At 54.6% G+C, this 56350-nt stretch carries 56 protein-coding genes and 1 tRNA gene; 43 read left to right on the forward strand and 14 right to left on the reverse strand.

Translation table 11 applies throughout. The annotated features are described in order from the left end of the window. The first annotated feature begins 1 nt into the window (after position 1). Positions 2-77: transfer RNA gene (locus AC1MDE_RS19155), tRNA-Gly, on the forward strand. 435 nt (positions 78-512) lie between these two features. On the opposite strand, the gene queG is transcribed toward AC1MDE_RS19155, so the two are convergent. Next, positions 513-1652 carry a tRNA epoxyqueuosine(34) reductase QueG gene (queG, locus tag AC1MDE_RS19160; RefSeq protein ID WP_097119483.1) on the reverse strand — a complete coding sequence of 380 codons (1140 nt, stop codon included), beginning with the start codon at positions 1650-1652 and terminating at the stop codon, positions 513-515. On the opposite strand from queG, the gene nnr reads away from it, so the two are divergent. The 15 genes from nnr (at position 1651) to AC1MDE_RS19235 (ending at position 19844) form a co-directional block, all read left to right on the forward strand. After that, the gene (gene nnr, locus AC1MDE_RS19165) at positions 1651-3168 is read left to right on the forward strand and encodes a bifunctional ADP-dependent NAD(P)H-hydrate dehydratase/NAD(P)H-hydrate epimerase (protein ID WP_479414299.1); all 1518 of its coding nucleotides are present in this window, start codon (positions 1651-1653) and stop codon (positions 3166-3168) included. The two genes, queG and nnr, sit on opposite strands and share 2 nt — an antisense overlap. Before the next feature lie 3 nt (positions 3169-3171). Next, positions 3172-3648 carry a tRNA (adenosine(37)-N6)-threonylcarbamoyltransferase complex ATPase subunit type 1 TsaE gene (gene tsaE, locus AC1MDE_RS19170; protein ID WP_034829377.1) on the forward strand — a complete coding sequence of 159 codons (477 nt, stop codon included), beginning with the start codon at positions 3172-3174 and terminating at the stop codon, positions 3646-3648. Then, complete coding sequence (amiB, locus tag AC1MDE_RS19175) at positions 3645-5294, forward strand: N-acetylmuramoyl-L-alanine amidase AmiB (RefSeq protein WP_058959554.1); 1650 nt, start codon at positions 3645-3647, stop codon at positions 5292-5294. The genes tsaE and amiB overlap by 4 nt, the downstream gene beginning before the upstream one ends. Before the next feature lie 42 nt (positions 5295-5336). Next, positions 5337-7205, forward strand: coding sequence for a DNA mismatch repair endonuclease MutL (gene mutL, locus AC1MDE_RS19180; RefSeq protein ID WP_480344986.1), 1869 nt, complete (start codon positions 5337-5339; stop codon positions 7203-7205). Then, positions 7198-8139, forward strand: coding sequence for a tRNA (adenosine(37)-N6)-dimethylallyltransferase MiaA (gene miaA, locus AC1MDE_RS19185; RefSeq protein WP_034829369.1), 942 nt, complete (start codon positions 7198-7200; stop codon positions 8137-8139). Before mutL ends, miaA begins: the two co-directional genes overlap by 8 nt. Positions 8140-8249: 110 nt before the next feature. Then, the gene (gene hfq, locus AC1MDE_RS19190) at positions 8250-8567 is read left to right on the forward strand and encodes an RNA chaperone Hfq (protein WP_034829366.1); all 318 of its coding nucleotides are present in this window, start codon (positions 8250-8252) and stop codon (positions 8565-8567) included. Between the two features lie 80 nt (positions 8568-8647). Then, positions 8648-9928, forward strand: a complete 1281-nt coding sequence (hflX, locus tag AC1MDE_RS19195) for a ribosome rescue GTPase HflX (protein ID WP_034829356.1) — start codon at positions 8648-8650, stop codon at positions 9926-9928. A 113-nt stretch (positions 9929-10041) separates the two neighbouring features. Continuing rightward, positions 10042-11280, forward strand: a complete 1239-nt coding sequence (gene hflK, locus AC1MDE_RS19200) for an FtsH protease activity modulator HflK (protein ID WP_034829354.1) — start codon at positions 10042-10044, stop codon at positions 11278-11280. Between the two features lie 3 nt (positions 11281-11283). After that, a complete protein-coding gene (gene hflC, locus AC1MDE_RS19205; protein WP_034829352.1) occupies positions 11284-12288 on the forward strand; it encodes a protease modulator HflC in 1005 nt (334 codons plus the stop codon). 58 nt (positions 12289-12346) lie between these two features. Then, on the forward strand, positions 12347-12547 hold the full coding sequence (locus tag AC1MDE_RS19210; protein WP_034829350.1) for a DUF2065 domain-containing protein: 201 nt from the start codon (positions 12347-12349) through the stop codon (positions 12545-12547). A 176-nt stretch (positions 12548-12723) separates the two neighbouring features. Further along, positions 12724-14022 carry an adenylosuccinate synthase gene (locus AC1MDE_RS19215; RefSeq protein ID WP_034829348.1) on the forward strand — a complete coding sequence of 433 codons (1299 nt, stop codon included), beginning with the start codon at positions 12724-12726 and terminating at the stop codon, positions 14020-14022. A 192-nt stretch (positions 14023-14214) separates the two neighbouring features. After that, positions 14215-14658: a nitric oxide-sensing transcriptional repressor NsrR gene (nsrR, locus tag AC1MDE_RS19220; RefSeq protein ID WP_034829346.1), complete on the forward strand. Its 444-nt coding sequence runs from the start codon at positions 14215-14217 to the stop codon at positions 14656-14658. Positions 14659-14674: 16 nt separating this feature from the next. Further along, positions 14675-17125, forward strand: coding sequence for a ribonuclease R (gene rnr / locus AC1MDE_RS19225; RefSeq protein ID WP_479402283.1), 2451 nt, complete (start codon positions 14675-14677; stop codon positions 17123-17125). A gap of 266 nt (positions 17126-17391) precedes the next feature. Next, the gene (gene rlmB / locus AC1MDE_RS19230; RefSeq protein ID WP_034829342.1) at positions 17392-18126 is read left to right on the forward strand and encodes a 23S rRNA (guanosine(2251)-2'-O)-methyltransferase RlmB; all 735 of its coding nucleotides are present in this window, start codon (positions 17392-17394) and stop codon (positions 18124-18126) included. Between the two features lie 89 nt (positions 18127-18215). Next, the gene (locus tag AC1MDE_RS19235; RefSeq protein ID WP_480344987.1) at positions 18216-19844 is read left to right on the forward strand and encodes an isovaleryl-CoA dehydrogenase; all 1629 of its coding nucleotides are present in this window, start codon (positions 18216-18218) and stop codon (positions 19842-19844) included. Here the strand turns inward: AC1MDE_RS19235 and bsmA are convergent. Further along, positions 19818-20144, reverse strand: a complete 327-nt coding sequence (gene bsmA / locus AC1MDE_RS19240; protein ID WP_480344988.1) for a biofilm peroxide resistance protein BsmA — start codon at positions 20142-20144, stop codon at positions 19818-19820. The genes AC1MDE_RS19235 and bsmA overlap by 27 nt on opposite strands. Positions 20145-20199: 55 nt before the next feature. Then, on the reverse strand, positions 20200-22131 hold the full coding sequence (locus tag AC1MDE_RS19245) for a methyl-accepting chemotaxis protein (protein ID WP_479414302.1): 1932 nt from the start codon (positions 22129-22131) through the stop codon (positions 20200-20202). Between the two features lie 160 nt (positions 22132-22291). Between AC1MDE_RS19245 and yjfP the strand changes: the two genes are divergently transcribed. Next, positions 22292-23041 carry an esterase gene (yjfP, locus tag AC1MDE_RS19250; RefSeq protein ID WP_479399717.1) on the forward strand — a complete coding sequence of 250 codons (750 nt, stop codon included), beginning with the start codon at positions 22292-22294 and terminating at the stop codon, positions 23039-23041. Between the two features lie 47 nt (positions 23042-23088). Here yjfP and AC1MDE_RS19255 read toward each other — a convergent pair whose 3' ends face one another. Then, a complete protein-coding gene (locus AC1MDE_RS19255; RefSeq protein ID WP_480344989.1) occupies positions 23089-23301 on the reverse strand; it encodes a hypothetical protein in 213 nt (70 codons plus the stop codon). Between the two features lie 383 nt (positions 23302-23684). Here AC1MDE_RS19255 and rpsF point away from each other — a divergent pair, with 383 nt between their 5' ends. The 4 genes from rpsF to rplI are packed head-to-tail and all read left to right on the forward strand — an operon-like array spanning position 23685 to position 25125. Continuing rightward, positions 23685-24080, forward strand: coding sequence for a 30S ribosomal protein S6 (gene rpsF, locus AC1MDE_RS19260; RefSeq protein WP_034829324.1), 396 nt, complete (start codon positions 23685-23687; stop codon positions 24078-24080). A 6-nt stretch (positions 24081-24086) separates the two neighbouring features. Then, positions 24087-24404 carry a primosomal replication protein N gene (gene priB / locus AC1MDE_RS19265; protein ID WP_034829319.1) on the forward strand — a complete coding sequence of 106 codons (318 nt, stop codon included), beginning with the start codon at positions 24087-24089 and terminating at the stop codon, positions 24402-24404. A 4-nt stretch (positions 24405-24408) separates the two neighbouring features. Further along, positions 24409-24636, forward strand: a complete 228-nt coding sequence (gene rpsR, locus AC1MDE_RS19270; RefSeq protein WP_002210155.1) for a 30S ribosomal protein S18 — start codon at positions 24409-24411, stop codon at positions 24634-24636. Positions 24637-24675: 39 nt separating this feature from the next. Continuing rightward, on the forward strand, positions 24676-25125 hold the full coding sequence (gene rplI, locus AC1MDE_RS19275; RefSeq protein WP_034829315.1) for a 50S ribosomal protein L9: 450 nt from the start codon (positions 24676-24678) through the stop codon (positions 25123-25125). Positions 25126-25183: 58 nt separating this feature from the next. Here rplI and AC1MDE_RS19280 read toward each other — a convergent pair whose 3' ends face one another. Further along, positions 25184-25840, reverse strand: a complete 657-nt coding sequence (locus AC1MDE_RS19280) for an OapA family protein (RefSeq protein WP_153012265.1) — start codon at positions 25838-25840, stop codon at positions 25184-25186. A gap of 214 nt (positions 25841-26054) precedes the next feature. Here AC1MDE_RS19280 and bamJ point away from each other — a divergent pair, with 214 nt between their 5' ends. The 3 genes from bamJ to AC1MDE_RS19295 all read left to right on the forward strand — a co-directional run bounded on the left by bamJ (position 26055) and on the right by AC1MDE_RS19295 (position 27351). Then, positions 26055-26675, forward strand: a complete 621-nt coding sequence (gene bamJ / locus AC1MDE_RS19285; protein WP_034829310.1) for a BamJ family beta-barrel-assembly machinery protein — start codon at positions 26055-26057, stop codon at positions 26673-26675. Positions 26676-26796: 121 nt separating this feature from the next. Next, positions 26797-27045 (forward strand): type II toxin-antitoxin system Phd/YefM family antitoxin, encoded by a 249-nt coding sequence (locus AC1MDE_RS19290; RefSeq protein ID WP_038644444.1) that lies wholly within the window; start codon positions 26797-26799, stop codon positions 27043-27045. Then, entirely contained in the window at positions 27046-27351 is a 306-nt protein-coding gene (locus AC1MDE_RS19295; protein ID WP_034829305.1) for a type II toxin-antitoxin system RelE/ParE family toxin, read from the forward strand. A 4-nt stretch (positions 27352-27355) separates the two neighbouring features. Here the strand turns inward: AC1MDE_RS19295 and AC1MDE_RS19300 are convergent, their stop codons facing one another. Continuing rightward, on the reverse strand, positions 27356-29302 hold the full coding sequence (locus tag AC1MDE_RS19300) for a bifunctional 2',3'-cyclic-nucleotide 2'-phosphodiesterase/3'-nucleotidase (protein WP_480344990.1): 1947 nt from the start codon (positions 29300-29302) through the stop codon (positions 27356-27358). Positions 29303-29595: 293 nt separating this feature from the next. On the opposite strand from AC1MDE_RS19300, the gene cysQ reads away from it, so the two are divergent. Then, complete coding sequence (cysQ, locus tag AC1MDE_RS19305; protein ID WP_034829301.1) at positions 29596-30342, forward strand: 3'(2'),5'-bisphosphate nucleotidase CysQ; 747 nt, start codon at positions 29596-29598, stop codon at positions 30340-30342. A gap of 111 nt (positions 30343-30453) precedes the next feature. Here cysQ and AC1MDE_RS19310 read toward each other — a convergent pair whose 3' ends face one another. Beyond that, positions 30454-31008, reverse strand: a complete 555-nt coding sequence (locus tag AC1MDE_RS19310; RefSeq protein WP_479414304.1) for a YtfJ family protein — start codon at positions 31006-31008, stop codon at positions 30454-30456. A 313-nt stretch (positions 31009-31321) separates the two neighbouring features. Between AC1MDE_RS19310 and AC1MDE_RS19315 the strand changes: the two genes are divergently transcribed. Next, positions 31322-31528, forward strand: coding sequence for a DUF1107 domain-containing protein (locus tag AC1MDE_RS19315; RefSeq protein ID WP_031280153.1), 207 nt, complete (start codon positions 31322-31324; stop codon positions 31526-31528). A gap of 86 nt (positions 31529-31614) precedes the next feature. Here AC1MDE_RS19315 and paeA read toward each other — a convergent pair whose 3' ends face one another. Beyond that, complete coding sequence (gene paeA, locus AC1MDE_RS19320; protein WP_034829259.1) at positions 31615-32952, reverse strand: polyamine export protein PaeA; 1338 nt, start codon at positions 32950-32952, stop codon at positions 31615-31617. 449 nt (positions 32953-33401) lie between these two features. Between paeA and tamA the strand changes: the two genes are divergently transcribed. The 3 genes from tamA to AC1MDE_RS19335 are packed head-to-tail and all read left to right on the forward strand — an operon-like array spanning position 33402 to position 39264. Further along, the gene (tamA, locus tag AC1MDE_RS19325; protein WP_480344991.1) at positions 33402-35141 is read left to right on the forward strand and encodes an autotransporter assembly complex protein TamA; all 1740 of its coding nucleotides are present in this window, start codon (positions 33402-33404) and stop codon (positions 35139-35141) included. Further along, positions 35138-38908, forward strand: a complete 3771-nt coding sequence (gene tamB / locus AC1MDE_RS19330; protein WP_480344992.1) for an autotransporter assembly complex protein TamB — start codon at positions 35138-35140, stop codon at positions 38906-38908. Before tamA ends, tamB begins: the two co-directional genes overlap by 4 nt. A gap of 2 nt (positions 38909-38910) precedes the next feature. Further along, entirely contained in the window at positions 38911-39264 is a 354-nt protein-coding gene (locus AC1MDE_RS19335; RefSeq protein WP_034829253.1) for a gamma-glutamylcyclotransferase family protein, read from the forward strand. A 54-nt stretch (positions 39265-39318) separates the two neighbouring features. On the opposite strand, the gene ppa is transcribed toward AC1MDE_RS19335, so the two are convergent. From ppa to AC1MDE_RS19350, 3 genes are all read right to left on the reverse strand, one after another. Next, positions 39319-39849 (reverse strand): inorganic diphosphatase, encoded by a 531-nt coding sequence (gene ppa / locus AC1MDE_RS19340; protein ID WP_480344993.1) that lies wholly within the window; start codon positions 39847-39849, stop codon positions 39319-39321. 100 nt (positions 39850-39949) lie between these two features. Further along, positions 39950-40399, reverse strand: a complete 450-nt coding sequence (locus tag AC1MDE_RS19345; protein WP_038644476.1) for a DUF441 domain-containing protein — start codon at positions 40397-40399, stop codon at positions 39950-39952. Positions 40400-40469: 70 nt separating this feature from the next. Further along, positions 40470-40883 (reverse strand): lysozyme inhibitor LprI family protein, encoded by a 414-nt coding sequence (locus tag AC1MDE_RS19350; RefSeq protein WP_058959544.1) that lies wholly within the window; start codon positions 40881-40883, stop codon positions 40470-40472. 171 nt (positions 40884-41054) lie between these two features. Here AC1MDE_RS19350 and AC1MDE_RS19355 point away from each other — a divergent pair, with 171 nt between their 5' ends. After that, positions 41055-42614: a methyl-accepting chemotaxis protein gene (locus AC1MDE_RS19355; RefSeq protein WP_058959570.1), complete on the forward strand. Its 1560-nt coding sequence runs from the start codon at positions 41055-41057 to the stop codon at positions 42612-42614. A gap of 17 nt (positions 42615-42631) precedes the next feature. Here the strand turns inward: AC1MDE_RS19355 and AC1MDE_RS19360 are convergent, their stop codons facing one another. Beyond that, positions 42632-42922 carry a helix-turn-helix domain-containing protein gene (locus AC1MDE_RS19360; RefSeq protein WP_058959543.1) on the reverse strand — a complete coding sequence of 97 codons (291 nt, stop codon included), beginning with the start codon at positions 42920-42922 and terminating at the stop codon, positions 42632-42634. 92 nt (positions 42923-43014) lie between these two features. On the opposite strand from AC1MDE_RS19360, the gene AC1MDE_RS19365 reads away from it, so the two are divergent. Then, positions 43015-43272 carry a helix-turn-helix domain-containing protein gene (locus AC1MDE_RS19365; RefSeq protein ID WP_058959542.1) on the forward strand — a complete coding sequence of 86 codons (258 nt, stop codon included), beginning with the start codon at positions 43015-43017 and terminating at the stop codon, positions 43270-43272. A 51-nt stretch (positions 43273-43323) separates the two neighbouring features. On the opposite strand, the gene fbp is transcribed toward AC1MDE_RS19365, so the two are convergent. After that, positions 43324-44328 carry a class 1 fructose-bisphosphatase gene (gene fbp, locus AC1MDE_RS19370; RefSeq protein WP_058959541.1) on the reverse strand — a complete coding sequence of 335 codons (1005 nt, stop codon included), beginning with the start codon at positions 44326-44328 and terminating at the stop codon, positions 43324-43326. A 166-nt stretch (positions 44329-44494) separates the two neighbouring features. Here fbp and mpl point away from each other — a divergent pair, with 166 nt between their 5' ends. Beyond that, on the forward strand, positions 44495-45850 hold the full coding sequence (mpl, locus tag AC1MDE_RS19375) for a UDP-N-acetylmuramate:L-alanyl-gamma-D-glutamyl-meso-diaminopimelate ligase (protein ID WP_480344994.1): 1356 nt from the start codon (positions 44495-44497) through the stop codon (positions 45848-45850). A gap of 111 nt (positions 45851-45961) precedes the next feature. On the opposite strand, the gene yjgA is transcribed toward mpl, so the two are convergent. Continuing rightward, positions 45962-46510: a ribosome biogenesis factor YjgA gene (gene yjgA, locus AC1MDE_RS19380; protein WP_034829237.1), complete on the reverse strand. Its 549-nt coding sequence runs from the start codon at positions 46508-46510 to the stop codon at positions 45962-45964. A 116-nt stretch (positions 46511-46626) separates the two neighbouring features. On the opposite strand from yjgA, the gene pmbA reads away from it, so the two are divergent. The 11 genes from pmbA to AC1MDE_RS19435 all read left to right on the forward strand — a co-directional run bounded on the left by pmbA (position 46627) and on the right by AC1MDE_RS19435 (position 56342). Next, entirely contained in the window at positions 46627-47967 is a 1341-nt protein-coding gene (gene pmbA / locus AC1MDE_RS19385) for a metalloprotease PmbA (protein WP_045816560.1), read from the forward strand. A 189-nt stretch (positions 47968-48156) separates the two neighbouring features. After that, the gene (cybC, locus tag AC1MDE_RS19390; RefSeq protein WP_058959540.1) at positions 48157-48543 is read left to right on the forward strand and encodes a cytochrome b562; all 387 of its coding nucleotides are present in this window, start codon (positions 48157-48159) and stop codon (positions 48541-48543) included. 254 nt (positions 48544-48797) lie between these two features. Then, entirely contained in the window at positions 48798-49136 is a 339-nt protein-coding gene (locus tag AC1MDE_RS19395) for a glycine dehydrogenase (protein WP_480344995.1), read from the forward strand. Positions 49137-49153: 17 nt separating this feature from the next. Then, positions 49154-49510, forward strand: a complete 357-nt coding sequence (locus AC1MDE_RS19400; RefSeq protein ID WP_010256477.1) for an SFCGS family glycine-rich protein — start codon at positions 49154-49156, stop codon at positions 49508-49510. Between the two features lie 2 nt (positions 49511-49512). Continuing rightward, positions 49513-49812: a DUF4312 family protein gene (locus AC1MDE_RS19405; RefSeq protein ID WP_479402285.1), complete on the forward strand. Its 300-nt coding sequence runs from the start codon at positions 49513-49515 to the stop codon at positions 49810-49812. Between the two features lie 25 nt (positions 49813-49837). After that, on the forward strand, positions 49838-50614 hold the full coding sequence (locus AC1MDE_RS19410) for a DUF4311 domain-containing protein (RefSeq protein ID WP_034829226.1): 777 nt from the start codon (positions 49838-49840) through the stop codon (positions 50612-50614). Positions 50615-50626: 12 nt separating this feature from the next. Then, positions 50627-51274, forward strand: a complete 648-nt coding sequence (locus AC1MDE_RS19415; protein ID WP_034829224.1) for a DUF4310 family protein — start codon at positions 50627-50629, stop codon at positions 51272-51274. Positions 51275-51434: 160 nt separating this feature from the next. Continuing rightward, a complete protein-coding gene (locus AC1MDE_RS19420; RefSeq protein WP_058959538.1) occupies positions 51435-52568 on the forward strand; it encodes an amidohydrolase/deacetylase family metallohydrolase in 1134 nt (377 codons plus the stop codon). Beyond that, positions 52552-53673 (forward strand): DgaE family pyridoxal phosphate-dependent ammonia lyase, encoded by a 1122-nt coding sequence (locus AC1MDE_RS19425; protein WP_058959537.1) that lies wholly within the window; start codon positions 52552-52554, stop codon positions 53671-53673. Before AC1MDE_RS19420 ends, AC1MDE_RS19425 begins: the two co-directional genes overlap by 17 nt. After that, positions 53670-54407, forward strand: coding sequence for a 2-dehydro-3-deoxy-phosphogluconate aldolase (dagF, locus tag AC1MDE_RS19430; RefSeq protein ID WP_034829218.1), 738 nt, complete (start codon positions 53670-53672; stop codon positions 54405-54407). Before AC1MDE_RS19425 ends, dagF begins: the two co-directional genes overlap by 4 nt. 24 nt (positions 54408-54431) lie before the next feature. Beyond that, positions 54432-56342 (forward strand): BglG family transcription antiterminator, encoded by a 1911-nt coding sequence (locus tag AC1MDE_RS19435; RefSeq protein ID WP_058959536.1) that lies wholly within the window; start codon positions 54432-54434, stop codon positions 56340-56342. Positions 56343-56350 lie beyond the last annotated feature (8 nt).

Genomic DNA, 56350 nt, shown 5'->3' on the forward strand with positions numbered 1-56350 from the left:
TGCGGGAATAGCTCAGTTGGTAGAGCACGACCTTGCCAAGGTCGGGGTCGCGAGTTCGAGTCTCGTTTCCCGCTCCAGATTTTCATATTCACTAATGTTATTTGCTCTCGGGCGTAATCAGACTTAAAACTGCTGCAGTCTTTATCGATCTTATGCGGCCTGGTTTTCTTTCTGGAAATTTTACGTACCGCCTTAGCACCAACGATGCCTGTAGTCTGTTGCAGTTATCTTACAGGTTATCCACAATGCGCCTGCAACGTACTGACGGCGTTTTACCCTATCTGCAAAACTGTTTTGAACAGAGTTATCCACAAGCTCTGGACAAGCCCCTGCGCGCAATATTCTACTTAAATGTTTACAGTAATCATTTAAATAATTGATTATTAATGAATTAAAGGTATTTCAGTCTGTGAATAGTCTTGGTAGACGATATAATGATCCTCGTCACTATTCGGCTTTATAATTTTATTCACAGCATGTGGAAAAGGATTTTATCCTGCGCGATTGGTTAATCACGCATCACGGACCAGGCCTTTCTCGACGGCGCGCACTAAGCGCTGTTTCTTCGCGGGCTGAACATCCACGCTCTGTGCCGCACGCCTCTGTAATTGCTGCGTGATGGCCCAGTCAATATGCTCATCCAGCATGGCGTTTTCACCGCTACGCATTTGCAACGCCGCCAGATTTTCTTCTGCCCAGGGCGCATTGCCCAATGCCACTGCGATGTTCCTCAGCCAGCGTAAGTGGCCGATGCGGCGAATCGCAGAGCCTTCAGTGACTCGCAAGAATTTCGCTTCATCCCACTTGAAGAGATCCACCAACGGCGGCGCGTGCAGCACCGCGCGCGGCGAGAAATCATCTTCATCGGTCAACTGACCATAACGATTCCACGGACAAATAAGCTGGCAATCGTCACATCCATAGATGCGATTACCAATCAGCGGGCGGAACTCTTCCGGTATCGCGCCTTCGAGTTCGATGGTGAGATAGGAAATACAGCGCCGCGCATCAACCACATAAGGTTCAACGATAGCGGAAGTCGGGCAAATAGTGATGCAGGCGACGCAGCGACCGCACTGTTCTTCCTGTGGCTGATCGACGGGCAGCGGCAAATCAATCAGCAACTCGCCGAGAAAGAACCAGGAACCGGCTTCGCGATTGAGAATGAGCGAGTGTTTGCCGGTCCAGCCCAGGCCTGCTTTGGCGGCAATCGGGCGTTCAAGGATGGGGGCGGAATCAACAAACGGGCGGAAATTGAGTTCGCCACAATGCGCCTGAATCATTTCTCCAAGCTTTTTCAGGCGATTGCGCAATACTTTGTGATAATCGCGGCCCAGCGCATAACGGCTGACATAGCCCAGCTGAGGATTTTTTAAGGTGCTGGCAAACGCCGCTTTGGCCGGAAGGTAGTTCATGCGCACGCTGATCACGCGCAGTGTGCCGGGCAGGAGTTCATGGGGACGCGCACGCATCATGCCGTGTCGCGCCATCCAGTCCATCTCTCCGTGATACTGCTTCTCCAGCCAATCCTGTAATTTGGGCTCTTCAGCGCTAAGATCGGTATCGCAAATACCAACCTGCTGAAAGCCGAGTTCGCGCCCCCACTGTTTAATTTGGTGGGCAAGCTGTTGAAGATCGAGAGGGTATGACATGAGAAACCAGGCAATTGAAGCAAACCCGCGCAGTTTACCACACTCTGTCTGGCCTGCGCAGGCGATAGGGCAACTGGAGCGCGATGCGGCGGATAGCCTGGGTTTAACCTTGTACGAATTAATGCTGCGCGCCGGGCAGGCGAGCTATGAGCGAGTGCGGGCACAGTGGCCGCAGGCGCAGCACTGGCTGATTCTGTGCGGACAGGGTAATAACGGGGGCGATGGCTATGTGGTGGCGCGGCTGGCACAGGCGGCAGGATTGCGCGTCACATTGCTGGCGTGCAGCGGTAATCAACCCTTGCCGGAAGAAGCGCAGCAGGCGCAAGAAGCCTGGCTGGCGGCGGGCGGGGTGATACATGCCCCGGATGCGTCATGGCCGCAAAACATTGATGTGATCATCGATGCATTGCTCGGCACCGGCATCAATCGTGCGCCAGCCGCGCCTTACGCTGAATTGATTGATCTGGCCAATGCACATGCCGCGCCCATCTTCGCAGTCGATATTCCATCGGGATTGGATGCTGCCACCGGCACCACGCCTGGCAATGCCATCAACGCGGATGACACCCTAAGCATGATTGTGCTCAAACCGGGGCTGTTGACCGGCAAAGCTCGCGATCATGTGGGTCGCTTACATTGTGATGCGCTTGGCCTTAACACATTCCTCGCGGGCGAGACGGCCCCCATTCAACGCTACGATGCGGCTGATCTGGTGCACTGGCTGAAACCAAGAAAAGCCACTTCGCACAAAGGTGACCATGGACGTTTAGTGGTAGTGGGAGGGGATACTGGCACCGCCGGGGCGATTCGAATGACGGCGGAAGCGGCGCTGCGCAGTGGTGCTGGGCTTGTGCGCGTGCTCACGCATGAAGATAATATCGGCCCGATTCTGACCGCTCGGCCGGAGCTCATGGTCGATGCGCTACGTGAAGAAACGCTGGAACAGGCCCTGCAATGGGCTGACGTGATCGCTATCGGGCCCGGACTGGGACAACGTGAGTGGGCTCAGAAGGCACTGAAAAAAGTCGCGGCCAGTGAAAAGCCGATGCTTTGGGATGCTGATGCGCTTAACCTGCTGGCAATCAAGCCGGATTACCGTCAGAATCGCATCATTACTCCGCATCCTGGCGAGGCCGCACGGCTGTTAGGCGTGAAGACCAGTGAGGTCGAACGCGACCGCTTACAGGCGGCGCAAACGCTCGCTAAACGTTACGGCGGTGTGGTGGTGCTGAAAGGCGCAGGCACGATCGTGACCAGCGCGGCAGGTGACATCGCGATTGCGGATGTAGGCAATGCGGGGATGGCATCCGGCGGCATGGGCGATGTCCTGAGCGGTATCATTGCGGCCATGCTAGGCCAGAAACTGACTTTACTTGAGGCAGCCTGCGCGGGCTGTGTCGCACACGGTGCAGCAGCTGATGCAGTTGCCCGGCAGCGCGGTACGCGCGGCATGTTAGCCACTGATTTGTTCGAACTGCTGTGGCAGTTTGTTAATCCAGAGATGATCCAACAATAAAGCATGAAAACCTGTGTTATCCCTTTGCCCGATGAGGCGGCAACCCTAAATCTGGGTGCGCAACTTGCCCGCGTTTGCAGCAGCGCGTTGGTGATCTATCTTTATGGCGATCTCGGCGCCGGTAAAACCACGTTTAGCCGCGGCTTTTTGCAGGCGCTTGGCCATCAGGGTAACGTCAAAAGCCCAACCTATACGCTGGTGGAGCCGTACGAACTCGGCTCACGCACGCTGTATCACTTCGATCTTTATCGCCTGGCCGATCCTGAAGAGCTGGAGTTTATGGGTATCCGCGATTACTTCAGCGGGGATGCATTGTGCCTGGTCGAATGGCCGCAGCAGGGCGCTGGCGTATTACCCGAGCCCGATCTGGCATTGACGTTGCGTTACGTGGATGCGGCGCGAGAAGCGGAGATCAGCGCGGTTTCTGCAGTGGGTGAAACGCTGCTGGCCCAGTTCCAGCAAGGCAGGGAATCGGCATGACTTCATGGATGAAAGGGATTCTGCTGGCTGCGCTCTGTCTCGTTTCTGCTTCGGCGTTGTCTGCCAGCTTGTCAGATATCAAAGTCGAAAACGGCGACAGTCAGGCAACCGTCACGCTGAGCTTTAACGGCCAGCCCGTATATGGCTTCTTCCCGCTGCATAATCCCAATCGCGTGGTGCTGGATATTCGTCAAAGTGGCGCGATTAAGGGCTTACCGCTGAACTTTAGCGGCGAAAACATCGTACAACGCATTCGCAATAGCCAGCCGAAAGATAAACAGAGTATTCGTTTGGTGTTCGAACTGACGCAGGCGGCGCACACGCGTGCTACCACTCAGCGTGATGGCAATCAGTATCGCGTGGTGTTTACCATTCGCGGTACGCAACCGGCAAAACGCAGCACTGCTGCCGCACCGGTGACCACCGCTCGCCAGAGCGAGAGTGCGGCGAATCCCTTTAATGCCAATCCGGTGACCACCGTCACCAGCAGCAACACCACGGTACGTCCGGGTGGCGCCGTTTCACGCAATGACAGGGTGATTGTGGCGATTGACGCCGGCCACGGTGGTCAGGATCCCGGCGCATCGGGCCAGCATGGCCTGCACGAGAAGAACGTCACCATTGCCATTGCGCGCAAACTGAAAGCGCTGATGGATCAGGACCCGATGTTTAAGCCCGTGCTGACGCGAAACGGCGATTACTTTATCTCGGTGATGGGTCGTTCCGAGGTGGCGCGAAAAGAGAATGCCAATTTACTGGTATCGATTCACGCCGACGCCGCGCCCAACCATTCGGCGACCGGCGCATCCGTTTGGGTGTTATCAAACCGCCGCGCCAATAACGAAATGGCGAACTGGCTGGAACAGAAAGAGAAGCAGTCCGAATTGCTGGGCGGTGCCGGTGATTTACTGGCAAACAGCCAGGCTGATCCTTACTTAAGCCAGGCGGTACTGGATCTGCAATTCGGGCATTCACAGCGCGTTGGCTATGATGTCGCGGTGAAAGTGCTGCAGCAACTGCGCGGCGTGACGCCGTTGCACAAACGTTTACCGGAGCATGCCAGCTTAGGCGTGTTGCGTTCCCCGGATATCCCTTCTTTACTGGTTGAGACTGGCTTTATCAGTAACGCGGCGGAGGAGCGGCTGCTTGGCAGCAGCGCGTATCAGGAGAAAATTGCTCAGTCGATTTATAAAGGACTGCGCAACTATTTCCTCGCGCATCCGCTGCAATCCATCCCAAAGGAGGAAAACCGGCCGCTGGACAGCGCACCAGCGGTTAGCGTTGCCAGCAACCCGGCAACCGGAACCGTGCAATACACTGGCGCGACGCAGCGCCATACGGTGACGCGTGGTGAGACGTTGTCAGGCATTGCCGCCAAATACGGTGTCAGCATGGCAACTCTGCGTGACCTCAATAGCCTGAAACGCGATGTGGTGTGGGTCGGGCAACGTTTGAAAGTCCCGGCAAAATCGGGCGTGAGCGTGACCGCTGCGAGTCGTCCTACCCGACACAAAGTGGTACGCGGTGATTCACTCACTGGGATCGCCGCTCATTATGGTGTCAGCCCCAAAGCCATCATGCAGGCGAATAATATGAAGTCGAGCAACGTGATGCTGGGGCAAAACTTAAAGATTCCACAATCCTGATTGCTGGCGCTGCGGCGCCAGTCTGCTTAAAGGATCACCACCATGCCAATACAGATTTTACCGCCGCAGCTGGCGAACCAGATTGCCGCCGGCGAAGTGGTTGAGCGCCCGGTATCGGTCGTAAAAGAGCTGGTGGAAAACAGTCTTGATGCCGGCGCGACGCGCATTGACGTTGATATCGAAAAAGGCGGCGCGAAGTTGATTCGCATCCGCGATAACGGTTGTGGCATCGCCAAAGCCGAACTGGCCATGGCATTGGCTCGCCATGCCACCAGTAAAATTGCTTCGCTGGATGATCTTGAGGCGATTATGAGCCTCGGTTTTCGCGGCGAAGCCCTCGCCAGTATCAGTTCGGTTTCACGCCTCACGCTAACCTCTCGCACCGCGGATCAACACGAAGCCTGGCAAGCCTATGCGGAAGGACGTGATATGGATGTCACGGTGAAACCTGCTGCACATCCTGTCGGGACGTCGCTGGAAGTGCTCGATCTGTTTTACAACACCCCGGCGCGGCGCAAGTTCATGCGCACTGAGAAGACCGAATTTACCCATATCGATGAAGTGATTCGCCGTATCGCGCTGGCGCGCTTTGACGTGGCAATTTCGCTGACCCACAACGGCAAGATGATTCGCCAGTATCGCGCGGTGGATCAGGAAGCGCAGCGTGAACGCCGTCTTGGCGCTATCTGTGGCACCCCCTTTATGCAACATGCTCTGCGCATTGACTGGCAGCATGACGATTTGGCGTTGCGTGGATGGGTGGCCGATCCCGCCGGGTCACGTCAGGTGACGGATCTGCAATATTGTTACGTCAATGGCCGCATGATGCGTGACAAGCTGATCAACCATGCGATTCGGCAGGCGTATCAGACGCAGTTGGGGGAAGATCAACAGCCCGCTTATGTGCTGTATCTGGAGATCGATCCCCATCAGGTTGATGTCAACGTTCATCCCGCCAAGCACGAAGTCCGTTTTCACCAGTCACGGCTGGTGCATGATTTCATCTGGCAGGGCGTCATGAGTGCTTTGCAGGCGAGCCGTGCCGCAGAGTTGCCCATCGCTCATGCGGAAGAGCCTGCGCCAAAGTGGCAGCCAGAGAACCGACAGGCCGCAGGCGCGAATCATTTTGCGCAACCGGCGAACACAACACGCAATAGCACCAGCTCCAGCAGCGGCGGTGCGGCAGCGGGAACGCACGCGGGTTGGCAGAATAAAGAGCCGGTGTATCGAGCTCGTGAAGGTGCCGCCTACCAGCAGTTAATGAAAACGCCTGTGGCCGAAACCCCTCGCGCCGCCGCGCCGCAACCGGCTCCCGTGCGTCAGCCTGAAGCACGCGAAGCGCCGTTGGCTGCACATGCGCAAAGTTTTGGTCGTGTGCTGAGCGTGATGCATGAGCAATATGCGCTGCTGGAACGGGGTCATCAATTACAGTTGTTGTCACTGAATGTGGCCTCACGCTGGCTGAAACAGGCCCAGTTACAACCGGAAGAAGAGGGCTTGAAACCTCAACCTTTACTGATCCCGGTCCGGCTGAAAATTGCCAAAGAAGAGTTGAATGTGATCGATGTTCAGGGCGCGTTATTGAGGCTGATGGGCATTGATTTACAACGAGAAGGTCAGCACGTCACCTTACGCGCCGTCCCTTTACCGTTACGCACACAAAATTTACAAATCTTGATTCCAGAACTGTTAGGCTACTTGGCCCGGCAGCAAGAGGTTTCTGCATCTGCGTTGGCCCAATGGCTGGCACGTCGTGATGATGCAGAACACGCTCACTGGAATCACTCGCAGGCGATTGCACTGCTGGCAGAGCTGGAAAGGCTATGCCCGCATCTGCTCAAGTCGCCGCCTTCAGGTCTGTTACAGACCATTGAGATTGAGAGCGCGATTAACGCGTTGAAGCATGAGTGAACTAAACCAGGCTAGCCGGCCAAAGGCAATTTTTTTGATGGGGCCTACCGCCTCCGGTAAGACGGCATTAGCGATTTCGCTGCGTCAGCAACTTCCGGTGGAACTTATCAGCGTTGACTCTGCCTTAATCTATCGCGGGATGGATATTGGCACGGCGAAACCGTCGGCAGAAGAGTTAGCACTGGCGCCCCATCGTTTGCTGGACATTCGCGATCCGGCGGAAGCGTATTCCGCCGCTGAGTTTCGTCGCGATGCGCTGGCAGAAATGGCGGAGATTACCCAAAAGGGTAAGATTCCGTTGCTTGTTGGTGGAACCATGCTCTACTTCAAGGCGTTGCTTGAAGGATTGTCGCCGTTGCCCTCGGCCGATCCCGAGGTGCGTCAGCGGATAGAGCAAATGGCGGCGGAGAAAGGGTGGGAAGCCCTACACCGCCAGCTGTGTGAAATCGATCCGGTCGCCGGTAGTCGTATTCATCCGAATGATCCGCAGAGACTTTCGCGAGCACTGGAAGTTTTTTTTATTTCGGGTAAAACTTTAACGGAACTGACAAAAACATCCGGCGAAGCGTTACCCTACGACGTGTACCAGTTTGCTATCGCTCCGGCGAATCGTGAACTGATACATCAACGCATTGCGTTGCGTTACGACCAGATGCTAGCGTCAGGATTTGAAGCGGAGGCTCGTGAATTGTTTGCACGAGGTGATTTGCATACGGATATGCCTTCCATTCGTTGTGTAGGTTATCGCCAGATGTGGTCTTATCTCTCTGGTGAAATCGATTACGACGAAATGGTTTATCGGGGAATTTGCGCCACCCGGCAGCTCGCTAAACGCCAGATGACCTGGTTACGTGGCTGGCCAAACGTCCATTGGTTAGACAGTGACGAGCCAGAATTAGCCCGTAATGCGGTGCTTCAGGTAGTTAGTGCGTAGCAGGGATGATTGTGTACAATTGGTCCGTTATCGTGCGCAAATTTTTACGCAGTTTTTCTGAACCACGGTTCTTAAAGTAACAAACAACAAGCATATAAGGAAAAGATAGAATGGCTAAGGGGCAATCATTACAAGACCCGTTTTTGAACGCATTGCGTCGTGAACGTGTACCGGTTTCGATCTATTTGGTGAATGGTATTAAGCTGCAAGGACAAATTGAATCCTTTGATCAGTTCGTCATTCTGTTGAAAAACACGGTTAGCCAGATGGTGTACAAGCACGCCATCTCTACAGTGGTTCCTTCTCGTCCGGTCTCGCACCATAGCAACAACCCGGGCGGTAGCGGTGGCAGCAGCAATTACCACCATAGCGGAAGCAACCAGGGCGCTCAGTCGCAGCCACAACAAGACGGCGATAACGCAGAATAATTTTGCGCTGCCGTGAAGCCAGGGCTGGGGAGCGAAAGCGTTTTCCCGTCCTGGTTATTTTATTTTAGCGAGGTTATAGCTTGTTTGACCGTTATGATGCCGGTGAGCAGGCCGTACTGGTACACATCTGGTTCTCCCAAGACAAAGAGCTGGAAGATTTGCAGGAGTTCGAAACTCTTGTCTCTTCTGCGGGCGTCGAAGCGCTGCATGTGATTACTGGCAGCCGTAAAGCGCCACATCCCAAATATTTTGTCGGTGAAGGAAAGGCAGTTGAAATTGCCGATGCGGTGAAAGCGAGTGGAGCATCGGTCGTATTATTCGATCATGCCTTATCGCCTGCCCAGGAACGTAATCTCGAGCGAGTGTGTGAATGTCGCGTTGTCGACCGCACTGGCTTAATTCTCGATATTTTTGCTCAGCGCGCCCGTACCCATGAGGGTAAATTACAGGTCGAGCTGGCACAGTTACGCCACATGGCAACCCGTTTGGTGCGTGGATGGACGCACCTTGAGCGCCAAAAAGGCGGTATTGGTTTGCGTGGTCCCGGAGAAACGCAGCTGGAAACGGACCGCCGCTTACTGCGTAATCGCATTAGTCTCATCCTTTCTCGCCTTGAGCGTGTGGAGAAGCAGCGCGAACAGGGCCGACAAGCACGTGCCAAAGCCGATGTGCCGACCGTTTCGCTGGTGGGATACACCAACGCCGGCAAATCTACCCTGTTCAATGCGGTGACGTCAGCCAATGTATATGCGGCCGATCAGCTGTTTGCGACCCTCGATCCGACACTGCGTCGCCTGAATGTGGCAGACGTGGGTGAGGTGGTTTTAGCGGATACCGTAGGGTTTATCCGCCATTTACCGCATGACTTAGTGGCGGCTTTTAAAGCCACACTGCAGGAAACACGTCAGGCGACGCTATTGCTGCACGTGATTGACGCCGCCGATTTGCGCGTCAATGACAACATCGAAGCCGTCAATGAAGTATTGGCTGAAATCGAATCGGATGAAATTCCCACGCTGTTGATTATGAATAAAATCGACATGCTGGACGGTTTTGTGCCGCGTATTGATCGTGATGAAGAGAATAAGCCGACACGCGTCTGGCTTTCTGCTCAGAGCGGTGAAGGTCTACCCTTACTTTGGCAGGCGTTATCTGAACGCTTAGCCGGTGAAATTGCGCAGTATGATTTACGTCTGCCGCCAGAAGCGGGCCGTTTGCGCAGCCGCTTCTACCAACTGCAGGCGATTGAGAAAGAATGGAATGAAGATGATGGTTCTGTAGGTATGCATGTGCGAATGCCGATCGTTGACTGGCGTCGTTTGTGCAAACAGGAACCGTCATTAGCCAGTTATATTGTTTGATATTGCCCTAACGCCTTTACCTAACTTGTTGAAAATTGCTGCAATTATTTCTCTGGGCCGCAATTCGAAAGAGGAAGGGTAAAAAACGTAAATACAATAAATGGAGTAGAAACATGGCGTGGAATCAGCCCGGAAATAACGGACAGGACCGCGACCCGTGGGGAAGCAGCAATAATCAAGGCGGCAACTCTGGGGGAAATAAGGGAGGGCGCGATCAGGGGCCTCCTGATCTGGATGATATCTTCCGTAAGCTGAGTAAAAAACTCGGCGGACTGGGCGGTGGCAAACAGAGTGACAACAATGGCCAGCGCGGCGGCGGTAGCGGTGGCAAACTGGTTGGCATCGTTGCCGTAGCCGCAGTGGTCATCTGGGCTGCCAGCGGTTTCTACACCATCAAAGAAGCAGAACGTGGCGTTGTGACCCGTTTTGGTAAGTTCAGCCATCTGGTTGAGCCGGGCCTGAACTGGAAGCCAACCTTTATCGATCAGGTGCGTGCCGTTAACGTTGAAGCCGTGCGTGAACTGGCCGCCTCTGGCGTGATGCTGACTTCGGACGAAAACGTGGTGCGCGTTGAAATGAACGTGCAGTACCGCGTAACCAATCCTGAGCAGTATTTGTATGCGGTCACCAGCGCTGACGACAGTTTGCGTCAGGCCACCGACAGTGCACTGCGCGGGGTGATTGGTCGTTCTACCATGGACCGTATCCTCACCGAAGGCCGTACCGTGGTGCGTAGCGAAACCCAACGTGAGCTGGATGAAACCATCCGTCCTTACAACATGGGTATTACCCTGCTTGACGTCAACTTCCAGGCGGCACGTCCACCGGAAGAAGTGAAGGCCTCGTTTGACGATGCCATCGCCGCACGTGAAAACCGCGAGCAGTACGTGCGTGAAGCAGAAGCTTATTCGAATGAAGTGCAGCCGCGTGCGAACGGGCAGGCGCAGCGTATTCTGGAAGAGGCCCGTGCATACAAAGAGCGCACGGTGTTAGAAGCGCAGGGTGAAGTGGCACGCTTTGCTTTACTGCTGCCGGAATATAAAGCCGCACCGCAAATCACCAAAGAGCGTCTGTATATCGAAAGTATGGAACGTGTGCTGAGCCATACGCGTAAAGTCCTGGTTAACGACCGTGGTAACAGCCTGATGGTGCTGCCGCTGGATCAACTGATGCGTGGTGGTCAGATTTCTGGCAGCCAGGCAGGCCAGAAAAACACTAATTTGATGAAGCTGCCTTCGTCTGGCAGCAGTGCCAGCAATGATGACTCTTCGTCTTATAGTCCGAGCAGCATCATGGACCAGCGTCGCGCCAATGCGTTACGCAACGATACCCAGCGCGCAGGGAGGGAGTAATCGATGCGTAAGCCAATTATTGCCGTAATTATTGTCGTCCTGGTGGCGCTGTACGCATCGCTGTTTGTGGTGCAAGAAGGTGAGCGCGGTATCGTGCTGCGCTTCGGTAAAGTTCTGCGCGATAGCGAGAACAAGCCGCAGGTTTATGAGCCGGGTCTGCATTTCAAGATCCCATTCATTGAAACTGTGAAGTCGCTGGATGCACGTATCCAGACCATGGACAACCAGGCCGATCGCTTTGTTACCAAAGAGAAGAAAGACCTGATCGTTGATTCCTACATCAAGTGGCGTATCAGTGATTTTAGCCGCTACTACCTGGCAACTGGCGGTGGTGATGTTTCTCAGGCTGAAGTGCTGCTGAAACGTAAGTTTAGTGACCGTCTGCGCTCTGAGATGGGTCGCCTGGATGTGAAAGACATCGTGACGGATTCACGTGGTCGTTTGACCACCGACGTGCGTGATGCGTTGAACACCGGTACCGCAGGCAGTGATGACGAAGTGCAGACGCCAGCCGCAGATGATGCGATTGCCAGCGCGGCAGCCCGCGTAGAGCGTGAAACCAACAGCAGCGAGCCAGCACCGAATCCGAACAGTATGGCTGCCCTGGGTATTCAGGTGGTTGACGTACGCATCAAGCAGATCAACCTGCCAGCTGAAGTGTCTGATGCTATCTACAACCGTATGCGCGCTGAGCGTGAAGCGGTTGCCCGTAGCCAGCGCTCACAAGGTCAGGAAGAGGCTGAAAAACTGCGTGCTCAGGCGGATTACCAGGTCACACGTACTTTGGCTGAAGCTCAGCGTCAGGCATTGATTTCACGTGGTGAAGGTGATGCGCAGGCAGCAAAACTGTTTGCAGATGCTTTCGGTCAGGATCCTGATTTCTATGCCTTTATCCGCAGCCTGCGTGCTTACGAGAACAGCTTCTCTGATAACCAGGATGTGATGGTGTTGAGCCCGGATAGCGATTTCTTCCGCTTTATGAAGGCACCGACTAACACCGCGCGTTAAGAACTGATATAACCTTGAGGCCGACAATGTTGTCGGCCTTTTTTTTGGGAAAAATAGAATGAACACAACCATCTGGATGGCGCTGGCATTAGTACTGGTGCTGGAAGGGCTGGGTCCGATGTTTCTGCCGCGTATCTGGCGCCGCATGATTCTGTCTATGGCGCAGTTGCCCGATCGCATCCTGCATCGTTTTGGTGGTGGATTAGTGGTAGCGGGCGTGGTGATTTATTACATGCTGAGCGTGCACGCGAGCGCATAGCGTTAAATTTGAGCGATAACGCACGGCTAAATTGTGTCTTGCAGTCGATGTTTCCCCCAACATGTTGTATTGATCAAAACGCGGGCAAAAAACCGCGCAATCGTATGCTAAAAGTGCTGAAAGTGAGCAAAACCGATGGTAGAATCCATTTTTAAGCAATCGGTGATTTTGAAAAAATGGGTAAGAACGTCGTCGTACTGGGCACCCAATGGGGTGACGAAGGTAAAGGTAAGATCGTAGACCTTCTGACTGAACGCGCGAATTTCGTTGTGCGTTACCAGGGTGGCCACAATGCAGGCCATACACTTGTCATCAACGGTGAAAAAACCGTCCTCCACTTAATTCCATCTGGCATCCTGCGTGATAACGTGACCAGCATCATTGGTAATGGTGTTGTATTGTCGCCTGAAGCGCTGATGAAAGAGATGAAAGGTCTGGAAGAGCGCGGTGTGCCGGTACGTGAACGTCTGCTGATCTCTGAAGCATGTCCACTGATTCTGCAATATCACGTCGCGATGGACGTGGCGCGCGAAAAAGCGCGTGGCGCCAAAGCGATTGGTACCACCGGTCGTGGTATCGGTCCAGCTTACGAAGATAAAGTTGCACGTCGCGGTCTGCGCGTGAGCGATCTCTTCAATAAAGAAACCTTCGCCGTTAAGCTGAAAGAAATCGTCGATTTCTACAACTTCCAGCTGGTTAACTACTACAAAACTGATGCGGTTGACTACGAAAAAGTGCTGAGCGATACGTTGGCTGTGGCTGACATTCTGACCAGCATGGTGGTTGACGTTTCTGACCTGTTGGACGGTGCGCGCAAGCGTGGCGATCTGATCATGTTCGAAGGCGCACAGGGTACGCTGCTGGATATCGACCACGGTACTTATCCGTATGTGACCTCGTCTAACACCACCGCAGGTGGCGTGGCGACGGGCTCCGGTATTGGCCCACGTTATGTTGATTACGTGCTGGGTATCGTTAAAGCTTACTCAACGCGTGTTGGTGCGGGTCCATTCCCTACCGAACTGTTTGACGAAACTGGCGAGTTCCTGTGTGCACAGGGCCACGAATTTGGCGCGACCACCGGTCGTCGTCGTCGTACCGGCTGGCTGGATGCGGTTGCCGTTCGTCGCGCAGTACAGATCAACTCCCTGTCAGGTTTCTGCATGACCAAACTGGACGTGCTGGATGGCCTGAAAGAAGTGAAAATCTGTGTGGCTTATCGCATGCCGGATGGCCGCGAGATGACCACCACGCCACTGGCAGCGGAAGGTTGGGAAGGTATTGAGCCAATCTACGAAACCATGCCAGGCTGGAGCGAAACCACCTTTGGTGTGAAAACGCTGGAAGGTCTGCCACAGGCCGCGCGTGACTACATCAAGCGTGTAGAAGAAGTGACCGGTGTGCCGATTGATATTATTTCAACTGGCCCGGACCGTAGTGAGACCATGATTCTGCGCGACCCGTTCGACGCATAATCTGACATGGCCGGACACTGTCCGGCCTTTGTTTATCCGCTCTTTGACTCCGCTCACTCTCTTTTTTCTTGCAATTATCGATACTTGCTTAAGAAAAAACGCACCGGCTTCCACGCTCTGGTTTATCATCATACTTAAATACCACGCCGACCGGCGCATAACCCTAACGCCCGATGATTCACCGAGGTATATGTGCAGCTAACGAGTTTCACCGATTATGGTCTGCGTGCGCTGATTTACATGGCGACGTTGCCGGAAGGTAAGCAGACCAACATTACCGAAGTCACCGATACCTACGGGGTGTCGCGTAACCATATGGTTAAAATCATCAACCAACTCAGCCGGGCTGGCTTTGTCGCCGCGACACGCGGTAAAAACGGCGGAATTCGTTTAGGCATGGACCCGGAAAAAATCGTCATTGGTCAGGTAGTGAGAAAAATGGAGCCTTTGCAGCTGGTGAACTGTGAGGAGTGTGCCATCACACCGGCCTGTCGTCTGCGCAAGGCGCTGCACGATGCGGTCCAGTTATTCCTCAAAGAGTTGGATAACTATACATTGGCCGATCTGGTCAAAGATAACGATTCACTGTACCAAATTTTATTGTCCGAACCGCCGGTGGCAATCCAAATTAAATGACATCGGAGGAACCGTAATGTCAAAAGATCCTTACCAGGATAGAGAAGCAGAAAAGTACGACAACCCCATTCCAAGCCGCGAATTTATTCTGGCGCTGTTAGAAAAGCGTGAGAAACCCATCAATCGTGATGAAATTGCCCAGGAATTGAATATCACCAGCGAAGAGCAGCTTGAAGCGCTGCGCCGTCGTCTGCGCGCCATGGAGCGTGACGGTCAGCTGGTGTTTACTCGTCGTCAATGTTACGCCCTGCCAGAACGCCTCGACTTACTGCGCGGTAAAGTGATTGGTCACCGTGATGGCTATGGCTTCCTGCGCGTCGAAGGCCAGAAAGATGATTTCTATCTGTCTGCTGAGCAGATGAAATTCTGCCTGCACGGTGATGTGATTCTGGCACAGCCGGGTAGTGCAGACCGTAAAGGTCGCCGTGAAGCGCGCGTGGTGCGCGTGCTGGAACCACGCAACAGCCAGATTGTTGGCCGTTACTTTACCGATGCCGGCACCGGTTTTGTGGTGCCGGATGACAGCCGCCTGAGCTTCGACATCCTGATTCCGCAGGAAGAAACCCAGGGCGCGCGCATGGGCTCGGTGGTGGTTGTAGAGATCGTCCAGCGCTCAACCCGTCGCACCAAAGCCATTGGTAAGGTCACCGAGATTCTCGGCGATAACATGGGCACCGGTCTTGCCGTCGATATGGCGCTGCGCACCCACGAGATCCCACATACCTGGCCGGAAGAAGTTGAGAAAGAGATTTCGAAACTGAAAGAGCAGGTGCCAGAGGAGGCAAAAAAAGGGCGCGTCGATCTGCGTGAATTACCGCTCGTTACCATTGATGGTGAAGATGCGCGTGACTTTGACGATGCCGTCTACTGTGAGAAAAAGCGCGGTGGTGGCTGGCGTCTATGGGTGGCGATTGCTGACGTCAGTTATTACGTGCGCCCAGGCACAGCGTTAGATAACGAAGCGCATCAACGCGGCACCTCGGTCTACTTCCCATCGCAAGTGGTGCCGATGCTGCCGGAGATCCTCTCCAACGGACTGTGCTCGCTGAATCCACAGGTTGATCGCCTCTGCATGGTATGCGAGATGACCATCTCTTCCAGCGGCAAACTCACTGGCTATAAGCACTACGAGGCTGTGATGAACTCCCATGCGCGTCTGACCTACACCAAGGTGTGGAACATTCTGCAGGGGGATACCGAGCTGCGTGAGCAGTATGCAGCACAGGTTAAACACCTTGAAGAGCTGCATCACATGTATCAGGAGCTGGAAATCGCACGTGAGCAGCGTGGCGGCATCTCCTTCGAAACGGAAGAGGCCAAATTTATCTTCAATGCGGAGCGTCGTATTGATCGCGTTGAACGTACCGTGCGTAACGATGCGCACAAGCTGATCGAAGAGTGCATGATTCTCGCCAACATCGCCTCGGCGCGTTATGTTGAGAAGCATCAGGAACCGTCACTGTTCCGCGATCATGATCGTCCAACCGAAGATAGCATCAAAAGCTTCCGCACCGTATTGAACGAGCTGGGCTTGAGCCTGCCAGGTGGCGCGAAACCGCAGCCTGTCGACTATGCCGAATTGCTCAAGCAAGTAGCCGATCGCCCCGATGCAGAAATGCTGCAAACCATGTTGCTGCGCTCAATGAAGCAAGCGGTGTACGATCCTGAAAACCGTGGTCACTTTGGCCTGGCGTTGCAGTCCTATGCGCACTTCACCTCACCGATTCGCCGCTACCCTGATCTGCTGCTGCACCGCGCGATCAAATACCTGCTGGCGAAAGAGCAGGGCACGCTGAAAGGTAACACCACGCCAAACGGCGGCTATCACTACGATATGCAGCAGATGTTGCAGCTCGGTCAGCACTGTTCGATGACCGAACGCCGTGCTGATGAAGCCACGCGTGATGTCGCGGACTGGCTGAAATGTGACTTTATGCAGGATCAGGTTGGCAACGTGTTTAGCGGCGTAATCTCCAGCGTGACCGGTTTTGGCTTCTTTGTGCGTCTCAACGATCTGTTTATCGATGGCCTGGTGCACGTCTCTTCGCTGGACAACGATTACTACCGTTTCGATCCGATTGGTCAGCGTCTGATTGGCGAATCTGGTGGCCGTACTTATCGTTTAGGCGATACGGTGGAAGTGCGTGTGGAAGCGGTGCACATGGATGAGCGCAAAATCGACTTTGCGCTCATCTCCAGCAAGCGCGTACCGCGCGGCGAGGGTAAAACCGAGCGCGAACGTGAGAAGCGCGGCGGCAAGCCGCCCGCAAGACGTCGTCGTGATGCGGGTAAAAAGGGCACCTTCGAGCCAGATTCAGCGTTCCGCAGCGAGAAGAAGCAGCATGCGCCTGCTGAAAAATCGGCAAAAACTGATAAAAAAGGCAAAAAAGTCTCTGAGAAAACCCGTAAAATCGCCGCCGCCACCAAGGCCAAGCGCGGGTCGAAGAAGAAACCGAACGAAGCTTGAGGGTTGGCTCGCGAAGCCTGAAGACCTGATCGCACTTTGAAGCTGGGGTCGCCTTAAACGGCGCCCCAAAGTTAGGCCAGCGTGCTGTGATGGCGCCCGCGCGACAGATAATGGATAAGTGCGTAGTGATGGCGATTTTAAGTTAGTTCAGCGTGTTGTGACGACGAGCGTACGTTAAATCAGCGCGTTTTGTAGGGTGCGCAGTTATGTGCACCGAAATTAATACTCAAATTTTCAAATCGATACATCCAACCTTGAGCAAACAAATGAGTGAAATAATTTTTGGTATTCATGCCGTGCAGGCGCTGCTGGAACGTGATCCTCAGCGTTTCCAGGAAGTCTTTATTCTCAAAGGCCGTGACGATCGTCGCCTGCAGCCGCTGATTGCCGCACTGGAAGCTCAGGGAATTGTGGTTCAGGTGGCTAACCGCCAATGGCTCGACAGCCAGGTGGAAGGCGGTGTGCATCAAGGCATCGTGGCACGCGTCAAACAGGGTAAAAACTATCAGGAAGGCGATCTGCCGGATCTGCTGCAAAGCCTGGAAAAACCGTTTCTACTGGTACTGGATGGCGTTACCGATCCGCATAATCTCGGTGCCTGCCTGCGTAGCGCCGATGCTGCGGGCGTGCATGCCGTCATCGTGCCGAAAGATCGTGCCGCCCCGCTGAATGCCACGGCGAAAAAAGTCGCCAGTGGTGCAGCAGAGAACGTGCCATTGATTCGCGTCACCAACCTGGCACGTACCCTGCGTTTACTGCAGGAGTACAACATCTGGGTGGTTGGCACCGCAGGTGAAGCCGATCACACCGTGTACCAGAGCAAAATGACTGGCCCGATGGCGTTGGTGATGGGTGCGGAAGGCGAAGGCATGCGTCGTCTGACCCGTGAACACTGTGATGAGCTGATCAGCATCCCAATGGCTGGCAGCGTCTCTTCACTGAACGTCTCTGTCGCCACCGGCGTCTGCCTGTTCGAAGCGGTACGTCAGCGTTTGGCGTGATCCCTTCCGCAAAAGTGTTTCTGAGCCAGGCATAACTGCACATCCCCCTCATACTTGAACCATGCGTTTTATGAGGGAGATGCCACATTATGACCTGGACAACCCACAGCGTTTTCAATCAGCCCCATCCTCTCAGTAACAGCAATTTATTCACCCGCGATATCGCTTTGTGCGAGGCCGTGGCACGTGAGGGTGCTGGCTGGGACCGCGAATGGCTGGCCTCTGTCGGATTGCAACTGGGCAGCGCCGAATCGCTGGAGTTAGGCCGGCTGGCGAATACCCAACCGCCGGAACTGCAGCGCTACGACGCACGCGGTGAGCGGCTGGACGAGGTGCGCTTTCACCCGGCCTGGCATCTGCTAATGCAGGGATTATGTGCCAGCCGCCTGCACAACCTCAGCTGGCAGCCCGATGTGCAGCCCAATGCGATGGTGGCGCGTGCAGCGCGATTTATGCTGCATGCTCAGGTCGAAGCGGGTTCGCTCTGTCCGGTGACCATGACTCACGCCGCCATTCCGCTACTGCAAAATCATCTGCCGGAAGCCTACGCGGATTGGCGCGAGGCGCTGCTGAGCGATCGCTACGATGCGCATCACCAGCCGGGCAACAAAAAGCGCGGCCTGTTGATTGGCATGGGCATGACCGAGAAGCAGGGAGGAACCGATGTGCTCAGCAACAGCACGCGCTCGGAACCCATTGGGGCACGCGGCACGGGTGAACCGTATAGGATCACCGGTCACAAATGGTTTTTCTCTGTGCCGCAAAGCGATGCGCATCTGATCCTGGCGCAGACTTCGCAAGGGCTGAGCTGTTTCTTTCTGCCGCGTCTGCTGCCTGATGGCACGCGCAATGCGATTCGCATTGAGCGCCTGAAGGATAAGCTCGGCAACCGCTCTAATGCCAGCGCCGAAGTGGAATTTCAGGATGCGATTGGCTGGTTGATGGGCGAAGAGGGCGATGGTGTGCGGCTGATCCTGAAAATGGGCGGCATGACGCGCTTTGATTGCGCCTTGGGCAGCCATGGCTTAATGCGCCGCGCCTTGTCGATTGCCCTGCATCACGCGCAGCAGCGCCAGGTGATGGGCAAAAACCTTAGCGATCAGCCATTAATGCGCACCGTGCTGGCGCAGCAGGCTCTGCAACTGGAAGGGCAAACCGCGCTGCTGATGCGATTAGCGCGCGCATGGTCCACGCCCGCCAGCGAGCACGAGCGTTTGTACGCGCGACTGTTCACCCCCGCCGCCAAGTTTGGCATCTGCAAAGCGGGCATGCCGTTTGTGGCAGAATCGATGGAAGTGCTGGGCGGCATCGGCTACTGCGAAGAAAGTGAACTGCCGCGTCTGTACCGTGAGATGCCGGTTAATAGCATCTGGGAGGGTTCTGGCAACGTGATGTGCCTCGACGTGCTGCGCGTGCTGGGTCGCCAGGCGGACGTCATGACCATGCTCAACGATGAATTTGAAGCGGTAAAAGGCAGCAATCGCCACTTTGATCGTCGCTGGCGCCAGTTAAGGCTGCAGCTCAACCATGTGCGGGAAGGTATGGCACGTGAGGTGACGCAGGAACTGTTACAACTGGCGAGTGCAGCGATTCTGTTGAAAGTGGCAGAACCGCCGCTGGCCGATGGCTGGTGCGATCAACATCTGGATATGCGGGGGCGACGTTCGCTGAGTGACGACCTCTGCACACGCTTACTGTTGCGCGCCAGCGCTGGCTGAAGGCGCACCATAGAGAATCGCAGTACCGTACCAAAAACCGGGCAGCGTGGTTTCATCCAGCATCAGGATTTGATAGTAAACCGCGCCCGCCTGATTCGCGCGTGCGGCCAGTACGCGCTCGGCATCATCCGGTGAACCACGGGTAGAGACCGTAATATTGCCCAGCTTGCGCAAGCCATAGCTTTGCGCGCGGCTGATTTCCTGCGCGTGGCTGGTCGGCGGCGGTGGGGCTTCCGGTGTGGTCTTAAACGCGGCACAACCGGTTAGTAACAGGCTCAACACCAGTAAAAGGCGATGCATAACACGCTCCTGGAAAGGAAGATGGCTCCAGTTTAGGCCATCTTCCTTGTTCACATCAGTCTTTCAGATGAAAAACACTCACCAGCTGCGTCAAATGATGACCTTGCTGGCTTAGCGTCTGCGCGGTGGTTTCCGATTGGGTGATCATATCGCTGCTTTGGTGCGTCGCCTGGCCAATATGATTCATCGCCAGATTAACCTGACCAATGCCCGCTGCCTGCTCTTGTGCGGCGATATTGATCTCGCCCATCAGCGTTTTCACCTGCTCAATATGGCTCACGATATGCTGCATCGCATCGCGCGTTTGCTCGGACAGCGCATGGCCAGCCGCTACTTTATCGATGGAGGTGGCGATCAGATTATCGATCTCTTTAGCCGCATTGGCACTGCGCTGCGCCAGCGCACGCACTTCAGCTGCCACCACGGCAAAGCCTTTGCCGTGCTCACCGGCACGCGCTGCTTCCACCGCCGCGTTAAGTGCCAGAATATTGGTCTGGAAAGCGATCGATTCAATCACATGGGTGATATCGGCGATGCTCTGTGAAGCCACGCGGATCTCCGCCATGGTTGCGACAGAGCGTGCCACCGTACTGCCGCCGTGATCAACGGTGCTGGCCGCTTCACCGACCAGCGCCATCGCCTGACGCACGTTGGCCGCGGTTTGCGCCACGGTTGCGCCAAACTGCTCCATGCTGGCAGAGGTCTCTTCCACGCTACTCGCCTGGCGGCTGATCTGTTCACTGATGCTGGAGCTACTGGCAGCGATGGTGTCAGTGCCACGGCTGATATCGCGTGCCGCATAGCGAACCTGACTCACCACTTTTTCCAGCCCATCGCCGATGCCGTTAATCGCCGCGACCAGTTGGCCGATTTCATCACGGCGGGTGGAATCCAGATGCGCCTGCAAATTACCGGCTGCATATTGCTCCGCCAGATGAATCACCTGCTGCAACGGACGCGTAATGGCGTGGCGGCTATACCAGATAAAGCCCACGGCGAAAGCGATCACCAGTGCAAAGCCAATCACAATAAACAGGTTACGGCTCTGGGTAATCGGGGCCAGCAGGCTGGCGCGACTCACTTCTCCGGCAATAATCCAGTTCCAGCCCGGCAGTTGCTGCCACGCCAATAACTTAGTCTCGCCATCGAGCTCAATACTCATTAACCCTTTTGGCTGAGTTAACAGTTGCTGCTGGACGGTCTGATCCCAACGCGGCAATTTGCCTTCTGATTGACGATCAAACAGATACTGTCCCTGCGTGCTGCCGGTGGCACCGTTTAACACAAAGAAGTTGCCACTGTCGCCGAGATGGCGCGCCAGCACTTTGTCGCGCATCAGGGCGTATTGCGTATCGATCTGTACGCCAACGAACAGAATAGCGATCACCGCGCCGCTCTCATCCTGCACCGGCTGATACTGGGTGATATAACGATGGCCAAACAGCGTGGCCAGTCCGCGATAAACTTCGCCCTGATTGACGCTGCGCCATGCCGCGCTGCTGCGATCTAGTTTGGTGCCAATGGCACGATTGCCATCCTCTTTTTTCAGCGAGGTGGCGATACGGACATAGTCTTCACCGTCACGCACAAAGATGGTCGACACCGCACCGGTGCGATCGAGAAAATCATCCACCGCGACTTGATCGAGGTTGAGGGTTTTCAGCCCGGCGCGCAGCGTAGGCGTGCTGAATTCGCCGACCTGAATGCGATCGTTCTCATCACGACTAAAGCGCTTGGGCAGGAAGCTCTGGAAAAGTTTGGTGTAGTTCGCCACTTCTTCAGACAACGTGGCGTTAAACATGGTGGCCATTTCATTAATGCCCAGCACCTGATTCTGCATATCGTCAGTCGCCAGCTGCTCCAGTTGACGGGCCGCGTTATGACTCAGGGTTAGGGTCAGGGTAAACAGCACAATCGCCACGCTTAAAGACGTCAATACAGACAGTTTAATGCCGAGACCCATGGCGCTGAGAGAGAGACGCTTCATAAAGTACCTATTTCAAGACTATTGGAGGGGTACAAGATCAACGGCAAATGCGGCAAAAGGTTTAGTACAGAAATTATTCTGATTAAATGTGAAGTCGCTCGCGTTTTGCTGCTTAGCGCTTACACTGTGACGGGTGATAATCATTCTCAACGGAGGCGGTATGATTGAGTTGGCGACGGAAAACCTGGCAGGCATTGAGTGTATTCATGCGGCTCCCGCGGGACAGCGGCAGGCACGTTTACCCACCATCCTGTTTTATCACGGTTTTACCTCATCCAAAGAAGTGTACAGCTACTTTGCGGTGGCGCTGGCGCAGGCGGGGTTCCGGGTGGTGATGCCGGATGCCGACATGCATGGCGCGCGCTACAACGGGGATACCGAAGCGCGTATGACGCACTTCTGGGAGATCCTCAAACAGAACATCGACGAAGTGCCGCTGTTAGAAGCGGCGCTGCGTGAGAAAGACTGGATTGCCGATGAGCGCTTCGCAGTGGCTGGTGCTTCGATGGGCGGCATGACGGCGTTGGGCGCGATGGTGCGCTATCCACAGATTCATAGCGTCGCTTGTATGATGGGCTCCGGTTACTTTATGCAGCTCAGTCATACGCTGTTCCCGCCGCTGGTGGCGCGTACGCCAGAGCAAAAAGAGACCTTTGCCGCCCGCCTCGCACCGCTGGCGCCTTACGATCCCAGCCAGCAGCTGGATAAGCTGGCCAATCGCCCGTTGCTGTTATGGCACGGCGAAGCCGATGAAGTGGTGCCCTTTGCTGAAACTGTCCGGCTGGAGAAAGCGCTGCGTGAAGCCGCGTTGAACGAAAAAATGACCTACCTGTCGGAAAAGCAAATTGGCCATAAGATCACGCCGTCAGCCCTTACCGCGCTGGTGAGTTTTTTCAAACATCAGCTATAGAAACAACTCGGGCTGGCAAAGTGAGCCAGCCCGTTACGTCATCCGATTTACAGTTGTGAAGACAGACGATCTGCTGCACTGGTATTCGCACTGACTGGGTTACTGCCAGGCGCATCCAGCCGGTTGACATAGACATAGACATAGCCTGAAGCCGCATTGCTGCTGTTACTTCTCATCTGCTGCGCGTAGTCAGCGGAGCTGGCGAAAGCGGGTGGAGACAGGAAGAGACCCAGTAAAGTGGCGAAAATGATGGTTTTCATATTCGACTCCTCACTCCAGGGATTGCACTCTCAGACGCCGCGAATAAGCCAAACCGTTGCGCCTGTAAATAGTTTAGTTCTTCGCCACATTGATGCCAGATCGCCCTGTTGAACGCCTCCATCAGCAATTTTGAATAAACCCTCGCTAACCTGCTGAATCTTAATCCTTAGCACAAAAGGTGCGCTTAACTGGCATGACCCACGCGATTTGATGAATTGTGCGCTTGAGTTTCCAGGGGGACGCCAGTATGATTACGCGTCAATTTTTCAGCTGCATTCAGAGGTGTGTTTCATTTAAATGATTCACAACCTATAACGTTCCTTGCTTCCATGGGCCGCAGCTGACCCCGACAGGAGGCTGAATAATCCGTAAGGAGCTATCGATGCGTCATTACGAAATCGTATTTATGGTCCATCCTGACCAGAGCGAACAGGTTCCAGGTATGATCGAGCGTTACACTGGTGCTATCACCGGTGCACAGGGCACGATTCACCGTCTGGAAGACTGGGGCCGCCGTCAGCTGGCTTACCCAATCAACAAACTGCACAAAGCTCACTATGTTCTGCTGAACGTAGAAGCACCGCAGGAAGTGATTGACGAGCTGGAAACTAACTTCCGCTTCAACGACGCCGTTATCCGCAGCATGGTTATGCGCGTTAAGCACGCGGTAACTGAAGCATCTCCGATGGTTAAAGCGAAAGATGAGCGTCGTGATCGTCGCGAAGACTTCGCTAACGAATCATCAGATGACTCAGATGCTGGGGATTCTGAAGAGTAATCCGACATGACGGCAAATCGACTGCGCCTGTCAGGCACTGTGTGCAAGACGCCAGTTCGAAAAGTCAGTCCGTCAGGGATTCCTCACTGCCAGTTCGTGCTTGAGCACCGTTCTGTGCAGGAGGAAGCCGGTTTTCACCGGCAAGCCTGGTGTCAGATGCCGGTGATTATCAGCGGCAGCACCCATCAGGTGATTACTCAACATATAACGGTCGGTACGCAACTCGTTCTCGAAGGTTTCATTAGCTGCCATCAGGCACGCAATGGTCAGAGCAGAATGGTGTTACATGCCGAGCAGATTGAATTGATAGATTCTGGAGACTAGCCAAATGGCACGTTATTTCCGTCGTCGCAAATTCTGCCGTTTCACCGCGGAAGGCGTTGTAGAGATTGATTACAAAGATATCGCTACACTGAAAAACTACATTACCGAAAGCGGTAAAATTGTCCCGAGCCGTATCACCGGTACTCGTGCAAAATACCAGCGTCAGCTCGCTCGTTGCATCAAGCGCGCTCGCTACCTGTCCCTGCTGCCATACACTGATCGTCATCAGTAATTGGTAGTTGTCCATTAACGACTTTAAGAGGATAAGGTAATGCAAGTTATTCTGCTTGATAAAGTAGCAAACCTGGGCAGCCTGGGTGATCAGGTTAACGTTAAAGCGGGCTACGCTCGTAACTTCCTGGTTCCACAGGGCAAAGCTGTTCCTGCTACCAAGAAAAACGTTGAGTTCTTCGAAGCGCGTCGCGCTGAACTGGAAGCCAAACTGGCTGACGTTCTGGCTGCTGCTAACGCACGTGCAGAGAAAATCAATGCACTGGGCACCGTTACCATCGCGTCTAAATCAGGCGACGAAGGTAAACTGTTCGGTTCAATCGGTACTCGCGACATCGCTGATGCAGTGACTGCAGCTGGCGTTGAAGTGGCTAAGAGCGAAGTGCGTCTGCCAAACGGCGTTCTGCGTTCTACCGGTGAGCACGAAGTTGACTTCCAGGTTCATAGCGAAGTATTCGCTAAACTGGTTGTGAATGTAGTGGCTGAGTAATTTTTTACTCGGTAACGCGAAAACGCCGGCCATGTGCCGGCGTTTTTGTATCTGCGATTTACTGAGCGCGGATAAAGCTGCCGTCTGGCTGGCGAGTAAATAACACCGGGCCGTTGCTGCCATCCACCGTTAATCCTGTCACCACGCCTTGCGCGTTCTGACGAACCTTCACCTGCTGGCCATTCTTCAATGCGCTAAGCGGCTGATCGTCACCCTCGACGCGTGCCATCGCGAACACATCATTCACCGGCAGATTATTGTCGCGGAACAACTGTGCCAGCGTCTGACCTGATGCCACAGTATAGTTGTGCCACTCACCCTGAGAATCGGTTTTCGGTTGGGTGTTCTGCGGCTGCTTGTTATCGTAAATCTCTGCCTGTAACGGCACCTCTTTGCTGCTGTTATCTGCCGGGCGCTCAATGGGATATTGCGGCGTACTGCTCGGCCAGAGAAACGCTATTAGCAGAACCAGTAAGGCAATCACAATGCCACGGCGATGGAAGGCCGGTAGCGGGTTCATCCAGCGCACATCATCCAGCAGATGCCAGACGCGCAGCAGCACGGCGGGAACGCGGGAAGGGGTATCAGAAGCCATTCGTGAATCCTCCTCGCTGGCGGCCTTGCGCGAAAATTGCGGCAGCCAACGTTGCAACCTCGATAAAGTAAAAGCACGCGGTGCGCGCGTCCTGCGGCGTCGTGGGGCGATCTGGCCCATGTATTCTCTCTTTCTTAGCGCTGTACGACGAAAACGTTGCCACAGCTATAGTATGGGCAATGCGGGCGCGAAGTGCCTGCCAGCATTGAAAAATTTGACCTGCGTATTGTTTCTCTTTCCCTGGTAAATGTCATCTGCGGCGCTGCAGATTTTACGCCAGCCGCCTGCGCTGTTATGCTGCCGTTTCTATTTTCTCCGGGATTAAGGAATCAAGATGACCACCCCTTCATTCGACAGCGTCGAATCACAAGCAAGTTACGGTATCGGTTTACAGGTCGGCCAGCAGCTTCAGGAATCTGGACTGCAGGGCCTGCAGCCAGAAGCACTGCTCGCGGGTCTGCGCGACGCGCTGGAAGGGAACTCACCGGCTGTGCCTGTTGACGTGGTACATCGCGCGCTGCGTGAAGTGCACGAACGTGCAGAAGGCGTGCGTCGTGAGCGTGTGGAAGCGATGGCTGCTGATGGCCATAAATTCCTGGAGCAGAACGCCCAGCGTGAAGGCGTGAGCAGCACGGAATCTGGTTTACAGTTCAGCGTGATCACTCAAGGCGATGGCCCAATCCCATCGCGTCAGGATCGTGTTCGTGTGCACTACACTGGCAAGCTGATCGACGGTACGGTGTTTGATAGCTCAGTGGCACGTGGCGAACCGGCTGAATTCCCGGTAAGCGGCGTGATCGCGGGCTGGATTGAAGCGCTGACCCTGATGCCAGTGGGTTCTAAGTGGGAATTAGTGATTCCACAAAACCTCGCCTACGGCGAACGCGGTGCTGGCGCATCCATCCCGCCATTCAGCACCCTGGTGTTCGAAGTCGAGCTGCTGGAAATTCTGTAAGCATTCAGCAATTCATTAAAACCGGCATAAATGCCGGTTTTATTGTTTGTAAATCTGGCTGATCTTTACCCAATTGACTAATACAATGAGCGAATCGAACGATTTAAGCGGAAGGTGCGAAATGTATTTACTCTCTGCCAACGAAGCTAAAACCCAATTTGGGGATATGCTTCTCAAAGCTCAGCGTGAACCGGTACAAATCAGTCGGAACGGAAAACCTGTCGCTGTTGTCATATCTGCTGAAGAGTTTCAGGCAATTGAACTCATGAAGCAGCAGTTTTTGCAGGAAAAAATTGCCCGAGCCAGGGAAGACGTTGCCAACGGACGACTGACCGACGGTGAAACATTTTTCAATCAATTACTGGATTAAATGGCCAAATTTCAGCTCACGGATGAAGCGCGGCAGGATCTTGTCGATATTCGTCAGTTCACCTTGCAGCACTGGGGCGAAGCGCAGTCTCATCAATACCTGAGACGTTTGCAGCGCACATTGCACACGCTGTCTGAACTACCGACGATGGGGATCAGCAGAGCGTCCGATCTCGCCGAAGGTGTACTCAGTTTTCCCTTTGTGAGTCATATGATTTATTACCAGGCAATCCAACAGGGAATTATTGTGCTCGCGGTGATGCATCAAAGCCGGGTGCCCTCTCTTCATTTGGCAGCCCGGCTATAGCCTGTTACTGCTTCTGCAAATCTACCTGCCAAATCGCAAAGCCGATCTCGTCACTGCCCACAGCTTTCATCGGATAATCAGCGTACTTCTCAATAAACTGCGTGGCTTTCTCGCCCGGTGCGGTTTCAAAACGAATATCCAGCGGTGTATCGCTGCTGATCGGCGCTAAACGCCAGTTATGATCGGCCTGCGGTTTCACTTCGCCGTGTACTTTGGTTTCGCTGCTGATATAAGCCGCGACCACTGAACGGTTCTCATCTGGTGAAGCAAACGCCACGTATTTATCGCCGGTGCCGGCAAACTTCCCGCCGTAAGCACGATAGTTGTTAGTGGCGACGAGGAATACCGCATTAGGGTCGATGGGCTTACCCTGCCATGTCAGATCCTTAATGCGTGAAGCGTCTTTGTTAATCAACGTACATTCGCCGTCATAGCGTGCAGGCTGCGTCACATCGATTTGGTAATCGACGCCATCAATCACGTCGAAGTTGTAGGTGCGGAAATCCCAGTTAATCAGCGCTTGCGGTTTACTGCTGTGCGGATCGATCTGATTAAACTGCGCGGCTGAGCATTCCAGCCACTCTCTCACCTGTGCACCGGTGACTTTCATCACCACCAGGGTATTCGGATAAAGATACAGGTCGGCGGCATTGCGGAAGGTCAGTTCACCTTTCTCTACTTCGGTATAGCTGGCGGGATCGTTTTTACGCCCACCGGCTTTAAACGGTGCGGCAGCCGAAAGCACTGGCAAGCGGCCGAGATCGGGATCGCCCTGAATAAAGTGCTCAACATAGGCGCGCTGGGCATTATTCACGATCTGCACAGTGGGATCGTCCTGCACCAGCGACAGATAGCTGTACATCACATCGGCGGATTTACCGATAGGCTTAGCAACAAACTCACGCGTGGCACGGTGATCCTGCTCCAGCACTTTCACCAGACCGCTGTCTTCTGCGGCCAGTGATTTTTTAGCAACCGGATCGTAAATGGGCCGCGCTTCAGCCTTGCCCTGCATGACCTGCCACTTGCCGCCTTCGTTATTCAGCACCAGATCGACCACGCCGAGGTGATCGCCCCACATGCCGGGCATCACAGAAGGAACACCGTTTAGTGTGCCCTGTGCAATGTCAGCGCCCTGAATGGCCGCGAACTCTTTACTGGGGAACACCGCATGCGCGTGACCAAACATAATGGCGTTAATCCCCGGCACCTGGCTGAGGTAGTAGACCGAATTCTCTGCCATGGCGTGATAGGGCTCACTGCTTAGACCTGAGTGCGGAATGGCGATGATTATTTCAGCACCTTTTGCGCGCATTTCCGGCACATAGCGCTTCGCTGTTTCCGTGATGTCATCAACGCGCACTTTGCCCTGCAGATTGTTGCGATCCCACACCATAATCTGCGGTGGAACGAAGCCGATGTAGCCAATTTTTAAGCGATGCGGGTTACCGCTGCGGTCGGTAACGGTGGTTTCCTGGATGAGATAGGGGTTAAACAGCGGTTTTCCGCTTTTTCCATCGATAATATTGGCATTCACATAGGGGAAACGCGCGCCGGCAATCGCTTTTTGCAGATAGGGTAAGCCGTAATTGAATTCGTGATTGCCTAAGTTGCCCACCGCGTAATCCAGCATGTTCATCGCTTTATATACTGGGTGCACATCGCCTTTTTTCAGCCCCTTAGCCGCCATGTAATCGCCTAACGGACTGCCCTGAATGATGTCGCCGTTATCGACCAGCACACTGTTTTTTGCTTCTGCGCGTGCCTGTTGAATCAGCGTGGCGGTGCGTACCAGACCAAATTTCTCAGTTGGTGTGTCTTTGTAGTAATCGAAATCCATCATATTACTGTGCAGATCGGTGGTTTCCAGAATGCGCAGATCCACTGTAGCGGCTTGCACCGTCGCCGCCGTCACACACAGCGCCAGTAACGACATGCTCGCTTTGAACATGATTTGCTCCTTGTCTGATCTAATGGGCCTCTCAAAATAATGTAAAACAATTACGAATTATCATTTCAATTTGTGATGTGTCTCAGACTTTCACGCATCAGCAGGCTTCGCTGTCCGCTAGAAAGGGAATCAGCATCGCGCCATAGCCGTCATCTATGAACTATGGTATTGATAATCATATAGATTGCCGTTTCAGACAGTTCAGCCGCAAAGCATGGGAACACAACTGCTAAAATGTGTAGAGGTGAGCTGTTGATGTCTGACAGGCAGAATCAGCGGAAAAGAGGTGAAGAATGTTAGATAAAATTAGCCAACTGGCGCGTGAAGCAGGCGATGCTATTATGCATGTCTATGCGGGTGAGCAGCCGATGGATGTGACGCGCAAGTCAGATGATTCCCCGGTCACGGCTGCCGATCTCGCGGCGCACAAAGTCATCGTTGAAGGGTTGGCCGCGCTATCTCCAGACGTGCCGGTGTTATCAGAGGAAGATCCGCCGAGCTGGGCGGTGCGTCAGAACTGGAAAAAATATTGGCTGGTTGATCCGCTGGATGGCACCAAAGAGTTCATCAAGCGCAACGGTGAATTCACCGTCAATATTGCCCTGATTGAAAACGGCAAGCCGGTGTTAGGTGTGGTCTATGCGCCCGCGTTGGGTGTGATGTATTCGGCAGCAGAAGGCAAAGCCTGGAAAGAAGAGGGCGGCCATAAGACGCAAATTCAGGTGCGCGAGGCGCGTCCACTGCTGGTGGTTGTCAGCCGCTCGCATGCGGATAAAGATGAAGAGCTGAAAGAGTATCTGACACAGTTAGGCGAACATCAAACCACGGCAATTGGCTCTTCATTGAAATTCTGTCTGGTGGCGGAAGGTAAAGCGCAGCTCTATCCACGTTTCGGGCCAACCAACATTTGGGATACCGGAGCAGGTCACGCGGTGGCGATTGCGGCGGGAGCCCACGTGCATGACTGGCAGGGCAAAACCCTCGACTACACACCGCGCGAATCCTTCCTGAATCCGGGTTTCCGCGTCTCGCTTTTTTAGTTCCTGACGCGCACCTTGCGAAAGCAGCCTGTGTTTTCGCTATTCATACCGGGATGAATACAGAAGACAGGCTGGGCAACACAGGGTCGCCATTAATGGCGACCTCCGTTTTTACTGCAACAGCTCACGGATGAGTTTCATCGCCTGCTGCACTTCATCCTGCGTAAGTGCACCCTCTTTGGCATATCGCACATGCCCGGTCTTATCCAGCACCACAATTGCCGAACCCCCTTTCTCCAACTGCCAGATCTTACGCACGTTGCCATTGCTGTCGACAATGAACTGCGACCACGGATATTGCTGCTTGTTGCTCTCAATACTGCTGCGCACAAACATCCCCGTGCCGGGAATCGCATCGTCGGTGTTCACAATGGTGGTAGTCTGGTAGCGGTCATGCGGGAATTTCGCCGCTTTGATCGCTTCAATCAGCGCGGCATTCTGTTCTTTGGCCGAAGAACGCCCGGCAATATGTAAGATGACACGCACTTTTCCACTCAGCTGCGCGCTATTCCACGGTTGGTAGCTAAACTTATCTTGTTGATAAAGCAGTTCGCCTCTGTCGCTCACGCCCACTGGCGGAACACGATCGCCGATCTCAAAAGCATGGGCTGAGACAAGGCTGGGAACCAGCAGTGCCAGGGCTAACACAGAGTGTGCCAAACGCATGGTGATACTCCTTAGTGATCCGACCAGTTATTCATGTTTTTGCAATATTAGGTGTGGATGATGCGCCTGTCGCGATGAGTTAACAGCTTTGCAACCCACGCCACAATTCCTTAATGAGTGAAGGTTTATACTGGGTTTTGTGAACGGCATAACAGAGTGTTCTGTAATAATGTGTCAATTCAGTAAAAAATTCACCTTTTCGGAACATACGTAACGATTGGTGTTCTATAGTAATGCCTCATTTGCGCTTCATGGGTTCGTACCGGATTTGGCAACGACGAAGCGTAGTACATCTGTTCAGGAGTTAGACAGTATGAAAATCTTCCAGCGCTATAATCCGCTGCAAATTGCGAAATACGTAAAAACGCTTTTTAAAGGAAGGTTGTATATCAAGGATGTTGGCGCGTTTGAGTTCGATAAAGGCAAAGTGATGTTGCCCCGCGTCAAAGATAAACAGCACCTTAGCGTGATGTCCGAGATCAACCGCCAGGTCCTGCGTTTGCAAGCCGAGTACAACTAAGCAGTAAAAAGAAAGGGCGCCATATAATCAGGCGCCCTCAGTAGCGGCGCGAGAAATCGCGCCTTGTTTTTTTCTGCCGCCCGGTACTATGGCGACTCCAGCTCATCAGTGGCGCTCTTCGTCACACTCAGCACCGGTGGACGATCGTCAATACGCGTCACCAGCAGCTGATCGATGCGATAACTGTCGATATCTACCACTTCAAACTTGTAACCTGAGAACTTGACGAAATCGGTGCGTTTCGGGATTTTGCGCAGCATGTACATCATAAAACCACCAATGGTTTCATAATTGCCGGACTGTGGGAAATCATCGATATCCAGCACGCGCATCACGTCATCAATCGGTGTGCCGCCTTCAACCAGCCATGAGTTCTCATCACGCGCCACAATCTGCTCTTCCTGGCCCTGGCCGACCAAATCACCCATCAGCGTGGTCATCACGTCGTTGAGGGTAATGATCCCCACCACCAGCGCGTATTCGTTCATGATTACCGCGAAGTCTTCGCCAGCAGTTTTAAAGCTTTCCAGCGCTTCAGAGAGCGTTAATGTGTCCGGCACAATCAGCGCAGAGCGAATCTGCACGCCGCTGCTCAGGGTCAGGCTCTGATTGCCCAGCACGCGCAGCAGCAGCTCTTTGGAATCGACATAACCGACGATATGATCGATGTCGCCATCACATACCAGGAATTTAGAGTGCGGATGCTGGGCGATTTTGGTTTTGAGGCTGTTTTCATCTTCGTGCAGATCAAACCACACTACGTTCTCGCGTGACGTCATCGAAGACGGCACGGTACGCGATTCCAGCTCAAACACATTTTCGATCAGTTCGTGTTCCTGTTTACGCAGCACCCCAGCCAGTGCACCGGCTTCCACCACCGCGTAAATATCGTCGGAGGTGATGTCGTCTTTACGCACCATCGGCAGCTTGAAGATGCGGAAAAACACGTTGGCCAGCCCGTTAAACAGCCACACCAGTGGACGCATCACCAGCAAGCAGAAGCGCATCGGATTGATGATGCGCAGCGCCACCGCTTCCGGCGCGATCATCCCCACACGCTTCGGCGTTAAATCGGCAAACAAAATAAACAGGCTGGTGACCACAGTGAAGGAACAGATAAAGCTGAGCTGATCGGCCAGTTCAGGGGCCATAAAGCGGCTAAATAAACTGCTGAAGGCGGGGGAAAACGCGGCATCGCCGACAATACCACCGAGGATGGCCACGGCATTGAGGCCAATCTGCACCACGGTGAAGAACATGCCAGGCTGTTCCTGCATTTTCAGCACGCGCTGCGCATTGATGTTGCCTTCATCGGCCAGCAGTTTAAGTTTGATCTTACGGGCAGCCGCCAGCGAGATCTCAGAAAGAGAAAAGAATGAACTGATCACAATCAGTAAAAGAATGACAAGTAAGCTATCGAGCATAAAAGATCCGTTGGGTTAATCACTTGTCATTTTTGGCCTGGGCAGCGCAGGAGAACATCCAGTATTCGCCTGTCATACAGGGCTATCCGTGCCAAAAATGTCTGCGCCATTTCGACAAGGAACGTTAACGTCGGGGCAGAAAGGAAAGCAGGTCATGCCTGCTGGGTGCTGATTATAGCAGCAGCGCTTATGCCGCCGCCAGAGGCGCGCACAAGGAGGCCGGAATAATCCGAGTGCACTCCCATCAGTCGCAGAAGTGCGGCTTCGGTGTTGTATCGCCACCTCCATTTACCGACAATAGGAAATGATTTGGCTTAGTGACCATTTTTCCTCAGCCATCCGCCGAAAAGAGCGGCTATGCTGATGGGTAAGCGAGTGGTGGTGATAGCCTCCGATGAGAAATAACGCCCCTGCGGAATAAGGGGCAGGCATTATTAACAGGAGTACGCGTGCCGCGATTGCATATTTATTGTTTGGCCAGCCTGTTGCTTGCTGCACCTGCCGTTGAGGCAGCGAAAGTGCGCTTGCAGGTGGAAGGGCTAACCGGGGATTTACAGAAGAACGTCAGGGCGCGCTTGTCCACCATTGGAACTGACGAAGTGTCGAGTGATGGGCGCTTCCAGGCGCGTGTCTCGCAGGCGATTAAAGAAGGCTTGCGGGCACTCGGTTATTACGAACCTGAAATCGATTTCGAATCACGTCCCGCGCCGCCGCAGGGCGGTCGACCGGTGCTTATCGCCCACGTTAAGCCGGGCGAACCGGTGAAAATCGGTGGCAGCCACATCGTGGTCGAAGGTGCGGCGAAAAATGATGATGATTATAAAGCCTGGGTGAAGCAGGGCACGCCGAAAGTCGGCACCCAGCTCAATCACGGCGAATACGACAAATTTAAAAATGGCTTCTCCAGCCTGGCACTGCGTAATGGTTACTTCGACGGTGACTTTAAGCAAAGCCAGCTTGGCGTTTCGGTCGAAAGACGTGAAGCATTCTGGGATATCGATTACGACAGTGGCCCGCGCTACCGTTTTGGCGATGTCAGCTTCCAGGGCTCGCAAATCAACGAAGCCTATCTGCGTAATCTGGTGCCGTTCAAAAAGGGCGACCCTTACAGCTCGCGCGATCTGGCGGAATTAAACCGCCGCTTGTCAGCCACGGGCTGGTTTAACTCGGTGGTCGTTGCCCCGGAATTCGACAAAGGTCGCCAGACCAAAGTGCTGCCGCTGAATGCTGCCGTTTCGCCACGCGTTGAAAACACCATCGAAGCCGGTGTCGGCTATTCCACCGATGTCGGCCCGCGCCTGAAAGGCACGTGGAAAAAGCCGTGGATCAATAGCAGCGGTCATAGCCTCACTGCCAGCTCCTATATTTCCGCACCTGAACAACAGCTCGATCTCAGCTATAAAGTGCCCTTGCTGAAAAGCCCGCTGGAGCAGTATTACACCTTCTCCGGTGGTTTGAAGCGTACCGATCTCAACGACACCAAAGCCGATACCACCACGCTGGGCGTGTCGCGTAACTGGGACAGCAGCTCTGGCTGGCAGCGCGCGGTTAACCTGAAGTGGAGTCTCGATCACTTCACCCAAGGCAGTGTCACCAACACCACCATGCTGCTCTATCCGGGCGTGAGTTTGAGCCGCACGCGTTCACGCGGTGGCTTGATGCCGACCTGGGGCGATTCGCAGCGTTATTCCGTCGATGTCTCCGATACCACCTGGGGATCGGATGTCGACTTCCTGATCCTGCAGGCGCAAAACGTCTGGATCCGTATGCTGGGCGAGAAAAATCGCTTTGTGGTACGCGGTAACCTGGGCTGGATCGAGACCAACGACTTCGACAAAGTTCCGCCGGATCTGCGCTTCTTCGCCGGGGGCGACCGCAGTATTCGCGGCTACAAATACAAAGATGTCTCGCCGCGCGACAGTGACGGCAAGCTGACCGGTGCCTCCAAAATGGCCACCGGCTCGCTGGAGTATCAATACAACGTGACCGGCAAGTGGTGGGGCGCGGTGTTTGTCGATTCCGGTGAAGCGGTAAACGACATCAAACAGAGTGATTTTAAAACCGGTGCTGGTATTGGCGTGCGCTGGGCTTCTCCGGTCGGGCCAATCAAATTTGATATCGCACGGCCGATTGGCGATGACAAGGAACATGGTTTGCAATTCTATGTAGGACTGGGGCCTGAACTATGAAGCTGTGGAAAAAGGTCCTGATTGGATTCGGTATTTTTCTGGTGGTGCTGTTTGGCAGCGTGGCATTTCTGATTGGCACCACACCCGGATTGCATCTGGTGCTGAAAGGTGCCGATCGCTGGGTGCCCGGTTTATCGATCAACAAAGTCGAAGGTGGCTGGCGCGATCTGACGCTGAGTGGTGTGAAGTATGAGATGCCGGGCGTCAGCGTGGATGCTGGACGCTTCCATTTGGCGCTCAACCTGAACTGCCTGCTGCACTCGTCGGTGTGCGTGAATGACATCGGCTTGCAGGATGTCAGCGTGGTGGTCGATAGCAAGAAAATGGCCCCGGCCGCTGCACCACCGCCGCAGGAAGAGAGCGGTAGCACCAACCTGACCACACCGTATCCGATAACGCTCAGCAAGGTCGGGCTGCACAACATCAACGTCAAAGTGGATGACACGTCCATCTCGCTGCTGGACTTCACCACCGGCCTCAACTGGCAGGGTCGCGCGCTGACGTTAACCCCAACGCATATTCAAAGCCTGCTGATAGCGCTGCCGAAGGCGGCGAAAGTGGTTGATGAGCAAGTGGTGCAGCCGAAAGTGCAACAGCCGCAGCCGGATGAGAAACCCTTGGGTGAAACGCTGCAAGAGATGTTTGCCAAACCGCTGTTACCCGAACTGCCTGACTTCCAGCTGCCGCTGGATATTACCGTTCAGGAGCTGCTCGGCGAACAGCTGCGCCTGACCGGCGATACCGATGTGTCGATTACCCGTCTGTTGCTGAAAGCCAAAACCGCTGACCGCCATCTTCAGTTAGAAACCTTTGACATCGATTCACCGCAAGGGCAGGTGAATGCGAGCGGTGATGCGCAATTGGCGGATAACTGGCCAGTGAATTTCGCGCTCAGCGGATCGTTAAATCTCGATCCGATCAAGGGCGAGAAGATCAAAATGAACCTCAGCGGTGCGATGCGTGAAGAGCTTAAGTTGGGGCTGAATCTCTCTGGCCCGGTCCGCGCACAGCTGGATGCCGCTGCGCAACCGGCGGTGGCGGGTCTGCCACTGTCACTGAAACTCACCAGCCCGGAGTTGCGCTGGCCGCTTACCGGCCCGGTGCAGTATCAGGCGGATAACCTCGATTATCAGTTCAAAGGCAAAGCCACTGATTATGTGATGTCACTGCGCACCGCTGTGAAAGGCGAAGCCGTGCCGCCGGCGACCATTGCGCTTGATGGCAAAGGCAACGTGCAGCAGTTCAGTCTGGACAAGCTGCGCGTGGCGGCACTGCAGGGTAACGTTGATTTAACCGCGCTGGTGGACTGGAGCAAAGCCATCAGCTGGCGCAGCGAACTGACGCTATCCGGCATCAACACCGCCAAACAGTACCCGGACTGGCCTGCCAAACTCGACGGCAAAATCGCCACGCGTGGCAGCCTGTACGGCGGAAGCTGGCAATTCAGCGTGCCGCAGCTGGAGCTGAAAGGGAACGTGAAGCAGAACGCCGTCAGCGCCAATGGCTCACTTACCGGCAACAGCTATAACCAGTGGAAAATCCCGAGCATTAATATCGCGCTGGGCCGCAACCATCTGGACGTGAAAGGTGAACTGGGCGACACGCTCAACCTGGATGCCAATATTGATGCGCCGCATCTGGATAACGCACTGCCGGGACTCGGCGGCGTGGCGAAAGGCACGGTAAAAGCACGCGGCACCTTGCAGGCACCGCAGCTACTGGCCGATCTCACGGCAACCGGCTTGCGCTGGCAGCAGCTGCAGATTCGTCGTGTGGCGCTGGAAGGTGATGTGAAATCCAGCGATCAGATCGCCGGCAAGCTGCAGTTGCGCGTCGAACAACTGCAACAGGATGCGCTGAAGATCAATCTGTTGACGCTGAACGCTGACGGCAACGAGAAGCAGCATCAGCTCAAACTGAACGTCGAGGGCGAACCGGTCTCTGGCCAGTTAACGCTCAACGGCAGCTTTGATCGCAAAACCGAACGCTGGCAGGGCAATCTCAACAACACGCACTTTGATACCCCGGTCGGCGAATGGCGTCTGACGCGTGCGATGGCGATTGATTACCTCAACACTAAGCAGACCGCCACCATCGGTCCACACTGCTGGCAGAACCCGAACGCGCAACTGTGCGTACCCGAGCCGATTGAAGCCGGGGCCAGCGGTCATGCTCATGTGGTGCTGAACCGTTTTGATCTGGCGATGATCAAACCTTTCCTCACGGATGCCACCAAGCTTAATGGCGTATTCAGTGGGGATGCGCGTGTGAACTGGACCGCCGACGGCGCGCTGCCAACCGGTACGGTCTCGCTGAAAGGTAACGGCGTGAAAGTCGAACAAGACGTGCAGGGCAACACGCTGCCGATCGCCTTTGACACGCTTAATCTGAATGCCGCAATGCGCAACGGTCGTGCCCAACTCGATTGGCTGATTCACATCGTCAACAACGGCCAGCTGAGCGGTAATGTGCAGATTGCCGATCCGCAAACCCGTCGCCAGCTGTCAGGTAATATTGGTATCAGCAATCTGTCGCTGGCGATGTTCAATCCGGCGTTGATGCAGGGTGAAAAGATTAAAGGCAACCTCAACAGCAACTTGCGTCTGGGCGGCACACTGCAACAGCCGCAGGTGTTTGGCCAGTTGGGGTTGAGCGATGTCAACGTGCAGGCCAGCTTTATGCCGGTCACACTCACCTCCGCCAATCTGAACATGGTGTTCAATGGCATGAGTTCGACGCTTAACGGCCTGTTACAGACGACGCAGGGCAACCTCAATCTGGGCGGCAATGCCGACTGGAGCCAGCTGGATAACTGGCGTGCGCGCATCACCGCGCAGGGCAACCGTATTCGTGTCACCGTGCCACCGATGGTGCGTATGGATGTTTCGCCGGACCTGGTGTTTGAAGCCACGCCAGCCGCCTTCAATCTGGATGGCAAAGTGGATATTCCGTGGGCGCGCATCACGGTGCAGGAAGTGCCGGAAAGTGCGACGGGCGTCTCCTCGGATGAAGTGATGCTGGATCAGAATCTCAAACCGATCCAGCCAAAAACTGCTGCGATCCCGATCAATAGCAACCTGGTGATCCATGTCGGTAACGATGTGCGGCTGTCAGCCTTTGGTCTGAAAGCCAAGCTGAATGGCGATCTTAAACTGGTGCAAGATAAAACCGGTCTGGGCTTAAACGGACAGATCAATATTCCTGATGGCCGCTTCCACGCTTACGGGCAGGATCTGATTGTGCGTAAAGGCGAGTTGCAGTTTGCCGGGCCGCCAGATCAGCCGTACGTTAACCTTGAAGCGATACGTAACCCGGAAGCCACCGAAGATGATGTCACCGCCGGTATTCGCGTCACCGGCCTGGCCGATGAGCCGAAAGTCGAGGTGTTCTCTGACCCCGCCATGTCGCAGCAGGAAGCGCTTTCTTACTTATTACGCGGTCAGGGACTCAGCAGTGATGGCGACAGTAATGCATTAACTTCAGCACTTGTGGGGTTAGGGGTTGCACAAAGTGGTCAGGTTATGGGTAAAATCGGCGAGACATTCGGCGTCAGTAACCTCGCACTTGATACCACCGGTGTGGGCGACAGCCAGCAGGTGCAGGTGAGCGGTTATGTACTGCCGGGTCTACAAGTAAAATACGGTGTTGGCATATTTGATTCACTGGCGACGTTAACCTTGCGTTACCGCCTGATGCCCAAACTCTATTTGGAAGCCGTGTCCGGTCTCGATCAGGCACTGGATTTGCTCTATCAGTTTGAGTTTTAGCAATGCGAATAATTGTCTACGGCAGTTTACGGCGCAAACAGGGAAACAGTCACTGGATGACGAATGCGCAATGGCTCGGCGACCATCAGATTGAAGGGTTTGCGCTCTACAATCTGGGTCACTACCCGGGCGTCGTTGAAGATGAGGGAACCGTCTTCTGCGAAGTGTATCGCATCGACGCCAGCACGCTTGGCGAACTCGATGCCTTGCGCACCAAGAATGGCGAATACAAACGCCAACTCATCCAGACGCCTTACGGCAGTGCCTGGCTGTATGTCTATCAGCGTTCGATTGCGGGTCGCACCCGCATTGCGAGCGGTGACTGGCTAAAGCGCGACGACGCACCCGAGGCATAAATAAAAACACCGTCCATTGGACGGTGTTTTTTTATGCTTGCGAGGCAGAGAAGATTATTTCTTCTGTGCGCGCTCGTAAGAAGAGATGATTTCAGCTTTGGCCGCTTCAGCGTTGTCCCAGCCGTCAACTTTTACCCATTTGCCTTTTTCCAGATCTTTGTAGTGCTCGAAGAAGTGGGTGATCTGCGCTTTCAGCAGTTCTGGCAGGTCGTTCACATCTTTGATGTGATCGTATTCTTTGCTCAGTTTGGTATGCGGAACCGCAACCAGTTTGGCATCTTCGCCAGACTCGTCGGTCATTTTCAGCACGCCAACTGGACGGCAGCGAATCACTGAGCCCGGCACCAGCGGATACGGGGTTGGTACCAGCACGTCAACCGGATCACCATCCAGAGACAGGGTGTGGTTGATGTAACCGTAGTTGCACGGATAGAACATGGCGGTAGACATGAAACGGTCTACAAACAGGGCGCCAGACTCTTTGTCCACTTCATATTTGATCGGATCGGCGTTAGCTGGGATCTCGATAACGACATAGATATCTTCTGGCAGTTCTTTACCTGCAGGCACCTGGTTCAAATTCATCTGGCTTTCCTTCATTGGTCGTATGTTGAGTGACGGCTATTATAGCCAACTGACTCTGAAAGTATGCCCCCTTTTTGGCGTTTCGGAATGCTCCAACGGCCTACTTCGCGGTGACAAACAGCGAGACGATCCCTGCAGCAATCAGTGGTCCGACCGGCACACCACGGAAAAACGCCACGCCAATCACGGTACCGATTAACAATCCACCAATCACTGAAGGCTGCACGCTCATAAAACTGACGCCGCGCCCGCCCAGCCAGGCAACAAACACCCCGACAATGATCGCCACGATCGATTGCCAGTTAGCAAATGACTTCAGTAAGGATGAAGCGGGCAGCGTCCCACTTGCCAGTGGTGCCATCACTGCGACAGTTAGAATAATAATACCGATCTGAATGCCCTGTTTTTCCACATACGGGAAGAACTGCGACAGCGGTGTCAGCTTGATGGCGAGCAGGATCAGAATGGAAATGGTAACGGCACTGTTATGAACGAAATAGCTCAGGACGGCGAGGCAGACCAGAATAATGGTAGAGGCATAAGCAGCCATGTTTTCTCCCTGAAGATGGATGGATGTGCAGGTCAGTGCCTGCGCTGACGTTTTTTAACGCCACCATTTATCAACAATCATCGGGATTGGCGCAACTGCCTTTGTTCATTGATTGCAACATTAAAGCCTGATTCCGCACCAGATTAACGCCCTGAGCCCCGATGGAAAGGGCTGCCATGCTGCCCTGGCGACTCATAAAATAGCTGCGGCTGGCATCCATCCAGCTATCGCGATAGGCCAGCCAAGCGCGTTGGGCAGCACGTAATTTGTCTTTAGGTTCGCCAGTTAATTTTTTCATCATCTGGTTGTACTGCGTATTCATCTCTTTATCCCAGGCCTTATTGGCGCTGCCGTAGCACTGAGACATGCCCGCGGTGCTGGATTCCTTGTCCAGACACTGTTGCAGCTGCTGGTCGAGCGGATGCGTCTGCGCCATAGCCATACTACTGGCGAACAGACAGGCAATCGGGAGCCACTTTTTCATCATTTCATTCCTTCATTTTTGCGCAGCGGACTTCAGAAAAGCTGAAGGGTAAGCGAACGTCGGCAGATTGACCATCAACATTGGATAAAGTTTCTCCGACCAGCTGCCGATAATCTCTCCGTTTTAGGGCCAGTGGAGTTCTGCCTTTTCATACACACGGGAATGATCATGATCAGACAACTATCAATACGTACCGCTTTACTTGCGTTGTTGGCCATCATGACGGTGATGCTGTTAGCCGTCAGCGCCATGGGCATCTATGCCATTAATGCTGGAAATCAATCTCTGGATGCGCTGAACCGCATTCAGGGGATTGAACTCAATAAGCTCTACCAAAGCCGTTCAGATTTAATGCGCGCCCGCGCCAATGCGGCGCTGGCCGTTCGTAAGATCGAAATTGGTCTGTTGGATGACGGCGCCAAAGTCACGCAGCAGGCGCAAGCCGCAGTGGACAGTTCTCACCAGTTCCTCAAAGCATTTGTCGATGCTGGCACCGTAACCGCGCATGGTAAAACTCTGGCCGATGCGATTGTGGCGACCTACAACGTCTACGATAAAGAAGGCATCACGCCCATGATGGATGCCTTAAAAAAACAGTATACCGATGAGTACTATCAGGTGCTGGAAGGCAAACAATCACAGCTGGCAGCAAACTATTCGAAGGCGGTGAATGATTTTAGTATTTACGCCGATGAAGTCTCTGCGGCACGCCTCAAGCAGGCGGCTGACAACGAAGTCCGGATGAAGGTGATGATTGGCGTGGTGATGGTACTGACACTGCTGCTGATCGTACTGGCCTGGCAGTTGTTGCGTCGCTCGCTGCTGCGTCCTCTGGACAACGCAATCCTACATCTGGAACAGATTGCGGCGGGCGATCTCTCGCAGCCTTTACCTGCCGCAGGCAAAAATGAAATTGGTCGCCTGAATCAGGCCCTTTCCGATATGCAGCTGGCGCTGCGTGATTCGGTGAGTCAGGTGCGTGAAGCCAGCATGCAGATTGATGTGGGCAGCCGTGAACTGGCGGCGGGCACTGTGCATCTGTCGCAGCGCACCGAAGAGTCTGCCGCCTCGCTGGAGCAAACGGCCGCCAGCATGGAGCAGCTGACCGCCACCGTCCGTCTTAACGCCAGTAACGCTCAGCAGGCCAATCAACTGGCCAGCAATGTGTCGACCAGCGCCGATCGTGGCGCAGAGGTGGTGGGTTACGTGATGGAGAAGATGCAGGAGATCACCCAAAGCTCTAACCGCATCGGCGACATCCTCAGCGTGATTGATGGTATCGCCTTCCAGACCAATATCCTCGCGCTGAACGCCTCGGTGGAAGCCGCGCGTGCAGGCGAGCAGGGCCGAGGCTTTGCCGTGGTCGCTAACGAAGTGCGTACGCTGGCTGGCCGTAGTGCGACCGCCGCTAAAGAGATTCGTGAATTGATCAGCGAATCACAAACGCGCGTTAAAGAGGGCAGCGACATGGCGACACGCGCCGGTGAAACCATGGATGAAATCTCCAGCGAAGTGATGCGTGTGACCTCACTGATGAAAGAGATATCGATTGCTTCAGAAGAGCAGAGCCGTGGGATTGAGCAGGTGAATCAGGCGGTGACGCAAATGGATGAAGCCGCGCAGCAAAACGCCGCGCTGGTGGAAGAAGCCAGCGCCGCCACGCAGTCGCTTGAAGCGCAGTCACAGCAGTTGCAGGAATCAATGGCGCAGTTCCGCGTCGTCGCCGCGTAAAAACAGGTGCAACGTGCTTACGGCGCGTTGCTACTTATCTCTTCAGCAAAGCGCAGGATCATGTCTGCTAATTGGTCATCTTCAGCCAGAAAATAGGCGGCGGGGATCTCCAGCGCTTTCGCCAGCAATTGCAGCGTCAGTAAATCGGGCTGATGCACACCAACTTCATAACGATTGATGCGCGCACTGGCGGAAAACTCTTCAATGCCAGCGGCAATCCCTAACCCTTTTTGCGAAAAACCCTTCACCAGACGCACCTGTTTCAGGCGTCTACAGAAGGTATTTTGCAGGGAAGAGGTCGGTTTCATGCCTACGAGAATCGTAGATTTGCTGCTTGTCAGATACTACGAGTAACGTAGTATCGTTATGGCAACCTATAACGAGAACTAAGGAGAGTGACGTGGGTGAAAGCAAGCAGGACTGGCATCAGGCCGATATTATAGCCGCCTTACGCAAGAGAGGGACTTCATTAGCCGCCGTATCACGTGAAGCGGGGTTGTGTTCGACCACTTTGGGCAATGCCTTAATCCGGCCCTGGCCCAAGGGCGAATGGCTGATTGCCGAAGCGATTGGCGTTGCACCCGATGAAATCTGGCCCAGCCGCTACTACTCCGCGCAGGGTGAATTGATTGATCGGCAAGCAAAGCGGCGAAAATAACCCAATAAAAAGCCCGCTCATTATTGGCGGGCTTTTTCAAATCACATCAGCTTATTCGTGGCTGTCCGGGAACTCACGGATAAAGCGCTCAACGTCATCCACCATCGCATCGTTACCGCAGAAGAACGGGCAACGCTGGTGCAGGGTTTCAGGCTGGATGTCGAGGATACGGTTGGCACCATCGCTGGCTTTACCACCGGCTTGTTCCGCCAGGAATGCCATCGGGTTGCACTCATACAGCAGACGCAGCTTACCTTTCGGGTGGCTGGCGGTGCTTGGATAGAGGTAAATACCGCCTTTCAGCAGGTTACGGTGGAAGTCTGCCACCAGTGAACCGATGTAGCGCGAGGTGTATGGGCGCTTGGTGGCGATATCCTCTTCCTGACAGAACTTCAGGTATTTCTTCACGCCCTGCGGGAAGCGAATGTAGTTACCTTCGTTGATGGAGTAGGTGTAGCCTTTCTCCGGGAAGGTCATGCGCTCATGGCTCAGACAGAACACGCCCAGGGACGGATCGTAAGTAAACGCATGCACGCCCACACCGGTGGTGTAAACCATCATGGTGGAAGAACCGTAAACCACGTAACCGGCCGCAACCTGCTTGTTGCCCGGCTGCATAAAGTCAGCTTCGGTGATCGGCGTACCCGGCTCACTGATGCGGTGGTAGATGGAGAAGATGGTGCCGACGGAAACGTTCACGTCGATGTTGGAAGAGCCGTCCAGCGGATCCATCAACACCACGTATTTACCGTCTTCTGAGCCTTCAAAGATGACGAACTCATCTTCTTCTTCGGAAGCGATACCGGCAACCACACCACGCGCTTTCAGGGCAGCTTTCAGTTTTTCATTCGCGAAGAGGTCCAGCTTCATCTGCTGTTCGCCCTGCACGTTTTCCACGCCGCTGGCACCGAGGATATCCACCAGACCCGCTTTGTTGATGTCGCGGTGGATAATCTTGGCTCCGAGCTTAATGGAGGAAATCAGCGCCGTCAGTTCACCTGTGGCGTGTGGAAAGTCGTGTTGCTTCTCGACGATGAATTCGCCTAACGTTTTCATAACACATTCCCTGAATCTACGATGGAGTGGCAGCAGCTTTAACACGCTACCAACGTATGAGCGCAGTTTAGCCGATTGAACTTTAAAAACCATAGTCCTAATCCGTTTCTTCCCACTCTGCTCGGGGTTACACTGTGCGCCGAACTTTTGAGTAATGGATCTCTTTATGCGTATTCACATCCTTGGGATTTGTGGCACTTTCATGGGCGGACTGGCAATGCTGGCCCGTTCGCTAGGGCATGAAGTGACCGGCTCTGACGCCAATGTCTACCCGCCGATGAGCACCTTGCTGGAACAGCAAGGCATTGAATTGACAGAAGGTTATGATGCCAGTCAGCTCGATCCGCAGCCGGATCTGGTGATCATTGGCAACGCCATGACGCGCGGCAATCCGTGTGTGGAAGCGGTACTGGAACGTAACATTCCTTACCTCTCTGGCCCGCAGTGGCTGCATGATTTCGTGCTGCGTGACCGCTGGGTCCTGGCCGTGGCCGGAACCCATGGCAAAACTACTACCGCAGGCATGGCAGCGTGGATTCTGGAGGCCTGTGGCCTTGAACCGGGCTTTATCATCGGTGGGGTGCCAGGAAACTTCGAGGTTTCGGCAAAATTAGGAAAAAGTCCATTCTTCGTGATTGAGGCGGATGAATACGACAGCGCGTTCTTCGACAAGCGTTCCAAATTTGTCCATTACTGCCCGCGCACGCTGATCCTTAACAATCTCGAATTCGATCACGCCGATATCTTTGATGACTTGCGCGCGATTCAGAAGCAGTTCCACCATCTGATTCGCATCGTGCCGGGCCAGGGCAAAATCCTGCTGCCGGAGCACGATAACAATCTTAAGCAAGTGATGGCGATGGGCTGCTGGAGCGAGCAGGAAACCGTCGGCGACAACGGCAACTGGCAGGCGAAAAAACTGACGCCGGACTCTTCGCACTGGGAGATCTGGCTGGACGGCGAGAAAGTCGGTGAAGTGAACTGGGCGCTGGTCGGCGAGCACAACATGCACAATGGCCTGATGGCGATTGCGGCCGCGCGTCACGTCGGGGTGAAACCGGTGGATGCCGGTGAAGCGTTGAGCAGCTTTATCAATGCGCGCCGTCGTCTTGAGCTGCGTGGTGAAGTGAATGCCATCAAAGTGTATGACGATTTTGCCCATCACCCCACCGCGATTCTGGCCACGCTGGCGGCGCTGCGCAGCAAAGTCGGTGGTACCGCGCGTATTCTGGCGGTACTGGAGCCGCGATCCAACACCATGAAGATGGGCGTGAGCAAAAACGAGCTGGCCCCCTCTCTGGGTCGCGCCGATAACGTGTTCCTGTTCCAGCCGCACCACATTCCATGGCAGGTGTCTGATGTCGCGGAAGCCTGCATCCAGCCGGCGAAGTGGAGCGCGGATATCGATACGCTGGTGGAAATGGTGGCAAAAGAAGCCCAGCCAGGTGATTCCATTCTGGTGATGAGTAACGGCGGGTTTGGTGGCATTCACCAGAAACTGCTGGAGAGATTGGGACGTTGATGGCGTGGCGACCCTTTAATCGGGGTTGCCACTGGGTTTGATGACGCTCTGTTAACCGCCCAAACTAAAAAGGGTCGCCCACTGGCGACCCTTTTTATGCACGCGGCAAACTTACGCCTCTGCCAGCTCGCGCAGATACTGGAAGATCTGACGGGTGGCTTTCGGTGGTTTGTTAGCGGCTTTCTCTTTCTGCGCATTACGGATCATGGTGCGCAGCTGCTGGCGATCGGCCTGCGGATAGAGGTTAATCACTTCTGCGATCGCATCATCACCTTTCTCGATCATGCGATCGCGCAGTTGCTCGAGTTTATGGAACAGCGCAACCTGCTGGTTATGGCGGTTCTTCAGCTTATCCAGTGCCTGACGAATCGGATCTTCATCGCGCGCGCGCAACATCTTACCGATCAGCTGCAACTGGCGGCGACGGCCTTCCTTTTTTATACGCTGTGCCAGCTCAATGGCGGCACGCAGATCATCGTCGAGTGGAATTTTGTCGAGGGAGTTTTTCCCCAGATCAACTAACTCGGCGCCCAGGCGTTTCAGCTCTTCGGCGTCGCGTTTAATTTCGCTTTTGCTGACCCAGATAATCTCTTCGTCTTCATCTTCTTCGTTTTGATTATCTGGCACATCGTCGAGCCAGTCATCGGGCTGCTTGGTCATCTCTTGGCTCCCTAAAAAAAAGAGGCTAATCCTACCAGTTTATCGGGCGACTGCGAAATTGTTCTCTGAGTCTGATAGACTCAATGAATTCATACTTAAGATTAGACGGCAGGTCGATGAACGTATCTACTCAGGTTGCAGAACAACGTAAAGTGTTAGAACAGGCTGTCGCGCAGGCGCTGGAACTGGCGAAAGCCAGCACTGATGGAGCAGAAGTCGCGGTGACCAAAACCACCGGCATCGGCGTCAGTACCCGCTATGGAGAAGTGGAAAACGTCGAATTTAACAGCGATGGTGCCCTTGGCATCACCGTCTATCATCAGAATCGCAAAGGCAGTGCCTCTTCAACCGACCTCAGCCCGGATGCCATCAAACGTACCGTGCAGGCGGCGATCGACATTGCGCGTTACACCTCGGTTGATCCTTTTGGCGCCCCGGCCGATCCCGATCTGCTGGCGTTTGAAGCGCCGGATCTCGATCTTTACCATCCGTGGGAGATCGACGCCGATCGCGCTATCGAATGGGCTGCACAGGCCGAACAGGCATCGCTGCAGGCTGACAAGCGCATTACCAATACCGAAGGCGGCAGCTTCAACAGCCACGTCGGCATCAAAGTGTTCGGTAACAGCCACGGCATGTTGCAGAGCTACTGCTCCAGCCGCCATTCGCTCTCCAGCTGTGTGATTGCCGAGCAGGATGGCAACATGGAGCGCGATTACGCCTACACCATCGGCCGTTCCATTGACGATCTGCAAACTGCGGATTGGGTGGGACAAGAGTGCGCACGTCGCGTGTTGTCACGCCTGGCGCCGCGCAAGCTGCCAACCATGAAAGCGCCGGTGATCTTCGCGCCGGAAGTGGCGACGGGTCTGTTTGGCCATCTGGTCGGCATGATCAGCGGCGGTAGCGTCTATCGCAAAGCGACCTTCCTGCTGGATTCACTCGGCAAACAGATTTTGCCTGAGTGGCTGACGATTGAAGAGAAGCCGCACCTGCTGAAAGGGCTGGCGTCTACGCCATTCGACAGCGAAGGCGTGCGTACCCAGGCGCGTGACATCATCAAAGATGGCGTGCTGCAAAACTGGCTGCTGACCAGCTATTCGGCACGCAAGCTTGGCCTGCAGAGCACCGGCCATGCCGGCGGCATTCACAACTGGCGCATTGCGGGCCAGGGGCATAGCTTTGAAGATATGCTGAAGCAGATGGGCCGTGGTCTGGTGGTCACCGAAATGATGGGCTCCAGCGTGAGTGCCATGACCGGTGACTATTCCCGCGGTGCCTCAGGCTTCTGGGTTGAGAACGGTGAAATCCAATATCCTGTGAGTGAGATCACAATTGCGGGCAACCTCAAGGATATGTGGCTCAATATGGTAACGCTCGGTAACGACATTGAAACGCGCAGCAATATACAATGCGGGTCGGTGCTGCTGCCGGAGATGAAAATCGCCGGACAATAAAGACATCGCTTCATGAAAGCAGCCCACGTGGCTGCTTTTTTTTTGCCAATAATAATACCCTCAATCATTCGCGTTAAAGGAAGGTGGCAAGTCAATGAATTCTCAGGAGCTTACATGAGTAACTGAGTTCAGTGAGCGCAGCCAATGCACCTGGAACGTGAAGGATGACGGGTAAATAAGGATATTTTTATGCGTAAGCATGTGATTGCAATGTTGTCTCTCTCGCTGTTGTTCTCCTCGGCTAGCGTATTCGCCGCTGACCTGAAGAATGATATGGATACCCTGAAAGATGGCCTGAGCGTGGTGAAAAAAACCTCCGATGCTCAGGAAATGCAAACCGCGCTCGGCAAGATGCGCCAGGCGGCGGAGGATGCTAAAAAATCCACGCCGGAAAAACTGGAAGGTCAGGCTGCCGATAGCGCCCAGATTAAGGATTATCATGCTGGTCTCGATTCTCTGATTGCGCAGATTGATGTCGTCGATCAGTTGGCCAAAGCCAACAAGCTCGATGAAGCCAAAACTGAAGCGAAAAAGTTGGAAAATATTCGTAACGCCAACCATAAGAAATTCCGCTGATAACCCGGCCAGCCCTGTGGCTGGCCTTATCTCCTCTCGCATTCCCTCCGTTTAAACGCATCGATTTCCGGCATAACCCGCATTTTTGTGACCTGTTTCGCACACTTCATGCGTAGTGCGATCTGGCGCACACACGCCCGTGGGATTTCCACTTTGAGGTGGAAAAGATGCGTCTCCACAGCCTGAAGCGGAAAGCGTAATTTCTTTCTAACGCGAATTATCTCTAATTATCCGCAGTAAACAGGAGTAGCAAGGTGAGGAGTGAAGCTGTCCCGCTGAAACCGAGTACGCCAGAAGCCATTCAGGCGTTGGCGGATAACACGTTGAAGCAGATTGCGGCGATCTACGCCGCGCACCACATCGAAGCCAATGCCGTGCAGCAGCAAATGCTGGCCTCGCATGTACGGGCGATGGCAGCGCGTTCCCTCACGGGAGAAGCCTTGCCGGAAGTGGAAGCCGAACTGTTTGAAGATATCTCGCCAGAAACCATGGCGCTGGCACAGCAGGTGGTCGATCTGTTTGGCAATCTGCCCAAAAAAGAAGCCTGGTTGTTATCGGTGCATATCGAAGTGGCGAAATCCAACGAAGCATAAATCGAGAGGAATTGAACATGGTAACAGTCGTGATTGGTGATCGTCTGGGTAAAGGTCAGAAAGTCGCAGCCGGTATTGAGAAAGCAGGCGGTCGTGCCGTGGTGGTGCCGGGCGTCGCAGCGGATATGAAGCTGGGCGATGTGATGAAAGCGGAAAACGCCGATTTCGGTATCTCCTTCTGCGGCAGCGGCGGCGCGGGTGCCATCACTGCACAGAACAAATATGGCTACAAAGCCAAACACGGTATGCGTTCGGTTGATGAAGGCGTCACCGCCATTAACGAAGGCGCCACCGTGCTGGGCTTTGGCTTTATGGATAAAGAAGAGCTGGGTGAACGTCTGGTGCAGGCCTGGAATAAAAAACACGGCAGCTAAGCATGAAACAGCAACACGAGACGCAGGTAACGGTGCAGGGCAAAGGCGACAGCAAAGCGAAAGCCTTTTCCGATGCACTGAGCAAGGTGCAGCAGCAAGTGCTGCGCACCAGCCAAAAGATTCTGTTGCGCATTGAACCCATAGATGTGCGGGTGCTGCGCGCGCAGGAGAGCGTACGCACAGAGAAGTTCTTGTTCTTCTTTCTGGCGCGCGAACGACGGAATTACAGCGTCGAGCTGGAGATTACCGTCAGCGTCACCGTGATCGACACCGATAAGGTGGATTTCATCGCGACGAAATAAAAACGACAACAAAGGGTACAACAACATGTTTTTAATCATTTTGTTTAAGTCGTTGATCATTGGTGGATTGGTTGGCGTTGGGGTAGGTGCGGGCGCAGCGCGCATGTTCCACGCACCGACCACCCAGGGTATGGGCGCGTTTCGTACCTTGGGTGAACTCAATTCCTGTGAAGGCGATCCTGCATCGCACTTCTCCTTTGGTCTTGGCTTCTTCTTTAACGCCTGGGCATCGTCTGTGGCGGCAGGCTCCTTCACACAGGACGTTGACCACCGCATTCTGCCCAACTGGGGCGCGGCTGCGTTGATGGTGAAAAATCGTAACGTCGCGGAAACCCTGCACAACCCGAAACGCATGGCGATTGCCTGCGGCATCATCGGCATGATCGTGGTGGCGTTCCTCAACAGTACGGCTTCTGCGGTGCCTGCAGCGTTGCAGGTTACGGCGGTTAAAGTACTGGTGCCGGCGGCCAACCTGCTGGTGAACACCGTAATGCCAGTGATCTTCTGGCTGGCAGCAATTGATGCCGGCAAGAAATCGGGCTTTTGGGCAACCATCTTCGGTGGTCTGGCACAGTTGATCATGGGCAATGCCGTGCCGGGTCTGGTGCTGGGTATCCTGATTGGTAAAGGCGTGGAAGAGAGCGGCTGGAACAAAGTCACCAAAGTGATGATGTTCGCGATTGTGCTGCTGTTCGCTCTGAGCGGCTTCTTCCGTGGTTTCGACATGAAACTGCTGCAATCCTTCCAACTTGGCATTCCTGGCTGGCTGGACATGATTCACAACAGCCTGAGCGGCAAATAAGGAGCCTTGAGCATGAACGAGACCGAAAACAAAGGGTTCTGGTACGCCGACTGGTCTTTCCCGATCTTTGTTGGCCTGCTGTCCGCCGGGGTGTTTGCCGGTACGCACATGTACTACCTGTACGGCATCGGTGCATTTAACGAAGTGGCGTTTGTTTCGATGCTGCGTTCCGGCATGGAAACCGGCGTGTATGGTGCGGTGGCGGCGTTTGGTGCCAGCTTCCTGTTTGCCCGCATCATCGAGGGTTCGCTGGTCGGGATTCTGGATATTGGCGGTGCGATTCAAACCGGTGTCGGGCTGGGCGTTCCGGCTTTGCTGCTCGGTGCAGGCATCGTGTTCCCGGTGGCGAACTTTGCCGCATCACTGGCCACGGGCCTGGTGGTGGGTTTAGCGATTGGTTATCTGATTATCCTGGCGCGTAAGTTCACTATCAATCAGAGCGATTCCACCTACGGTGCGGACGTGATGATGGGCGCAGGTAATGCTTCCGGCCGCTTCCTTGGGCCGTTGATTATCCTGTCTGCGATGGCGGCATCGATTCCGATTGGCATCGGTTCGCTGGTGGGTGCGTTGTTGTTTTATCTGTGGAACAAACCGATCACCGGTGGCGCGATTCTCGGCGCGATGGCATTAGGCGCGATGTTCCCGGTTTCGCTGTAAAGCTGTCACCGATTTAACGGTCGCCCTTCACGGCGACCCTACGATTGAACAGTGCATTCTGTGTGGAGGCGCATTGATGACCCCACACAGATGTGATGCAAATTCCGTAGGGTGCGTATTGATGCGCACCGGGCTGAATGCAGGTTGTTAAGGAGTAAATATGTTTGATCTGATTCTGCGCCGCGCGCGTTTGTGCGACGAACAGCTGGTGGATATCGCCATCCAGCACGGCAAGATTGCTGCGGTCGGCGACGTCAGCGGTTCAGCTCAGCAGGAGCGCGATTTAGCAGGGCGCTACTACGTCAGTGCGGGCTGGATCGACAGCCACGTGCACTGCTATCCCAAATCCCCGATTTATCACGATGAAGCCGATGCGATTGGCGTGGCGCAAGGCGTCACGACGGTGGTCGATGCAGGCAGCACCGGCGCGGATCATATCGACGATTTCTATCAACTCACCCGTTCCGCCACCACTGAAGTGCGCGCGCTGATCAACATCTCACGCACCGGCATCATCACCCAGAACGAACTGGCGGATATGGCGCAAATCGACGGTGATGCAGTGGTGCAGGCGGTAAAACGTCGCCCGGACTTTATCGTGGGATTAAAAGCGCGCATGAGCAGCAGCGTGGTGGGTGAAAATGGCATTCAGCCGCTGATTCGCGCCAAAGCCATTCAGCAGGCGGCGGGAAATCTGCCGCTGATGGTGCACATCGGCAACAACCCGCCGGTGCTGGAAGAGATCGCCGATTTGCTCACCTCCGGTGACATCATCACTCACTGCTTTAACGGCAAACCCAACCGCATTCTGTCGCCGCAGGGCGAACTGAAAGCCGCGGTGAAAAATGCCATCGCGCGCGGCGTGAAGCTGGATATCGGCCACGGCAGCGCCAGCTTCAGCTTCGAAGTGGCCCGTCAGGCCATCGCGCAGGGCATTCTGCCCGACACTATTAGCTCGGACATTTACTGTCGCAACCGCATCAACGGCCCGGTACATAGCCTGGCGCATGTGATGTCGAAATTCTTCAGCATTGGCATGACGCTGCCGCAGGTTATCGACTGCGTCACCGGTAATGCCGCGGCTGGCCTGCGCTTAGCGGGCAAAGGGCGCTTAACCGAAGGTTATGACGCCGACCTGACCATTTTTACCGTCAAAGAGGAAGCCCGCCCGTTCGTTGATGCTGAAGGCGAACGGGTTTTGGGTGAGCAACATTTGCTGCCGCTGGCCGTGGTTATCGCGGGTAAGTGGCATCTGACTGATGAAGGGAAAGCTAATCATGTCTTCGATTTATGAAAAATATGACCTGAAACAGGTCATCAATGCCTCCGGTCGTATGACCATTCTTGGTGTTTCAACGCCTTCTGCCGATGTGGTCGCGACCGTCAGCTACGGTTTGAATCACTATTTCGAGATCAAAGATCTGGTCAATAAAACTGGCGCGTATATCGCTAAACTGCTGGATGTCGAGAGCGCGGTGGTGGTCTCCTGCGCCTCTGCGGGCATCGCACAGAGCGTGGCGGCGGTGATCGTTAAAGATAACGACTGGCTGCTGGACAACCTGCATGCCGCGCCGCTGACCGTGCCGCACGATATCGTGGTGCCGAAAGGCCATAACGTGAACTTCGGTGCGCCGGTGGGTGCGATGGTGGCGCTGGGCGGCGGACGTCTGGTGGAAGCCGGCTACAGCAACGAATGTTCGCCAGAACAGCTGGCTGCGGCCATCACGCCAACCACGGCGGCGCTGCTTTACATCAAATCACACCACTGCGTGCAGAAGAGCCACCTGAGTGTGGAGCAGGCGGCGGTAGTCGCGCGTAAACACGGTATCCCGTTAATCGTGGATGCGGCGGCAGAAGAAGATCTGCAGTGCTACTACCAGATGGGCGCGGATCTGGTGATCTACAGCGGTGCCAAGGCGATCGAAGGGCCGACCAGCGGTCTGGTGATTGGCCGCACCCAGTACGTTGAGTGGGTCAAACGTCAGAGCAACGGCATTGGCCGCGCGATGAAAGTCGGTAAAGAGGGGATTCTCGGTCTGACGCAGGCGATTGAAAACTATCTGGTGCAGCCGAAAACCACCGGCGCTGAGATGGTCGCCAACATGACGCCGTTTATCGATAACCTCAACACAATCAATGGCGTGTCTGCACGCGTGGTATGGGATGCGGCGGGTCGCGATATCGCCCGTGCTGAGATCAAGTTCGATGAAGCCGTCACTCAATGGCCAACCGGTGAGCTGGTGCAGGCGCTGAAAACCGGCGACATCGCCATCTACTTCCGTGGCTACAAAGCCAACGAAGGCATTATCGAAGCGGATGTGCGCAGCGTCAGCACCGATCAGCTGCATATTATCTTTAGCCGTATCCAGGCGTTACTCAGTGGAGGAAAACGCGCATGAGTCTGAACCCGAATTTCTATCAGGGCCGTCTGTGCCTCAACGTGCTGGCTGGTTCTAAGCAGAACGCCAAAGAGATCTGGCAGGCCGCAGAAGGCCACGTGCTGGTGGGCGTCTTATCAAAAAACTACGCCACCAATGAAGAAGCGATTGCCGATATGCGCGAGTACGCGGCGCTGATCGACAACGCGCTGTCCGTCGGACTGGGCGCGGGCGATCCGAATCAGTCGGCGATGGTGAGTGAGATCTCAGCGGTACTGCAACCGCAGCATGTTAACCAGGTATTTACCGGTGTCGCCACCAGCCGTGCCTTACTTGGTCAGAATCACACCGTGGTTAACGGCCTGATTTCACCAACCGGCACGCCGGGCCTGGTGAAAATCTCCACCGGACCGCGCAGCTCGCAGGTAGAAGATGCGATTGTGCCGATCGACAGCGCCATCGCCATGCTGCAGGACATGGGCGGCAGTTCGGTGAAATACTTCCCGATGGGCGGTTTAAAAGCGGTGAATGAGTACCGTGCCGTTGCCGAAGCTTGTGCGCGTCACGACTTCTGGCTGGAGCCTACCGGCGGCATCGATCTTAATAATTTCGAAGCCATTGTGCAGATTGCGCTCGATGCGGGCGTCAGCAAAGTGATTCCACACGTCTATAGTTCGATCATCGACAGTGCCACTGGCGACACGCGCATTGACGATGTGCGTCAGCTTCTGGCAACGTGCAAGAAACTGCTGTAACAAACGAGTCACAGGTGAAGCTCCGTGAGATTTCCCAATCAGCGTCTGGCCCAACTTTTCGCTGCGCTGCAAAACGAAACGCTGCCACAGGATGAACTGGCGCGCCGCTTTTCAGTTTCAACGCGCACGGTGCGCACCGATATCACCGCGCTGAATGCGCTTCTGGAGCAACACGGCGCACAGTTCGTACTGGCGCGCGGCGCGGGATATCAGCTGAAGATCGACGATGTGGCGCTTTTTGACCGTCTGCAGGAAGAGAGCGCCGCGCCGCTGCGCGTGCCGCGCACTTCTCAGGATCGCGTGCGCTATTTGCTCACGCGTTTTCTCACCGCCGCCTATTCACTCAAGCTGGAAGACCTGTCGGAAGAGTGGTTTGTCAGCCGTGCCACCCTGCAAAGTGATATGGCGGAGGTGCGGGAATGGCTTGGCCGCTATCATCTGAATATCGAAACCAAGCCGCATTACGGCATGAAGTTGTTCGGCAGCGAAGCGGCGATCCGCACCTGCCTGACGGATTTGCTGTGGCAAATTGATCAGGAGATGCCCGACAGCCCGCTGTTGACGGTGGAAGCGCTGCACAGCGGCATCCTGGCACAGCTGGAACCGCTGTTGCAGCACTGCTTTAATCAGTATGCGATTCGCCTGAGCGATGAGGGCGAGCGCTATCTGCAAATTTACTGTGCGGTGGCGGTGCGACGCATCAGCGAAGGTTTCCCGCTCAACGATCCCGGCGCAGAAGATGTCGGTGATGAGGTGCGCGAAGCCGCGCATCATCTGGTGAATCTGATGCAGCCGCTGGTCGGCAAACCGATCTCGCAGGCGGAAGAGAACTGGCTGCGCGTCAATATCGCCGCCCGGCAGATTCAGGCGCTGTCGCCCAGCACCATTAATGCTGATGACGCCGATGCGTTAGTCGATTACCTGCTGAACTACATCAACACCCATTACAACTACCGCTTGCAGCAGGATGAGCAACTGCGGGCCGACCTGCTCACCCATATCAAAACCATGATTACCCGGGTGCGCTACCAGATTCACATCCCCAACCCGCTGCTGAGTAACATCAAACAGCACTATCCGATGGCGTATGATGTCACGCTGGCGGCGGTCACCAGCTGGGGAAAGTACACGCCGTACAGCATCAGCGAGAACGAAATTGGTTTTCTGGTGCTGCACATCGGTGTCGGGCTGGAGCGGCATTACGATGTCGGCTATCAACGCCATCCACAGGTGCTGCTGGTGTGCGACAGCGGCAACTCCACGCTACGCATGATCGAAGCGCTGCTGCTGCGCAAATATCCGCAGCTGGTGGTCACGGCGCGTTTGTCGCAGCGTGATTATGAGATGCGCGAACACATCGAAGAAGATTTCGTGATTTCTACCGTGCGTTTAAGCGAAAAGAATAAGCCGATTGCGGTGATGTCACCGTTCCCGACCGAGTTCCAGCTGGAGCAATTGGGCAAGCTGGTGCTGGTGGATCGCACGCGCCCATACATGCTGGAAAAGTACTTCGATGCGCAGCACTTTATGGTGCTGGATAAGCCTATGACGCAATCAGCGCTGTTCCGCGTGTTGTGCGATCAGCTGGAGTCAGAAGGCTATGTGGATGCGGAGTTTTATCCCTCGGTGGAAGAGCGTGAAGCCATCGTCAGCACCATGCTCGGCGAAGGCATTGCACTGCCGCACTCACTGGGATTGCTGGCGAAGAAAACCGTGGTGTATACCGTGCTGGCACCGCATGGCGTGAGCTGGGGGGATGAAACTGCGTCGGTGATTTTCCTGCTGGCGATCAGCAAAAGCGAATACGAAGAGGCGATGGCGATTTACGATCTGTTCGTCACCTTCCTGCGGGAGAGGGCGATGACCCGATTGCGCGATTGCGCGGATTTCGTCAGCTTTAAAGCGGTGGCGATCGATTGTCTGAGCCGGATGTGATCGTCAAT

This window comes from Pantoea folii (assembly GCF_056678875.1).

What these genes read in the sequence shown, in the direction of transcription:
- hflK (WP_034829354.1), top strand. Translation starts at nt 10,042, where the DNA reads ATGGCGTGGAATCAGCCCGGAAATAACGGACAGGACCGCGACCCGTGG.
- queG (WP_097119483.1), bottom strand. Translation starts at nt 1,652, where the DNA reads ATGTCATACCCTCTCGATCTTCAACAGCTTGCCCACCAAATTAAACAG.
- AC1MDE_RS19345 (WP_038644476.1), bottom strand. Translation starts at nt 40,399, where the DNA reads ATGGCTGCTTATGCCTCTACCATTATTCTGGTCTGCCTCGCCGTCCTG.
- hfq (WP_034829366.1), top strand. Translation starts at nt 8,250, where the DNA reads ATGGCTAAGGGGCAATCATTACAAGACCCGTTTTTGAACGCATTGCGT.
- rplI (WP_034829315.1), top strand. Translation starts at nt 24,676, where the DNA reads ATGCAAGTTATTCTGCTTGATAAAGTAGCAAACCTGGGCAGCCTGGGT.
- AC1MDE_RS19405 (WP_479402285.1), top strand. Translation starts at nt 49,513, where the DNA reads ATGAAACAGCAACACGAGACGCAGGTAACGGTGCAGGGCAAAGGCGAC.
- AC1MDE_RS19310 (WP_479414304.1), bottom strand. Translation starts at nt 31,008, where the DNA reads ATGCGTTTGGCACACTCTGTGTTAGCCCTGGCACTGCTGGTTCCCAGC.
- cybC (WP_058959540.1), top strand. Translation starts at nt 48,157, where the DNA reads ATGCGTAAGCATGTGATTGCAATGTTGTCTCTCTCGCTGTTGTTCTCC.
- AC1MDE_RS19360 (WP_058959543.1), bottom strand. Translation starts at nt 42,922, where the DNA reads ATGAAACCGACCTCTTCCCTGCAAAATACCTTCTGTAGACGCCTGAAA.
- AC1MDE_RS19245 (WP_479414302.1), bottom strand. Translation starts at nt 22,131, where the DNA reads ATGAAGCGTCTCTCTCTCAGCGCCATGGGTCTCGGCATTAAACTGTCT.
- yjfP (WP_479399717.1), top strand. Translation starts at nt 22,292, where the DNA reads ATGATTGAGTTGGCGACGGAAAACCTGGCAGGCATTGAGTGTATTCAT.
- bsmA (WP_480344988.1), bottom strand. Translation starts at nt 20,144, where the DNA reads ATGCATCGCCTTTTACTGGTGTTGAGCCTGTTACTAACCGGTTGTGCC.
- AC1MDE_RS19420 (WP_058959538.1), top strand. Translation starts at nt 51,435, where the DNA reads ATGTTTGATCTGATTCTGCGCCGCGCGCGTTTGTGCGACGAACAGCTG.
- rnr (WP_479402283.1), top strand. Translation starts at nt 14,675, where the DNA reads ATGTCAAAAGATCCTTACCAGGATAGAGAAGCAGAAAAGTACGACAAC.
- priB (WP_034829319.1), top strand. Translation starts at nt 24,087, where the DNA reads ATGACGGCAAATCGACTGCGCCTGTCAGGCACTGTGTGCAAGACGCCA.
- AC1MDE_RS19400 (WP_010256477.1), top strand. Translation starts at nt 49,154, where the DNA reads ATGGTAACAGTCGTGATTGGTGATCGTCTGGGTAAAGGTCAGAAAGTC.
- AC1MDE_RS19255 (WP_480344989.1), bottom strand. Translation starts at nt 23,301, where the DNA reads ATGAAAACCATCATTTTCGCCACTTTACTGGGTCTCTTCCTGTCTCCA.
- mpl (WP_480344994.1), top strand. Translation starts at nt 44,495, where the DNA reads ATGCGTATTCACATCCTTGGGATTTGTGGCACTTTCATGGGCGGACTG.
- rpsR (WP_002210155.1), top strand. Translation starts at nt 24,409, where the DNA reads ATGGCACGTTATTTCCGTCGTCGCAAATTCTGCCGTTTCACCGCGGAA.
- bamJ (WP_034829310.1), top strand. Translation starts at nt 26,055, where the DNA reads ATGACCACCCCTTCATTCGACAGCGTCGAATCACAAGCAAGTTACGGT.
- AC1MDE_RS19215 (WP_034829348.1), top strand. Translation starts at nt 12,724, where the DNA reads ATGGGTAAGAACGTCGTCGTACTGGGCACCCAATGGGGTGACGAAGGT.
- hflC (WP_034829352.1), top strand. Translation starts at nt 11,284, where the DNA reads ATGCGTAAGCCAATTATTGCCGTAATTATTGTCGTCCTGGTGGCGCTG.
- AC1MDE_RS19300 (WP_480344990.1), bottom strand. Translation starts at nt 29,302, where the DNA reads ATGTTCAAAGCGAGCATGTCGTTACTGGCGCTGTGTGTGACGGCGGCG.
- paeA (WP_034829259.1), bottom strand. Translation starts at nt 32,952, where the DNA reads ATGCTCGATAGCTTACTTGTCATTCTTTTACTGATTGTGATCAGTTCA.
- tamB (WP_480344992.1), top strand. Translation starts at nt 35,138, where the DNA reads ATGAAGCTGTGGAAAAAGGTCCTGATTGGATTCGGTATTTTTCTGGTG.
- rpsF (WP_034829324.1), top strand. Translation starts at nt 23,685, where the DNA reads ATGCGTCATTACGAAATCGTATTTATGGTCCATCCTGACCAGAGCGAA.
- ppa (WP_480344993.1), bottom strand. Translation starts at nt 39,849, where the DNA reads ATGAATTTGAACCAGGTGCCTGCAGGTAAAGAACTGCCAGAAGATATC.
- tsaE (WP_034829377.1), top strand. Translation starts at nt 3,172, where the DNA reads ATGAAAACCTGTGTTATCCCTTTGCCCGATGAGGCGGCAACCCTAAAT.
- yjgA (WP_034829237.1), bottom strand. Translation starts at nt 46,510, where the DNA reads ATGACCAAGCAGCCCGATGACTGGCTCGACGATGTGCCAGATAATCAA.
- AC1MDE_RS19335 (WP_034829253.1), top strand. Translation starts at nt 38,911, where the DNA reads ATGCGAATAATTGTCTACGGCAGTTTACGGCGCAAACAGGGAAACAGT.
- miaA (WP_034829369.1), top strand. Translation starts at nt 7,198, where the DNA reads ATGAGTGAACTAAACCAGGCTAGCCGGCCAAAGGCAATTTTTTTGATG.
- nnr (WP_479414299.1), top strand. Translation starts at nt 1,651, where the DNA reads ATGAGAAACCAGGCAATTGAAGCAAACCCGCGCAGTTTACCACACTCT.
- amiB (WP_058959554.1), top strand. Translation starts at nt 3,645, where the DNA reads ATGACTTCATGGATGAAAGGGATTCTGCTGGCTGCGCTCTGTCTCGTT.
- AC1MDE_RS19415 (WP_034829224.1), top strand. Translation starts at nt 50,627, where the DNA reads ATGAACGAGACCGAAAACAAAGGGTTCTGGTACGCCGACTGGTCTTTC.
- AC1MDE_RS19290 (WP_038644444.1), top strand. Translation starts at nt 26,797, where the DNA reads ATGTATTTACTCTCTGCCAACGAAGCTAAAACCCAATTTGGGGATATG.
- AC1MDE_RS19210 (WP_034829350.1), top strand. Translation starts at nt 12,347, where the DNA reads ATGAACACAACCATCTGGATGGCGCTGGCATTAGTACTGGTGCTGGAA.
- AC1MDE_RS19315 (WP_031280153.1), top strand. Translation starts at nt 31,322, where the DNA reads ATGAAAATCTTCCAGCGCTATAATCCGCTGCAAATTGCGAAATACGTA.
- rlmB (WP_034829342.1), top strand. Translation starts at nt 17,392, where the DNA reads ATGAGTGAAATAATTTTTGGTATTCATGCCGTGCAGGCGCTGCTGGAA.
- fbp (WP_058959541.1), bottom strand. Translation starts at nt 44,328, where the DNA reads ATGAAAACGTTAGGCGAATTCATCGTCGAGAAGCAACACGACTTTCCA.
- AC1MDE_RS19350 (WP_058959544.1), bottom strand. Translation starts at nt 40,883, where the DNA reads ATGAAAAAGTGGCTCCCGATTGCCTGTCTGTTCGCCAGTAGTATGGCT.
- AC1MDE_RS19410 (WP_034829226.1), top strand. Translation starts at nt 49,838, where the DNA reads ATGTTTTTAATCATTTTGTTTAAGTCGTTGATCATTGGTGGATTGGTT.
- pmbA (WP_045816560.1), top strand. Translation starts at nt 46,627, where the DNA reads ATGAACGTATCTACTCAGGTTGCAGAACAACGTAAAGTGTTAGAACAG.
- AC1MDE_RS19280 (WP_153012265.1), bottom strand. Translation starts at nt 25,840, where the DNA reads ATGGGCCAGATCGCCCCACGACGCCGCAGGACGCGCGCACCGCGTGCT.
- dagF (WP_034829218.1), top strand. Translation starts at nt 53,670, where the DNA reads ATGAGTCTGAACCCGAATTTCTATCAGGGCCGTCTGTGCCTCAACGTG.
- mutL (WP_480344986.1), top strand. Translation starts at nt 5,337, where the DNA reads ATGCCAATACAGATTTTACCGCCGCAGCTGGCGAACCAGATTGCCGCC.
- AC1MDE_RS19295 (WP_034829305.1), top strand. Translation starts at nt 27,046, where the DNA reads ATGGCCAAATTTCAGCTCACGGATGAAGCGCGGCAGGATCTTGTCGAT.
- AC1MDE_RS19425 (WP_058959537.1), top strand. Translation starts at nt 52,552, where the DNA reads ATGTCTTCGATTTATGAAAAATATGACCTGAAACAGGTCATCAATGCC.
- cysQ (WP_034829301.1), top strand. Translation starts at nt 29,596, where the DNA reads ATGTTAGATAAAATTAGCCAACTGGCGCGTGAAGCAGGCGATGCTATT.
- AC1MDE_RS19235 (WP_480344987.1), top strand. Translation starts at nt 18,216, where the DNA reads ATGACCTGGACAACCCACAGCGTTTTCAATCAGCCCCATCCTCTCAGT.